Below are 57,671 nucleotides of genomic sequence, written 5' to 3'. Positions count from 1 at the left end.
GAAAGAGGAGTTAAGCATTTAAGGGAACTTGCAGCTGCGTGCGGACAAGGATATAAATGTTTGATAGCATTTGTGATTCAAATGGAAGGCATCAGTGAAGTCAGGCCGAATACGGAAACGCATCCCGAATTTGGCGCTGCACTTCACGAGGCAAAGGCAGCAGGTGTTGAGGTGCTTTTCCTGAAATGTCATGTTGGGATGGATAGGTTGGAAATCATAGGAGAAGATGAGTCTTGAGGGCAAGGTTCTAAAGGAGAGAGAAATCTATGATACGTGAAATTGAGAATAGAAGAAGTATAAGAAAATATAAGCCAGATGAGATCGAAAGGAAGTTAATTGACGAGATCATATACAGTGCTTCCCTTGCACCATCTGCTAAAAACAGGCAGCCGTGGAAATTTATTGTATATCAGGGGAAAGAAAAAGATAAACTGGTTGATGTCATGCGTCATGGTATAAATTCAGAAAAAATGACCCATGAACTTATGCCGGAATGGGCATTTGCCATACCGGATGCTGAGAATACCGTTAGAATCATGCAGGAGTCCCCATGCCTTATAGCAGTGCTTAATACCAACCAGCATACTCCATTTGCAAGCATTGAAAATGAAAAGCGAATTGTTGAAATATGTGATTCACTGTCCATAGGTGCGGCGATTGAAAATATGATTCTGACAGCAACGGGATATGGATTGGGTACCTTATGGATTGCCAATACTTGTTTTGCCTATAATGAGCTGATGGATTTTATCGGAACAGACAGCCAATTGACAGGAATTGTTGCGATTGGATTTGCCAATGAAGCTCCGGCTAAAAGACCAAGGAAACCTTTCGAAGAAATTGTTGAGTACAGATAGGTAAATCGTAATGAGTTAATCGTGTTATAATCAGGTTGGATGGAGAATAATCGTTATGATTAGAAAGTTGCAGAAGGTAGATATAAATAGAGTCGCTGATATATGGTTGAAAACTAATCTGAAAGCACATTTTTTTATTCCTGAACAATACTGGATAAGTAATTATGAATTCGTGAAGGAAATGCTGCCACAGGCGGAAGTTTATGTGTATGAAGATGATAAAATGATTCAAGGCTTTATAGGAGTAAGTGATGAATACATAGAAGGTATTTTTGTTTCTGACGAAATGCAGTCATGTGGCATAGGTAAAATGTTGTTGGATTACATCAAGGATAAAAAAGACAAATTACAGTTAAAGGTATATCAGAAGAATGTCAGGGCAATGTCTTTTTATCAACGAGAAGGATTTACTATTCAGAGTGAAGAGATGGACGAATTCACAAGAGAAAAAGAATATGTGATGAATTGGGAATCGTCTGGAATTTGAATACCCATGGCAGGAGGGGATGAACCGCCTGTTTGTTTACAAGATGGAAGATGATTCCCATCGGATGTAGTATTTTGCAGCAAGAATGCCGATGAGATTCTTCACCAGAATAAAAATATCTGAAGGGAGGCTTTTGGTATGAAAAATAGAAAATACAGTCTTGTTTTTATAATGCTTTTGTGTATGATAATGGCAGTTTCAGCATTTCCGATGACAGTCAATGCCGATATGGGACCAAAGGCCTCTGTTCGGATTCAGTTTGAGCATATGGGGGATGAGCTCTGTTATGGAACTTTGCTGTCGAAGGAGAAATCTACTGGTCCGGCAAGTGCCTGGGATGGAAGAACGGAGAGTGCCCAGAAAGAGTACATGGATCCTGGTATCTGGGAGATCTTTGTGAATTACAAGGATCCGGATGGATACTATTTTCTGCAGCGGAGCTGGAAGGTAAGTGAAAGCAAAGAGCTTGCATGGACCTATTATCCGCCGGATGATTTTAAAATTCTTCTGTATTATCCGGAAACGGAAACCTTTGTATCCAGTGGAATTTATGCTCGTTATGCATTTGATACGTATTATACAGTGGATATGGATGGTGTGGATATCGGTTCGGTGGAATACAATGATGATTTGAGTACCAATGAGCGGATTGAGGCTTACCGTTCGTATAATTACCGGCAGGAGATGCTGGCTCTTGGAGCAAGGATCGTCCTTACTATTTTAATCGAAATGCTGGTGGCGCTGCTGTTTGGTTTCAGACAGAAAAAACAGCTGTTGATTCTGGCTGTTGTCAACATTATTACGCAGATTATCTTAAATGTGCTGCTCAATGTGATTAATTATAATTCCGGTCCTCTTGCATTTACATTTTTCTATGTACTTTTTGAGCTGATTGTATTTGCTCTGGAGGCAGTGTTGTATTGCACAATTCTTAAGAGGCTATCAGAAAAGAAAAAGGAGGATGCATATTATATCCTGTATTCCTTTGTGGCCAATCTGATCTCATTTGGTGCTGGATTATTCCTGGCGGCGAAACTGCCGGGCATGTTTTGATATAGAGATAAGTTAAGGTAACTTCTCAACGTGTTCAAATAGAAATGGCTCAGAAGAAAGTTCATCCAAAGTGATAACATCTTTTTGAGCATAGAGGAATGGATATATATGAAAAAACTTCTAACTTTTATGATTGTGTGGACTTGTTTGCTTACCCTGGCTGGCTGTGGCAAGAAGGACATGGATTATACGATGCAAAATGAGTCAAGTGTTGCAGAAAGTGTCCGGGAGACCGGTGAGGAGTCCGTATTGATTCAAAATGAGGATGCAGGGGAAGGGGAAAATGCGGCTCCTGAAACTAAGTATATCACCATTGACTTATCCGGAGTTGGGGAGATTCATCCGAAGGGAGATGCAGTTTCACCGTTAACGTTAAAAATTGTGTCGGAAGAGGAAAATGGAATCGATTTTGCGAACGAATGGTATGAAAGCAAACAGTTATCCCTTCCTATGGTCGGAAAGGAATGGAATAATTTCTATGATGACGAATATCAGTATATCTGGTCCGGGGATGCGCTGTATATTTATGAAAATATTTCCGGAAATTGTCTGTATGTGCTGGAGTATCCAACGGATAAATGGTATATCAACGGCAATAATGCCTGCCTCCTGGATGATATCTTTTATGGCATCAGTGTGACAAATGGTTACGCACAGCCGGATAGCTGCTTTATGTTTGCCTATGATCTGGAAAATAACAAGCTTCTTTGGCGAAGTGGGGATCAGACCTGCAACACCATGAATTTTATTGTAAAAAAGGATGTTATTATCTGCGGGTATGGTTTTACCTCGGAAAAGGATTATCTTTATCAGCTCAACCTTCACACCGGCGAGGTTATTGCAAGCCTGGAGCTGAAAAAACAGCCGGATCTTCTGGTGCCTCAGGACAATATGCTTTATGTTCACACATACAGCTATAATTATACGATAGAAATGCAATAGGAAAGGAACAAGAACTGAATGGATTCATCTGCTTCAAAAAACTTTGAACTTACTGCAGCTGTCCTGCACATTATCGCCATGACGCTTATGCTGATGGATCACCTTTGGGCGACGCTTCTTCCTGCTAGGGAGTGGCTTACCTGTGCCGGAAGAGTGGCATTTCCTATCTTCGCTTTTATGGCGGTGGAGGGGTACTTCCACACCAGAAGCTTTAAAAAGTACATCCTTCGGATGCTGCTGTTTGCAGTGCTTTCAGAAATTCCCTTTGATTTGATGTACGGCGGTACCTGGTTTTATCCAGTTCACCAGAATGTCCTCTGGACATTCCTGTTGGGCCTTTTAGGTGTCTGGCTTATGGAACAGGTACGGAAAAAAGGAAAAACCTGGATGTATCTGCTGGTGTGCGTTTTGGTTGTGCTGGCAGGTCTGGTACTGGGAACTCTTTGCATGGTGGATTACTACGGGGTCGGTGTTCTGACGGTATTTGTGTTCTATTTCCTCCATGGGCGGAAATGGTGGTGCTTCTTGGGACAGCTGGCTGCCCTATACTGGCTGAATGTGGAACTGCTGGGCGGTCTGATGTATCCGGTTCAGCTCTTTGGCATGGAATTTGAACTGTGCCAGCAGGGGCTTGCGCTTTTGGCATTGATCCCCATCTGGCTGTACCGCGGCAGACAGGGCTACCACAGTAAACCATTCCAGTATCTCTGTTATGCATTTTATCCAGTTCATATGCTGCTGCTTGTGGTGGTACTGAATTTCATCAACCGATGATAAAATTTTACAATCCCCGCCATTCATGGTATCATAACAGGTAGTAAAATTGCCTGTGAATATCTTGAATGGCGGTGATTTCCGCCAGTCGGTTTACCGGGCTATCCGTCATGGCCTGATGCAGGCACATTCGATGCTTTTGGAGCCATTTTATGCATTTCATCTGACGATACCGGACAAGATGGTAGGACGTGCAATGACGGATCTGGAACGCCGGTTTGCGGTTTTTGAAGGACCGGTTCTGGAGGATGGACAGGCGATACTTACCGGCCGTGCACCGGCTTCATCCCTGGATGGATATCAGACAGAAGTAACGGCTTATACCAGCGGCTTAGGACAGCTTGTCTGTACCCTGGATGGATATGGACCCTGCCATAATGAGGAAGAGGTCATCGAAGCAGCCGGTTATGATCCGGATGCGGATTTGGCAAACCCAAGCGGCTCGGTCTTCTGTTTCCACGGAGCCGGTGTCTACGGTGAGACTGCCGCACACCGGAAGTCCGGAGGATGTAATATCCGCAGCTCTGATTATCGCTGATAAGACGGATGTACGAAGAAGCCGTGTTCGTGAAAAAGAGAGAGCCACTTTTGATATCCACGACCGTGTGAATTATGCGGTAACAGAGTCCAAACTTAAGATTGAAAAGGATCGTTCAGTTATTGCCCTGAATCTTCAGGTAGATGAAAAGATATGTTCCATGTATGATTATTTTGAGATTTTCCTGGGAAGAATGATGCTTTGCCGGAAGTCGGCGGAGATACTGGGAACGACCTTTAAGCTGACAGTAAATGGACGGAAGGTGCTGTAAAAATCAACGGTGAATGAATGGAAAAATGCTTAAGGTGTTTTTGAATATACAATTGTAAATGAGGCGAGAAGTGCAGTGACGAGAAGCACTTCTCGCCTTATTTTAGTCATATGATGCCGGAAAAGACTGAAAATCTTGTTAAAAACGACAAATACATTAAACATACAGACAAAAATGCGATTATAGATTTGTACACTGAGCACAATGAAAAATAAGACAAGGTTTTATAAAATAATTGCAACAAGAAAATATTTACAGCAAGGAGGAATGGGAATGGATTATCAGAAATTTGTAAACAATGCTAGTTTTACAATCTTTGTTGCCGTTGTTTTGGTTTTAGTTACCATTGTCTGTATCATTTTTTTGAAAAATGGTTGGAAAGAAGCAGAAAGGTTGGGAGTAAGCAAGGAAGAGCTAAAAAAAATTGTTATTAATTGCATTGGAATCAGTTTGGTTCCATCTATCCCGATTGTGCTTAGCGTAATCGTAATGGTTCCAGTTCTTGGTGTAGCATTGCCGTGGCTTAGGACTTCTGTTATAGGCTCAGCAAATAATGAATTAATTTCAGCAACAATGGCAGCAGAAGCAATGGGAGTTGAGTTTACATCGACGACAATGACGATCGAGGCATGGATTAATGCTGCATGGTCGATGACATTAGGATGTTCAGTTGCATTGCCAATTGTCTTAGTGGTTTTAAAACCAGTTTGTAAAACCTATGATGTTTTCCGAAAAAAGGATAGCCGTTGGATTGGTATTTTCAGTCTTTGTGCATTAGTTACAGTAATTGCTGCGTTTGCAATTAATAGTGGAAAGAAAGGAATTGTTCCGAGTCTGGTTATTATTGGATGTTTTCTGTTTTCATATGTATGTAATTTGGCAGCGAAAAATCCAGCACTAAAATGGTTGAAAGATTATGCTTTTCCGTTAACAATTTTATTTGGATTAGTATTATCAATGATTATAACACCGCTCTTAGCATAATTAGGAAAGGAGTGAAGTCTAATGACTGATTTTGAAAAGAAAATGCATCATGATGGAAGATTATATGGATGGGCAATGTTGATTGCAATCTGCGCATTTCCGTTTTTTGCTTCAGTACGTTCTGGAATATGGCCGGATTTTAAAATAATATGGCCAGGAGTTTTAACAATGTGGATTTTGATGGCTTCGTATGTTTTAAGTGAAATGATTGCTTTTCCACCTATTTTAGGACCAGGAAGCCTTTATTTGACTTATATTACCGGAAATCTGCAGAATCAGAAAATTCCTTGTGCGTTGTCAGCAATGAGTATAGCTGGTATAGAAGCTGGAAGTGAAAAAGCAAATGCTGTATCAGTTGTGGCAGTGGCAGTATCCAGTATCACGACAACGGTAATTATTGCATTGGGAATCGTTTTGATGCAGCCATTGACCCCAGTGTTAAATTCTGCAGTTCTTGCTCCGGCATTTAGTAATGTCGTTCCTGCAATATTTGGTGCTTTAGCTGGACTGTGGCTTTTAAAAGAATTCAAGGTTTCAGTTGTTTCAGTTGTTCTTTGTTTATTAGGAATACTAGTATTAAAAATTGATCTTCAGTGGGTATTGTTAGGAGGAATAGCGCTTACAATTATTATTGCCAGATTCATGTATAAAACAGGTATTATAAAACAGGAATAAAAATGGAGGTGAAGGATTTATGAGCACTTTATTATTTAAACATGTGAATGTAGTTGATGTTCGAAATCAGCAGATACTTTCAGATGTGGATGTTTGGATCAAAAATGAAAGAATAGAGAAAATAGGAAGAGATATTAAGAGTTCTGCGGATCAGGTGGTAGACGGTGAAGGAAAATATTTATCACCAGGAATTATTGATATGCATGTACATAGTACATGGGACGGAAGCGCTATTTCAGAAGATATGGATGAAATGTACGGTCCATATCAAGCTTTTTTGAGAAGTGTACATAATGTTGAAAATTCTTTAAAAAAGGGAGTTACAACCATACGAGAAGTAGGAAGTCCTAAGGATTTATCAATTGAAACGGCGTTTGCAGTTGAAAAGGGATGGATTAAAGGTTCGAGAGTTATTCCATGCGGTTCTGCAATTCAGAGTATATATGGACATGTTCCATCAATTGGAACGATTGCAAATACGAAAGATGAACTTTTGTATGCAATACGGGAAAAAAAGACTTTGTTTGTAAAAAAAGGAATCCGTTGCCAGTGGATTAAAATTATGGATACTGGTGGTGCAGCTGGACTGGAAGATGTTGGACCAAGCATGTACGATTTAGATCAGCTTAAATTTATTGTTCATGAAGCACATCGTCTTCATATGAAGGTTGCTGTTCATGCAGTTTCGCAGGAAGGAATTATTGAATGTATCAAGGCAGGAATTGATACGATTGAACATGGACCGGACATTCCGGATGAGTATTTAGACATGATGAAAGAAAAAGGACTAACTTTGGTTCCAACATTGGCTATTTATAAAATATTATCGGAAAACAAGGGTGTGTTAAGTGATTTTATGGTGGAACGTTCTGCTCTTGTAACAAGACAGCAGAAAAGCACTTTTGCGAGAGCAATGGAAAAAGGGGTGAAGATTGCATTAGGAACGGATGCGGGTTCTCCGTGTTTTGGTTCACAGCCATCTGCATTTAAGGAAATGCTAGTTATGCAGGATTATGGAATGCCTCCAGAAAAGATTATTTCTTCTGCAACGTTAACATCGGCAGAAGTATTGGGGATGTCAGAAGAAATTGGGACGATTGAACCAGGTAAGATTGCTGATTTAGTGCTTTTGGGAGAAAATCCATATACTAATTTGAAAGCATATACGGATTGCTTGATTGGGGTATACAAATCTGGAGAAATGGTTTAATATAAAGACAATTAAAACTGGAACTAGAGAGGTGCTGCGCTTGTAGTGCCTCTTTGCTAATTGTAGAAGTAGGTGAGAAAATATGAAGCTTTCCGTTTTGACAGAGGCATTATCAGCTGAGAATATAGAAGAAATTCACATAAAAGATATGTCTCAGAACATTTGCCAAGTCTGTAATCTTTCATTGACGTCTGTAGCATTCACAAAAAATATTATTTATGTGGTAACAGCTCCGGTATTGTTAGAGGTAGGAGATGGCTGTCTGGAAGCCCCATCTATATTTATTCTTTTAGGAAATTTGAATGATTTTATTGATATGCAGAAACCAGAGAATTATATAATATATCAGAGTGATGCTCCGGGAGAAGTGTTTACAGCACTTTTATCGAAATTAAATTTGGAAAGTCGTATCTTGGAGGCAGAATTGGCGATCAGTCGTGCTTTGTTTGATTGTACGTCTATAAAGGATTTATTGGATGTTGCTGCTAGTATCCTTGGAAATCCTATTTTATTACAAGATTTTACAACAAGATTATTGGTACATTCGGCAAATGAAGTAATGGCTGCAGATGACGAGATATTAAATAGTGTATTTCGAATGGGATATGTGACAAGTGAACTATTTCAAAAATACGATTACGCTAACGTTCTGGAGCAAATAAAAAATACACCGCAGACGTTTCTTTTGAAATCACCCAAAAAAAGAGAACGTTTAATTTGCCGATTGATTGTAAATCGAAGATATTTTGGCTGGTTTTTAACGGTGGCTTATAATCATCCGTTCAAAGATAGTGATATCGAAATTATGAATTTTTTGTGTGGAGCACTTCAACTATTTCTTGAAAAAGAAAATATTTTACCTAATACAACACGAAGTGAAAATCTATTGCAAGAATTAATTCAGGATGCAAAATACTCAGAAGCAGAGTTCAAAAAACGGGCAGAAGGTTTTTCGTGGATGCTTCATGATCATTACTATATAATTGCTATTTCTGATAAAACCAGAAAGGCAGAGTCACGAATGATGATGTCATATAGAAATCATTTGTCTCTGATTTTCCCTGAAGCCATTATTCTTGAAGTCAATAGAAAACTGATTTTATTTTTTGATACAAAAGAGGTTGGAATATGCTTGAATGTGTTGGAAGCATTTCTGGAAAAATATGATTTGCTAGCAGTATGCAGCAATCAATTCCATAAAATTACAGATTTTGCATATATTCTTAATCAACTATTAATGGTTATAGGACTTGAAAAAAGTCTGCATTTTAATAAAAGCCTGATTCATTATCAAGATTATATTATGTATTGTGCTATAAAGAAGATTGGAAGGGAAGGACATATCCAATACTTTTGTATGCCTGAATTACTAGAGGTATTTAGATATGACCACAAATATGGTACTTCATTCGCATATTCTAAAAGAATTGCTTTAGAACTTGCTAGTGTAACAGCAGCTGCACAGAAATTGGGAATTCATCGAAATACAATGGAATATAGATTAAGAAAATTTAATGACTTATCAGGAATTTCAAACTATACGGCAGATATTGTAGAAAGGTTGCTATTTACATATAAAATATTGGATTTATATCCAGAAATACTAGAAGAAAAGGATATTTTGTGAGGGAGGAAAAGACAGGACGTGTTGCAATAAACAATATCTCCTGTCTTTTCTATAAAATATTAGAAATTTAGCAAATAATGAAATCCATTATGAATACGTTTCCGTCTTGATAAAGGAATCCATATATTTGATATACTCCTCTTTGGTAAAGATGGGCTGATAATTCGCCACAATTTCTTTTGCTTTCACAGCCCCGTCCCGAAGCAGGCGGTAAGCGGAGAGGGCGAAGATTTTTGCAGTGACCACATAGGCAAGCTCCTCATCCACGATATCGAAATCAACGGAGTGGAGGCCGCTTACCTTGCCGCCGGTGTTGAAGGTAAGGACCGGCTGCAGATGCTGTACATCCCCCACATCGGTGGAACCGCCGCTGTAGGCGTGAGTATCTTCCTGGACGATCTGGTAATCTTTTTCACTGTTTTGTGCGGCAATCTCAGAGGCTGCTAGGACTGATTCATCGGCTTTTTCACTCAGAGCCGGAAGGTATCCGGGCATAGTGGTGATTTCGCAGGAAGCACCGACGGCGATGGCACCTGCCTTGAAGGCACGGTCCGTTTTGGCAGCAGCATCGGCGATGGCATCCTTGTTGGCGGCACGTACCAGAGTTTCGATTACCACCTCATCCGGTACTACATTGACGAGATTTCCGCCTTTTGTGATAATGGGATGGATTCGGACATGGTCATCATCCCGGAAGGTTTCGCGCTGGTAAGCCAGGGCGGAAAGTCCGAGGGAAGCTGCATTTAATGCATTGACTCCCAGATGCGGGGTACCGGCTGCGTGGGCAGCCAGTCCTTTATAACGAATGACCTTGGAGACGAAACCATTGTTGGAGTGGGAACCGACACTGATATCTTTATCACCGGTGTGGTGGACGATATCCAGGTCGATGTCATCAAAAGCACCGATGCGGATGAGTTCACATTTTCCGCCGCCATATTTGATTTTTCCCTGGGCGGTCAGGGAGTTCTTGAATTCAATCTCACCATATTCCTCTGCCGGTACGGCGAAGAATACAACCTGTCCGTCCAGCTCTTTTTTTACATCTTCATTGGTCAGAGCCAGGGCTGCACCGATGACACCGGCCAGCTGGGCATGATGTCCGCAGCAGTGAGCTCCCTGAGTCTCCGGATTGGAATATTTATGTTCCGGGATGCGGAGCGCATCCAGTTCCCCGATGAGAGCCAGACTTACATTCGTTTTCTCTTCTTCATTTAAGTAGGCTTTGACACCGGTGACAGCCAGTCCTTCCTTTGTCTCAAGACCCAGATTTTTCATGAAAGAAGCAAATTTTTCTGCAGTTCTGTATTCTTTATAACCCAGCTCTGCATGGGTGTAGATATCTTTGGCGAATGCGATGATCTCGTTGCGGTGTGCGTCGATGATATCGACAATTTTCTGTTCGGTTTTATCTAAAATGAGAGCCATGTGAAATCCTCCTGTTTCCTGCTGGTGCCTTCCGATGCTGTTTCCTATTAGTTAAACAGTTCCTCCGGAACAAACCATAAACCATTGTTATTCTTGTCTAAATATTCTTTGAATTCATCGGAGTGGTAAGCAGCAACGATATCTTTTGCCCACTGAGCATCTTTATTTTCCTCTTTTACAACGACCTGCAGAATCAGATGCGGCAGAATGTCTTCCTGAAGAAGGGCAGTGGATGGATCGATTCCTGCATTGTATACAATACTTCCGGTGATAACCGCATAATCAAAGTCGTCTAAAACAGCTGGAATATTGGTGGAGTTCATTTCGGTAAATTCGATGTTGTAAGGGTTTTCCGTGATATCCGCCTGGGTGACAGTGGAGAGATCCACATCCGGGTTTAAGGTAATCCATCCGGCTTTCTGTAAGAGAACATAAGCGCGGGCTGTGTTGGCGGCATCGTCCGGAACGGCTACTTTGGCACCGTCTTGAATGGCGTCCAGAGAGGTTTCGGTGGCAGAAAAGATGGCAGCCGGAACGGTAGGAATCGGGGAAATCGGGACCAGGTTACCCTTCTGGGCTTCGTTGAAATTTTCGGTATAAGCGGTATGCTGCTCTACATTGAAATCGATTTCGCCGTCATTTAAAGCAAGGTCATTCTGGAGAAGGTCAGAGAAATCAACCTCGGTGAGTGTATAGCCCTCTTTTTCCAGAATTGGTTTGATGGCATCCTCAAATAAGACAGTGTACGGACCGGCAGCTTTTCCGTATTTGAGCTCCTTCTTATTAGAATTGGAAGCATCGGCGGAAGCAGCAGATTCGGTGCCGGAAGAAGCATCGGCAGTATCAGCAGCGGAGCTTCCAGCAGCACTCTTTGAGCAGCCTCCCAGAACAGCAGCTGCGAGGATCAGACCGGCGGTCAGGGTGGTTCTTACATAGGCTTTTACGTTTTTCATAATGGGGTTCTCCTTTTTTTTCGTTTTGTTATTTTGTATATAAAATAATTTAATAGCTTTTATGATATGATTTGGTTTACTGATGTGTCCGTCTCTTTTGTGACAGCCGGTTTCCCAGACTCTGGATGATCCAGACAAATGCAATCAGGATGAAAACAGTCGCAAACATCAGCGGGAAGTTAAAGGTCTGATAGCCGTAGGTCAGGGCGATGTTTCCGATGCCGCCGCCTCCGATGTAGCCAGCCATCGCAGTTGCTCCGATGAGGGCGATGGTTCCGGTTGTCAGAGCCAGGATAACCGAAGCAAATGCTTCCGGAAGCACAAAATGAACGATAATCTGGAACGTGGTCGCTCCCATCGACTGGGCTGCCTCGATGATGCCGCCGCCGACTTCCAGAAGCGATGTCTCAAGAAGTCTTGCTAAAAATGGGGCGGTATAGATAACTAATGGCACGATAGCTGCCCTGGTACCGATCCGAGTGCCGACGATGATTTTCGTAAAGGGCATTACACATACCAGAAGGATGATAAACGGTGTGCTTCGGATGATGTTGATGACGCCGTTTAAAATCGTGTAAAGCAATGGATTTTCCTTGAGCCCGCCTTTGCGGGTCAGCCATAAGACAATGGCGATGAAAAATCCGACGATGGAACCGATAATCAGGGAAAAACCGACCATATACAGGGTTTCCCAACCGGCCTTGATGAGTTTGTCTGGCGAAATGCCTAAATACTGCTGAATCATGGTAATACAACCTCCTTATATTCTTCGTTTGATTCGAGAATGTAGCGCTCGGCTTTTTTGATTTCCTCGTCGCTTCCGATGAAGAGGACGAGCATGATGCCGACGACGATGCCCTGAATAACGTTGATGGTGGAGTAGAGAATGTTGGTTTCCACCTCAAACCGCCGGTTGATATCCCAGAGAAGCGGCTCGGTGCTGTCTGTATTTTCCAGCTTGATGCGGAGAAGGCGGCTGTTCCGCGTTTCTCGGCGGATGCTCTCGACGAGCGGTTCCGGAATAACGTCGTGGATGAGATTGCCGACAAACCGTTTGGCGATATCGGACTGCGGGTCTGAGAAAACCTGGATGACAGAGCCCGTTTCTACGACTTTACCGAAATCCATGACGGCGACTTTATTACAGATTTTCTGGATGACATTCATCTCATGTGTGATAATCACAATTGTAATATGAAGAGTTTCATTAATCTTCTTTAGCAAATCGAGAATGGAATCGGTCGTTTTCGGGTCGAGGGCGCTGGTCGCCTCATCGCAGAGAAGAATCGACGGATTATTTGCAAGTGCCCTTGCGATACCGACGCGCTGTTTCTGTCCGCCGGAGAGCTGTCCCGGATAGTAGGACTTCTTATCGGAAAGTTCGACGAACTCCAGCAGCTCATTCACACGCGCTTCGATGTCTTTTTTGGGGGTGCCGTTTAGTTTCAGGGCAATCGCGACGTTGTCGTAAATTGTCTTGGATTCCAGAAGGTTGAACTGCTGGAAAATCATTCCGATTCCCTTTCGGAGGCTGCGAAGCTCTTTTGCACTCAGGCTTCCAATGTCCTTATCTTCAACGAAAATCTTTCCGGAAGTCGGTCTTTCCAGGGCGTTTACCATTCGGATCAGGGTGGATTTTCCGGCACCGCTGTAACCGATGACGCCGTAGATATCGCCCTTTTCGATTTCGAAGGACACATCCTTCAGTGCTTCAAATGCACCGTCTTTCGTCTGGAATGTTTTACTTAAATGTTCAAATCGAATCATTTCTGGTCTCCTTTAACTTTGTTTATCTGGGGAAGCACATTTTTAAGAGATAATTCCTGAAAAATGACTTCTGTATGTGTCGCGTTTTTTATACGAATGATATATCTGGATGCAATATAAATATTCAATTTTGCATACTGAAATATAAATGGGTACAAAAAAGGAGGTCTGGTTGTCCAGACCTCCTAAATTGGATTGTATCTATCACTTTCCAGTGAAAGCAAGATGAGAAAAACCTCATGAAGATATCATCCAGTTATCTGTCTGCACAACAAAAGTAAGAGTGTCACAGCAACAGCAGCACATACACTCCATACAACAACACATAGCAGACATAACTGAATAAGATGTTCTCATGATGGTTTCCTCCTTTCCTTAAAATTCATAAACGATTATAAAAATATATTTCCTACTTGTTTTGTGGGTTTTAAATGATAGTTCTTATTATAGCGCGGAAATGAGATTTGTCAATCATTTTTTTATTTCATAGGAAATTGCGTCCTAAGAAATAAAAAACGCTCCGCGAGAATGTGCCAAGGCACATTCTTTTTCATATCATCCAATACCGCCCAATGCGATGCCTAATATTAATACCAGCACACATACCGGAATATAAATATAGCGGCACACCGGTACAAACCATTTTGAAAATTTCTTTTCGCGACCTTTGTTGACCTGCGTTTCTGCATAGTCTTTTCCGAATACCCAGAAGAACATGATTCCGGCGAGTCCGGCACCGAGAGGGCAGATGTAGATGGAGAGAACGTCCATCCAGTCGGAGACGATGCCCTGGATTAACAGGGAGACGGCAGCTCCGATGATACCGATAACTGCGCAGGCAGGGACGCGGCCGAGGTGGAGTTTTTCCTGGACGGTGGCGATCGGTGCTTCGTAGAGATTGAGCAGGGAGGTCATCCCGGCGAAGAGAACGGCTACGAAGAAAATAATCGCGATCAACGTACCGCCCGGCATTGAGCGGATGAGGTTCGGGAGGTAGATGAAGAGAAGTCCCGGACCACCCTGATCAAGTTTTGCGCCGGTGGTTGCCATTGCCGGGATGATGACGAGGGCGGCGAGAATCGCGGCGATCGTATCAAACAGGGCAACCCGCGCGGCGGATGCCGGGATGTTTTCCTCATCGGAGAGGTAGGAACCGTAGATTAAGGTTCCATTTCCGGCGACGGACAGGGAGAAAAATGCCTGCCCCAGTGCGAAAATCCATGTTTTTGGGTCTGCGAGGATCTCAGGATCGATGCGGAAAATGTAGCGGTAACCCTGCATCGCACCCGGCTGGAATGCTACGTAGATGCCTAAAAAGACAAACAGGATGAAGAATACCGGCATCATCAGCTTGTTGGCGTTCTCGATTCCGCTTCCGACGCCGAACATCAGAATCAGAATGCAGAAGAAGAGGGCGGCAAGCTGCCAGCCATTGTTTCCAAATGCGGACGCCATCGAGCCGAAAGTAGAGGCAAAACCGTCTGTGTCGGCCGGGGCAAGCGTGGCACCGGTAAAGGCTCCGATGGCATATTTTAGGATCCAGCCCATGACGACGGTATAGCCGATCGCCATCGCGAGGGAACCGGCTGCCGGGATGAAACCGAGCGCGTCACCCAGTTTGCGCCTGCCGCGTGTCTCGCAGGCAGCGCCGAACGCGTCGATTGGACCGGAGCGGGTGCCGCGTCCCAGGCACATTTCCCCGATGACACCCGTGGAGCCGATCAGGGCGACGAAGATAAAGTACGGGATCAGGAACGAGCCACCGCCGTACAGGGAGACGCGGGTGGGAAACATCCAGAGATTTCCCATACCGACCGCCGAGCCGATACAGGCGAGGATGAAGCCCCACTTACTGTTGAAAGATTCTCTTTTTTCCATGAAATTGTAACTCCTCAAACATTATATAAGATTTGCCGCAAATATCTAGAAGTCCGCCGATTGGAAGCGGTCAGGCAGATGTTTGCATAAGTCCATCTATTATACCAGAAGAGAGGCATTGCTTTCAAGTGGCAGAGCGCGCGAATCGTATGTTTTAGGGGAAAAGGCGATCTAAAGTAACTGCCGGTGAACCGTTACAGGGAAATACCTTGATTTATAGGGTGGAAAGATGGTATTCTATAGAGGACGGCAGCGGCGGGCTTTGGGAGGGTGGCGCCGCGGCAGAGCAGATTCGAAAAGGAGAAGGTAGCACAATGAAAAACGCAAACAGGATTCCGGAGACGTTTCAGACGGATGCGGAATACAGACAGTGGATGGAGCGCTGGCAGCAGGAGGCGCGGGAGGCGACGATCGAGGGATTTAAGCAGAATCGTAAGTTAAACGGCATGACACAGACGGAGCTTGGCAGAAAGGCGGGGATTTCCCAGCCGAATATCACCCGCTTCGAGAGCGGCAGCTACAATCCGTCGCTGGATTTTATGGTAAAGATCGCAGCGGCGATGGGGAAACGGGTACAGATTACATTGGTAGATGAATAAGAGGCGTGCGCCGAGGCGCACAGGGACCATTTGGGGAATAAACAGGGGAGACAGCGGTGTGTGTGAGGCTGTCTCCCCTGTTTTTAATGAGTGCATTTCAGCGACGATTCAATAAACCGTGAAATCATATTCCACTCATAGCTCTGTTCCAGCCACGCAAATTTGATCGGGTACCGCGCTTCTTCCCCGAGCGTAAAGACATGGAGTGTATCCAGCTGTTCCTTGCTGAGAATAGAAAATGCGAGGTTTTTTGGGCTGATGCAGGCACCTTTTCCCATCGCGCAGAGGGCAAGCAGGGTAGCGATGTTGTCAGAGCAGGCATGAACCGAGGGGACGAAGTTGTCTGTCGCGAGGATATTCCGCCCGATGCGTCCGACTAGATCATGTTCACGGTTTAGGAGAAACGGACATGGAGCCAGAAGGGAGTAGCGGTGATGGCGGCTGACTTCCTGGATAATGGCTTCGGTCTGTTTGCCGTAAATGTTCTGCAGCAGGGCAGTGGAGACGATGAGAACCATCTCTTCCTCATAGAAATCCCGCAGAATGATGCCGGGAATGCGAACTGAAAAATTGGCGATCGCCAGATCAATTGTGCCGTCCAGCAGGTATTTTTGCAGCACATCGTTGGAAGATTCGACGAGTTCCACATCCACGCCGGGATATTCCTTTTGAAAGGCGGCGATCAGCTCCGGCATGATGGCGTGTCCGCGCGTGAATGCGATGCCGATCCGCAGTTTTCCTGTCTGGTTATTTAAAATATCGCCAAATTCGTGAAGCATACAGTCATATTTTGTATTAAATTCCGTTGCATAGCGCAGAAATACCTCCCCCGCATAGGTAAGCTCCAGCGGGATGTGACGGATTAGGAGCGGACATCCAAGCTCCCGCTCGATTCCGGCGATATGGGCGCTTAATGTCTGCTGGGTAATATGCAGCGCATCGGCGGCCCTAGTGAAGCTGCGGTTTTTCGCAACCGCGGCAAAATATTCCATTGATTGAAAATTCATATTCGAATGACTCCTCTTTTCCCAAAACTTTCATCTTAAGTTTCTAAAAAGCATCTGACTATAAAAGTGGCCCTTCTAACTCAAACACCGTCCGCTGCAGCTGTGCGATCAGCAGGCTGGCAGCTGGGGACGCTTTTTTTGCTGACGGAATCCGGACACCGAGCACGCGCTCCATCGGCGGATTGAGCGGCAGCCGGACAACATTTTTAGAAATATCACGGACAACCAGCTCCGGCAGGATGCAGACGCCCAGGTTGTGGCTGACCATCGCGAGCATGGAGTAGGTGTTCTGCGAGGTAAACGACGGCTTTGGCGGTGTGATGCCGAGCTGCTGGAACTGGCGCAGCAGGTCATTTTCACCTTTTTCTTCTATATAAGAAACCTTGGGGAGATCCTTTAAGTCAAAGCGCTCATATTCAGCATAAGGGGAATCGTTCGCGCAGACAGCCAGGTAGGGTTCTTTTTTCAGGGGAAGCCAGTCCATCTTTCCGTCCGGGTGGGGGCCGACGATGCCGAAATCGATGGAGCTATTTTCCAGCCATCCTTCAATCTCCTGTGAACACCCCTCCAGCACTTCAACGGTCATATCCGGGTAATCGGTAAGAAACTTTTTGAGGGCGGGCGGCAGCCATTGGACGGAAGCGCTTAAGTAAGCGCCGATCCGGATGTGCCCGGTCTGGACACCCCGGATGGAGGCAGCTGTCTGATCAAAATATTCCGCCGCTGCCAGCGTCCGCCGGATCGGGGAAAGCAGTGCCTCGCCGTTCCGCGTCAGGGCAAGTCCTCTCTGGGAACGCGAAAACAGGGAAAACCCGAGTTCTGTTTCAATATTTCGCAGCATATGGCTTGCCGCCGACTGTGTGTAACCGTTTTTCTGGGCGGCACGCGTCAGGTTATTTTCTTCTGCAATGGCTAAAAAAAGCCGCATATCTTTGAGATCCAAAAAATACTCCCTCCATTTTCGTAATAAGCGTTCGGTCTGATTCATAAAATGTACAGAGCTGACAGATACCAAAGGAGGATGAGAAGATTTGTAAGAATTATGTAGAATACGAATCTGATTCATACGGAATATCCGGGCGGATTACATGGGTGCGTGTGCGGCGGACATTCATTCCGATGGCTCTGCCAAGTGTCCCTAGTATATCATATTCGTGAAAGAAATGGGAGAAAAAGATAGAAATATGCCTACGATCTCAAATACAACATAAAAAATTCATCTAAATGAAACACACAAAAAGTTAAAAAATAAACAAATGGTAAACAAAATTCATGAAACTCCGAAAGAAAATGGACAAAATTCTGAACGGGAGTCTAACGGAAAATGGCGCAGTTGTAGACAAAATATCATGATATCTTGTGCATTTATACTAATTGACGCTCGAAAAAGTGCAATTTATTTCATGAAAAAAACAGAGGGATTCATGATTCTATGCTATATCATGAAAACTCTGCATAATAAATTCAAATAATTTTGTTGAACAAATTTCACTTTAGTGATATAATTTTTTCAAAAGCAAGAAGTTTTTTGAGCGAATTGAAAAACTTGCTTAGCCAGCGCGCGGCACTACATCAAATAAAGGGGGAACTTTATATGGAAGCAATTAACAACATCGTCAGTATGTTGAACGGACCCATTTGGGGCGTTGGAATGTTAGTTCTGATTGTTGGTAGTGGTTTATACTTTACAATCCGTCTCGGCTTTTTCCAGTTTGTTCATTTTAAAGATATGTGGAGCCGAATCATTGACAAGTCGGAGTCTGAATCCGGTATTTCTTCATTCGCATCCTTCTGTACAACCATGGCGATGCGTGTTGGTACCGGTAACGTAGCCGGTGTAGCCGTAGCTCTTTACATGGGCGGACCTGGCGCACTCTTCTGGATGATCATCGCTGGTATGACAAACTCTGCTGTTTGCTTTACTGAGTGTACATTATCCGTACTTTATAAGAACCGTATCGATGGTCAGTATCGAAGCGGCGGCGCTTACTGTGCTGAGAGAGGTCTTGGCTGGAAAGCTTATGGTACCTTCTATGCAGCATTCTTCGGACTGGGCGTTGTATTATTCATGCCGGCAGCAGCTACCTTTACAATCTGCGATGGATTTAAGAACGCTTTAGGTATTCCGATGTGGATTTCGGCTCTGGTTATCGCACTGGCTATGGCAGTTGTAGTTATGGGTGGTGTTAAACGAATCAGTTCTGTAGCATCTATGCTGGTTCCGCCGATGGTAGGCATTTACCTGATTGCAACCGTTGTTATCTTAATCGCAAACGCAGGTCAGATTCCGAGCGTTATCGCTCAGGTTGTATCCTGTGCATTTGGTTCCAAAGAAGCTCTTCTGGGCGGCGGCGTTGGTATCGCTATCCAGCAGGGTGTTAAACGAGGCACATTCTCATCTGCATCTGGTATGGGTGAGTCCATGCCGACCGCAGCAGCAGCAGAGACCAGCCACCCGATTAAACAGGGTATGGCAAATGCAGCTGGTGTTTGGCTGGATACCGTTATCGTATGTACCGCTTCTGGTCTGATGATGCTCTTAAGCGGATGCTACAATACACAGTTTGGTTACATCGGTGGTACCGGTGCAATGCACGATCAGATGGCTCAGTTAGCAGCAGATGGAACATATGGCGTTATTTTCGTTCAGAATGCTTGCAGCACCGTTATGGGAAGTATTGCTCCTCTGTTCATTGCTATCATGCTGGCTCTGTTCTCCTTTACATGCTTAATCAGCTACTATTATGAGGGCGAGACTTCGGTTCTTTACCTGTTCCAGGGCGATGATAAAGCAGCTACCCGTAAAGTAGTTATCAGAATTATGCAGATTGTTATGCCTATCCTTATCTTCATCTGGGGCAATATCGATTCCGGTCTGGCTTGGAATCTTTCCGACCTTGCACTTGGTGGATCTACATGGATCAACATGTTAGTTGTACTGCTTCTGTCTCCGAAGGTATTTGCACTGTACAAAGACTACGAAGAGCAGATGAAAGCAAAGAAAGACCCGTACTACAACCCGGATAAGCTTTGCTGGAAGGGCGTAGACGTTGAGATGTGGAAAGACATCAACAAAAAACGTATCGCAGAAGATAAATAATCGGATGTGAATCGTTACATATTATTAGATATAGAGTTTAACTCCTAAAGTCTAATATAAAAGGCAGTCCCTGTCGTGTGGCAGGGGCTGTTTTTTTGGGAGACTATCCGGAGTGATTTTTTTGCCATTATATAGATAATGTCTATGATAGAAATGGTAATTTTTTGTAAATTGTCATTGACGATCCAGCCGCCGCGCGATACAATCAACCGCGAAAGGCGGTAATGGTATGGTACAGAAAGTGATTCGGGATCGCCTGGATGCGATCCTTCATTGGAATATATCCCTGGTCGGGGGATTTCTCGGAGCCTATGCGATTTTGCTTCATGCCGGAAACTTTGGCTCCGCTCAGACAGGCAACCTGATGGAGATGGGAGCGGAACTGGTATCGATGGAATGGTTTAACGTCCTTCTGCGTCTGGCTGCGCTGGTGCTGTTTGGACTGGGCGTGGCATCCGCATATCTGCTCACGAACTTTACGAAGATAAACATGCGGAAACTTGCCCTCTGGGTGGATGCGGCTGCGCTGGCACTGGCATCGATGCTGCCGCTTGAACCAGCGCTGGTCGGAATTTATCCGATTTTCTTTGCATCCGCATTTCAGTGGGGCGTCTATTCCGGTGCCGACGGATTTAACAGTGCGACGATCTTTATGACGAACAACTTCAAACAGTCGGTGCTTGGCTGGCTGCAGTACGGTCTGACAAAGGATAAGGAATTTAAGAGAAAAGCAATTCTTTATACCTATACGGTCATCAGCTTTTTCCTGGGTGTGGTACTCGGAGCGTGGGCGGTCGGTCAGTTCGGAATCTACAGCGCCTATGTAGGCTTTCTGCCATTGGCGGCTGCGAGAACCTTTATCGCGGTCGGTACGGCTCCGCTTGAAAGCGAGACTCCGGAGGAGACGGCAGTCGAGGCGGCAGAGGAGATGGAAGAAGCAGAGAAGCTGGAGAAGGAGCAGAAGCTGTAAAGTCTGTTCCCTGCAAGGTTTCTACAAGATGCAGGAAAGAAAAGCGGCAGGAAACAGGCCTTGGCGGGAACAGGATGCGGAAAAATGCAGGCGCTTAAGAACAGCAAACGTGAAGCAGTGGACAGATTGCTTTAATGCTGGTGATATTGCTGCTGTAGAAATTTTCCCAGTATTCCTACTACTTGATATAGCGCCGCAGACATAATACATAAAAGAATAATACTCATCACAACCATATCCATCTGGAATACCTGTGAGCCGTAGATGATCAGATATCCGAGTCCCTGTTTGGCAGCGAGAAATTCACCGATGATGACGCCAACCAGGCAGAGACCGATGTTGACCTTCATGTTGGCGAGAATCAGCGGGATTGAGCCTGGCAGCAGGACTTTGGTTAAAATATGAATCCGGTTTCCTCCGAGGGACCGGATTAATTTGATCTGGTCGGGATCCATCGAGGAAAATCCGTTGTGGAGTGTCAGGATCGAGCCGAAGACAGCGACCGAGATGGAGGCAACGATGATCGTGCGGATGTTGCTCCCAAGCCAGACGATGAGAATCGGGGCGAGGGCGGATTTCGGCAGACTGTTGAGCATGACGAGATACGGCTCCAGAATCTCTGAAAGATTCCGGCTCGACCAGAGGAGAATCGCGCCGATCAGCCCGCAGAGGATGACCAGTGTAAAGCTGATCAGCGTTTCATAGAGCGTCACACCGGTGTGGATGAGGATGCTTTTGTCCTGCATCATCCGCAGGAAACAGCGCACGGTGCGTGACGGGGAACTGAAAATAAACGCGTCGATGAGCCCCAGTCGGGCGCTCATTTCCCAGCATATTAAAAAGAAAACGAATAAGAAAATCCGGCAGAAGAGAACCAGACGGCGCCGATGGAGCTGGCGGCGGAGGTAGGCTTTCTGGGCGGTGGATTCTTTCTTACATTTCATACTTTTTGCCCTCCCCTTGCAGTGTTTTCCATAGTTCATTGAAATAAAGAGAAAAAGCCGGATCATTCCGGCGTTCCAGCGGTCGGTTAGCGGACAGCGGGAAGGTAACCGGCAGGATGCGGCAGATGGTTCCGGGGCGTTTAGTCAGAACCAGGATGCGGTCGGCGGCACTCACGGCTTCGGAGAGGTCGTGGGTGATCAGAATCGCTGTTTTGCGGCTCTCCCGGATGATGGTGCTGATATCGTCGCAGACGGTTAAGCGTGTCTGATAATCGAGCGCCGAAAATGGTTCGTCGAGAAGCAGAAGCTCCGGTTCCAGCGCCAGTGTCCGGATCAGGGCGGCGCGCTGGCGCATTCCACCGGATAGTTCGGAGGGGCGGGAATGCTCAAATTGTTCCAGTCCGTAGATTTTTAAGAGCCGGTGGAGGCGGTCTTCCGCGGCATGATCCATTTTTTTCTGAATTTCCAGCCCGAGGGCAGCATTCTGGATGATCGTCCTCCACTCGAAAAGTTGGTCGCTTTGCAGCATATAACCGATGCGGCACTGGCTTTTCGAGAGCGGAACCCCATTTATAAGAATGGAACCTTCTTCCGGCGGCAGGAGCCCGCTGATTAAGGAGAGCAGCGTGGATTTTCCACAGCCGGACGGTCCGACAATGGCGATAAATTCGCCGGTTTCTACCTGAAATGATATATCAGAAAGGGCTTTCGTCTCCCCGGATATCGTGTGGTAGGAGTAGGAAAGCCCGGAAACTTCCAGAATGGGCGGCATAAGCAAATACCTGGGTAACTGTGTATCAGTGGGACAGTTACGCTCCTTGAAACATTCTTACTTTATAATATGCGGAAGTGAAAAGCCGGGTTACTGTACACGGGTAGGCACTTTTGGAACCGAAAGTGCCGTAAGAAAACGTGGTGGCAGCAGGAATTTGCCGTATTGAAATGCGAAGCCACGGCAAATTCCGTTACTGGACACGTATGCGTGTACAGTAACAGCCGGGTTACTGTTCGCGCATACGTGCCTTGCATTGGTTGACCCGTGTGGAAAAGAGATGCTATAATAAAATATAGGTAATTGTGGAGAGAAAAGCGCTTATAGACAGGATACAGGGGGTATTTATGATACGCAGATATACAGTGGCATTGATGCAGATGGATACACAGAATGATAAAGGAAAGAATCTGGAGACGGCATGCGCCTGGATTGACGAGGCGGCGGCAAAAGGGGCGAAGCTTATCTGTTTCCCGGAGGTGATGAATCTGATCGGCAAAAATATCGGTGAAGGCGGCGGACGCGAGGAAATTCCAGGGTACACGACCGAGCGCCTCTGCGCGAAAGCGAAGGAACACGGCGTCTATATTCACGGGGGCAGTATCACGCAGGCACTTCCGGGGGAAAAACGATCGGCAAATACGAGTGTGCTGATTTCGCCGGAGGGGAAGATTCTGGCGACATACAGCAAACTGCATATGTTTGACATCACGCTGGCGGACGGCACGCCGTACCGGGAGTCGGACCGGGTCAAACCGGGCGATTCGATTGTGACGGTGGAGACGGAGCTGGGCGTTTTTGGAATGTCGATCTGCTATGATGTGCGTTTTCCGGAGATTTACCGGCTCATGGCGCTTCGCGGGGCGCAGGTTATCTTTGTTCCAGCGAGCTTTACGATGCCGACGGGAAAGGATCACTGGGAGGTTCTTCTGCGGGCGCGGGCGATCGAGAACGGCTGTTACATCGTGGCACCGGGACAGATTGGACAGAAACCGGCGTATGCAGCATACGGCAACAGCCTGGTGGCAGATCCGTGGGGAACGGTGATTGCACGGTCAAAGGATGCACCGGGGATCACCTATGCGGAGATTGATTTAGATTATCTGGATAAGATACGGAAGCAGATTCCGTCGCTGGAAAACCGGCGGAGTGATTTGTATGAAGTGAGTGAGAAGAAGTAAGGTGTGAATATTTTCAGCCGGCAAAATGGCGTCTGGACGGAAATGAAAAACGGGTGTATTCGGGCAAATGGATAAAAAGGACAGAGAAAAATGGAGTCCAGGGGGGAAAACCATGGTAAAGGTGTTTCTGGTAGAGGATGAGGTGATCATCCGGCACGGTATACGGGATAATATTGACTGGGCGAGCCACGGATTTGAATTTGCGGGGGAGGCGGGCGACGGCGAGTACGCGTATCCGCTGATATTGAAGGCACAGCCGGATATTCTGGTAACGGATATCAAGATGCCGTTTATGGACGGGCTGGAGCTGAGCCGTCTGGTGAAAAAGGCGCTTCCGCGCACGCGGATCATCGTGCTCAGCGGCTACAATGAATTTGAATATGCAAAAGAGGCGATCAAGATAGGAATCAGCGATTATCTGCTGAAGCCGGTATCCTCGGCGGGACTCATCGATGCGTTGAAAAAGGCGGCGGACGAGATCCGGGAAGAGCGGGAAAAATCAAAGCTTCTGGAGAGGTATTTTGTCAGCTACGAAAAATATACGGAATTTCTGGATAAAACGGATTACAGCGGTGTTGACCGGAAGCTCATCAACGATTTTTTAAAGCTCGGCTCAGTCGAAGAGTGCAGTCCGTTTGTCGAGGAGTATTTTGCAGCGATCGGTGAACATAATTACAAATCGCTCTTGCTGCGTCAGTATATGACGATGGATATTTTTTACTGTGTGCAGGAGTTTTTGAAGAAATTGAAAGCGGAGCCGCCGGAGGTTCCGGAAAGCGTGGTTGACATAAAACGGGTTCCGAAGGTGATCGAGAGCGTGGAGATGACGAAAGCCTATCTGATCGAGGCGTTTACGGCTGCCCTGCAGGCGCGTGACCGGGCATCGAACGACCGTTATGGCAGCGTGATTCGGGATGCAAAGGAATATATCCGGGCAAATTTCAGCCAGAGCGACCTGTCGCTGAACCGGATTGCTGCGCACATTGGCGTCAGTCCGAGCTATTTCAGTTCGATTTTCAAGCAGGAGACGGGGCAGTCCTTTGTGGAGTATCTGACGCAGGTGCGGATGGAACGGGCATGTGAACTTTTGAAATGCACCTCCTACCGGACGTCCGAGATCGGGGAGCAGGTGGGATACAACGATTCACACTATTTCAGCGCGGCGTTCAAAAAAGCGATGGGGCAGTCGCCAAAAGAGTATAAGGCGAGCCAGACGCGGCAGGAGTAAGGAAGGTATGTACTCTCGGAGTCTTTCTGCACTTGCTTTTGTGGCTGATTTTCCGCCAGCCGCACCCGAATTTCATCAACGTACGCACCGCGTACGCCTCAGAAATTTGGGCACAACTGACAAAAAATCATCTCACAAAATCAAGCACAGAAAGATTCCGAAAGTACATAGGTGTTCAAAAAGGGAGGAAAGATATGGGAGTGGAGCAGGGGCAGATTGGAAAAACAGAAGGGATGGCAGAGGTAAACAAAAATCAGGATCCGGGCGCGGATTCATTATCCGCTGCCCGTCCATATCGCCCTCTTTCTCTCCGCGCCCGTCTGATCCTTCTCCTCTTCGTGATTGCTATTCCATTAACAGGCATGGCGCTCGGATTCCAGAAGATGATCGCCTCCTATTCTGCTTCCTACGACGCGATTCTGGCAAATCTCAAGACGGCGAATGAGTACAACATAAAGTTTAAATCGGATATGGAGTATTCGATGTACCGTGTTATGATCGGGCTGATCGACGCGGAACAGTTCGAAAATGGAGATATTGTCGAGGGCGAGACGAAGTATGCGACGGTGGTCAAGAATCCCCACAGTCTGATTGCATCGGCGAGACAGGCGTTCGGAACGACGATCGAGCGGGAAGCGGGGTCGGACTGTGATATCAAGATAAGAGGTATCCTCTCCTGTCTGGATTCCCTGGAGCGGGCAGTGGATAAGATGATTGGAAATGCCGCCGCCGGTGGATATTACGATGAAAATGTCAATATCTGGGAGAATGACATCCAGGGTCTGTGCTCGATGATTCAGGATTACATCACGCAGTATACCTATTATGAGATGATCAACATGGAGCAGCTTCAGAAAGAGCTGAAGGTGCAGATGGCGGATCAGATGCAGAGCTATCTGGCGCTTCTTCTGGTGGTGCTGGTGGTCGGTATGTTTCTGGCAGTCACGATCACGAAATCCATCACGGAACCGCTGCAGCAGTTACAGAGGACGGCAGAACAGCTCGGCCGCGGGAACCTGAATGCGAGGGCGAGAACGGGCGGACTGGAAGAGATCAACGTGCTGGCACGGGCGTTTAACCAGATGAGCGACCGCATCCGGCGGCTGCTTGATAAGACGAGGCAGGAGCAGAAGAACCTGCGGGAGCTGGAGCTGCGCCTCCACCAGGAGCAGATCAGTCCCCATTTCCTCTATAATACACTTGATTCGATCGTATGGATGGCAGAGGGCGGCAACAACCGCCAGGTCGTGGAGATGACGACGGATTTAAGCGACTTTTTCCGCACGGTTTTATCGGGCGGGCGCGATTTCATCACGATCGAGGAGGAAGAATCACACATCCGGAGCTATTTAAAGATTCAGAAGATCCGGTACGAGGACATTCTCGACTATTCGATCGAGATCGAGCCGTCTATCCGGCGCCGGATTGTGCTGAAAATGCTGCTGCAGCCGCTGGTGGAAAATGCCCTCTACCACGGCATCAAAAATAAGCGCGGCGGCGGATGCATTGTGATCCGCGGCTATGAGGATCGGAACGGGCTTGTCTTTGAGGTGGAGGACGATGGGATTGGCATGGATGAGGTGGAACTTGCCGCCGTGCGCGCCAAGCTGACCCTGGAGCCGGAAGAGGAACTTGCCCCGATCGGCAGCGGCGGATTTGGGCTACATAATGTGGTGCAGCGGATTCAGATGTATTATGGCGATCAGGCTGAGATCCTGGTTGAATCTGAAAAGAATATCGGCACCTGCTTTAAGGTTTATTTGGGAAATCAAAAAAAATCATAACTTTTTCAAAAAAAATTGTATTTTTTTAAGGGTACACCTGGAAAAACACAGAAAACGACAAACATCTCAAAAAAATAATATACCTTTTTCCAAAGATGCCCCGTATCCATGATGCGGGGTGCTTTGTTATAATAAATACGCAAAAACAAATATATTGGGTCTTATAAGGAGGAAACAGTATGAGAAAAAGATTAGTGTCCGCAGCTTTAGCAGCAGCAATGGCGTTATCCATGACCGCTTGTACAAGCAATCCGGCTGAGAAAGAGACGGAGGCAGCAGCTCCGGCTGATACAGAGGCAGCAGAAGAGGGCAAAGAGAAAGAAGCGGCAGCAGACGGCGATCTGATTACCGTAGGTTATGCACAGGTTGGTGCTGAGTCTGACTGGAGAACAGCCAACACCGAATCTTTCAAATCTACATTTACTGAGGAAAATGGTTACAAACTGATTTTCGACGATGCACAGCAGAAACAGGAAAATCAGATTAAGGCAATCCGTTCTTTCATCCAGCAGGGTGTTGACTACATCGTAGTTGCTCCGGTTGTTGAGACTGGCTGGGAGACCGTTCTGGAAGAAGCAAAAGAGGCTGGTATCCCGGTTATCCTTTCTGACCGTCAGATGCAGCTTTCTGATGACAGCCTGTATGAGGCATGGGTAGGCGGAAACTTCGTAAAAGAAGGCGAGACCTGCGGCGACTGGCTGGCTAAATACTTAGAGGATCAGGGACGCGGTGACGAAGAGATCAACATGGTTACCATTCAGGGTACCATCGGTGCATCCGCACAGGTTGGTCGTACGGAAGGTATGGACAACAAGCTGAAAGAGCACTCCAACTGGAAGATGCTTGACAGACAGTCTGGTGAGTTCACCCAGGCAAAAGGACAGGAAGTTATGGAGTCCTTCTTAAAGAGCTATGATGACATTGACGTTGTTATCTGTGAGAATGATAACGAGGCATTTGGTGCCATCGATGCTATCAAGGCAGCAGGCAAGACCTGTGGTCCGGAGGGCGACATCATCGTTGTAAGTTTTGACTCTGTAAAGGCAGCTTTCGAGTCTATGATCGCTGGCGACTTAAACGCAACCTTCGAGTGCAACCCGCTTCATGGTCCGCGTGTAGCTGAAATCATCCAGAAACTGGAAAAAGGCGAAGAGGTTGAGAAGATTCAGTACGTAGACGAAGCATACTTCGATACAAGCATGGATCTGGAAGAAATCTTAAAGACAAGAGCTTACTAATTCGGTTTTGAATGGTATTTTTAAATGTTAATAATCGGACAGGCAATCGCTTTTGACCGTAAGTGAATGAGTGTCAGACCGGAGGTTTCGGCGGACGGCAGGCACTTGGCAATCAGGAGGCGCGGGGCTGGAGGCTTAGGTTTCCGTCCCTGCGCTTCCTTTTTCAAAAAATAAGGAGGCAAAGCTTTTATGGAAAAGGATTCCGTTCTTGAGATGAGGCATATTTATAAGACATTCCCGGGTGTAAAAGCTCTGCAGAATGTGGATTTTACCTTAAAAAAAGGCGAAATTCATGCCCTGATGGGGGAAAATGGCGCAGGAAAATCCACGCTGATCAAAGTCCTGACGGGTGTAGAGGAGTTTGAAACAGGGGAAATCATGATAGACGGCTGCGATCATGCGATCATCAACCGCAGCCCGCAGGAAGCACAGAACCGGGGCATCAGCACCGTGTATCAGGAAGTCAATCTCTGTCCGAACCTGACGGTTGCGGAGAATCTGTTTATCGGACGCGAACCGCGAAAAGGCGGATTGATTGACTGGAAAACAATGAATAAAAAGGCCAGCAAACTGCTGCAGGACCTTGACATACATGCAGATGTAACACAGACGATTGACAATTATTCCATTGCAATTCAGCAGATGATAGCGATCGCCCGTGCAGTCGATATGTCGGCAAAGGTATTGATTCTTGATGAGCCGACCTCCTCCCTCGATGATGGAGAGGTAGAAAAGCTCTTTAATCTGATGCGCCGCCTGAAATCCGAAGGTGTCGGCATCATATTCGTTACCCATTTCCTGGAGCAGGTGTATGCAGTCTGCGATAAGATCACCGTTCTTCGGAATGGGCAGTTGGTAGGACAATTTACGACGGCGGAGCTTCCGAGAGTCCAGCTGGTTGCCAAGATGATGGGAAAGGATTTCGATGATCTGGCAGCGATCAAGGATTCCAAGAGTGAGGAGAAGCATGGCGAAGAGGACATCGTTATCAAGGCGGTGGGACTCGGAAAGAAAGGATACATAAAACCGTTTGATCTGGTGATTCACAAGGGTGAAGTTGTCGGATTTACCGGGCTTCTGGGTTCGGGACGTTCTGAGACGGTCCGTGTTCTCTATGGAGCGGAAAAGCCGGATGAGGGCGAACTGAGCGTCAAGGGCAGACCGATCGCGGCGCGCCACCCGCTGATTTCGATGAATGCCGGCATGGCATATCTGCCGGAGGATCGGAAAAACGAGGGTATCATCGCGGATCTATCCGTGCGTGAGAACCTGATCATGGCACTTCAGGCAAAACGCGGTATGTTCCACCTGCTCAGCCGCAAGCAGCAGGAAGAATTTACCGATAAATACATTGATATGCTGCAGATTAAGACCGCCAGCCGTGAGACACCGATCAAATCACTCTCCGGCGGCAACCAGCAGAAGGTAATCATCGGACGCTGGCTTCTGACCAATCCGGATTTCCTGATTCTGGACGAGCCGACCCGTGGCATCGACGTCGGAACCAAGACAGAGATTCAGAAACTGGTCGTAAAACTGGCAGAACAGGGCATGGCAGTCGTGTTTATTTCTTCCGAGATTGAGGAGATGCTCCGTACCTGCGACCGCATGGTTGTTATGCGCGATGGTGCAAAGGTAGGAGAACTTTCCGAGGATGAGATGAACCAGTCCAACATCATGTCAACCATTGCAGGAGGACAGTAGCTATGAAAAATATGACGTTCAAAAAAATTACCTCGCAGAGGCTGTTTCTTCCGATTTTCTGCCTTGTGCTGGTATTGCTGGTAAATATCGTCACGACGCCGAACTTCTTCGCGATTGAGGTGCGGAACGGCGTTCTCTACGGATACTTAATCGATATCATCAACCGTGCGTCAGAGCTGGTGATTCTGGCAGTCGGCATGACGCTTGTCGTATCGTCCTCCGCTGGAACGGATATTTCCGTCGGCGCGATCATGGCGGTCAGTGCGGCAGTCTGCTGCAACCTCTTAACTGGCGGCGAGCGCGCAGCAACTGCATATGCCAATCCGCTGATTCTTGGCTTCCTGGCAGCGCTCATCGTCGGTGCGGCGATCGGCTGCTTCAACGGTTTTCTGGTTGCAAAGTTAAACATCCAGCCGATGGTAGCGACTCTTATCATGTTTACCGCCGGGCGCGGTATCGCCCAGCTGATCACGGATGGACAGATCACATACGTGCGCGTGGACAGCTACCGTACCTTGGGCGCTTCCCTTCCGGGATTTCCGGTTCCGACCCCGTTTATCGTGGCGGTTGTCGTTGTGGCACTGACTTCGTTACTTTTGAAGAAAACGGCACTGGGCATGTATATCCAGTCGGTCGGAATCAATAAACGTGCGTCCCAGCTTGTCGGCATCAAATCGGTCATGATTATTTTCCTCACCTACGCGTACTGTGGACTCTGTTCCGGTCTTTCCGGTCTGATTGCTTCCAGCCGTATCTACTCGGCGGATGCGAATAACATCGGTCTTAATATGGAACTGGATGCGATCCTGGCAGTTGCCATCGGCGGAAACTCCCTTGGCGGCGGTAAATTCTCGCTGGCAGGTTCCGTCATCGGCGCGTATACGATTCAGGCGCTGACGACCACCCTGTATGCGATGCACGTATCCTCGGATCAGGTTCCGGTTTACAAGGCGATCGTGGTTGTCATCATCGTAGCACTCCAGTCACCGGGATTCGCTAGATGGAGAAAATCTCTGGCACAGAAAAAAGAACTGGGCGCGGCAGGAAAGGAGGCGGCATAAATCATGAAAGAAAAGAAGAAATTAAATCAGAACACGTTCCTGCTTCTTGTCACGATCCTGCTGTTCTTCGTGATGTACGCGATCGGCTGCGTGCTCTTTAATGCACAGGGCTTTGCCAAGACACAGAACTTCTTAAACCTCTTTATTTCCAATGCGGGTCTGATTGTCATCGGTATCGGCATGACGATCGTCATGATCACCGGCGGTATCGATATCAGCGTCGGTTCCTTTGTGGCGATGGGCTGTATGATGTTGGCATGGATGATGGAAAAAGGCGGTATCGGTGCGGTTCCGGCGGTTCTCATCGTGCTGGTGACCGGGATTGTCTTTGGTCTGGTACAGGGATTCCTGGTTGCCTACATGGATATCCAGCCATTCATTGTTACCCTGGCGGGTATGTTCTTTGCCCGCGGCATGACTGCGATCATTTCCAAGGACATGATCAGTATTACGAATGAAACTTTCATGGCATGGGCGAAGATGAAACTTTATATTCCGTTCGGCGGCTATCTCAACAAAAAAGGCATGATGATTTATCCATATATCTATCCGACGGTTGTGATTGCGCTGGTTCTTCTGGTTCTGGCATTTATCATGCTGAAATATACGAAATTTGGACGCAGCATCTATGCGATCGGCGGCAACGAGCAGTCAGCTCTGATGATGGGATTAAATGTGCGCCGGGTAAAACTGAAAGCCTATATCCTGGACGGTTTCCTTTGTGGCGTCGGCAGCGTCCTGTTCTGTCTGAATACGCTGGGCGGCTTCGTTGAGCAGGCAAAGGGCTTCGAGATGGATGCGATAGCTTCCTCTGTTATCGGCGGCACGCTCTTAACCGGCGGCGTCGGTAATGTATTCGGAACCCTGTTTGGCGTCCTTATCAAGGCGACGATCGAGGCATTTATCACTTTCCAGGGAACACTTTCTTCCTGGTGGACCCGTATCACGATCGCGGCGCTTTTATGCTTCTTCATCGTGCTTCAGTCGATCCTTGCGATGGTAAAGAAGAAAAAGTAGAAATTCTCTTCCGGAGACAGACAAACCGGCATGAATGTCTGGTATGACAGCATCAAGATAGAACAGTCAAAATGACGGGAAATATCCATGCAAAGAGAGGGAAGACATCTGAAAAAAGTACAGTACATATCAGAAACAATATAAAGCTGTATTCTTTTGATTCGACATAATTCGAGAGAAAATCAACAAACTTATACATGATGCATAAATATTTAGCGAAAACAGCCGCTTTAATTTATGCATCATTTGTATTTCGGATAAAAGGATGTCAAAATTAGACGTTAAACTTATAACAATATACAAAATAAAATACAACTTTATGAAAAAATGATCTTGTATTTACTTGCGCAATTTGTCCTGGATTGTTATAATAAAATTACAAAAAGTTGTGAAAAGCAACAACGCAGTGCGGCTGGGGTGCCGCTTGCAAAGAAAATTTTATGGGAGGTAGTTAGAATGAAAAAAATGTTCAAACGTGCCGCTGCATCCATGACAGCAGCAGCGATGGCAGTGAGCATGACCGCATGCGGCGGCTCTGGAGCAGCAAATGCGACACAGGCAGCAGATGCTTCTGCAGCAGAAGGAAGCGAGGCAGCAGCTTCGACGATCGACAACAAAGACATCAAGATCGGTGTTTCCATCTGGTCCTCCACCGATGTACTTGGTTCCCAGTGTAAGCTGATCATCGACGAGGCAGCAAAGGCTCTGGGCGTTCAGGTTCAGTATGTTGACCAGGGTCATGTGTCGGAGAAGGTTACTGCATCCGTAGAGCAGTTAGCAGCAGCAGGATGCCAGGGTATCATCATCTGCAACTCTTCTGATACAGAGATGACATCCGCTATTAAGACATGTAATGACAATAAAGTATATCTGGCACAGTTCTTCCGTGTTATCAGCCAGGAGAACAGCAAGGATATCTATGATTTAGCAACCGCATCACCATACTACATCGGCGCTGTTCATGAGAACGAGCCGGAGAACGGTGAAAAATTAGTTCAGATTCTTCTGGACAAGGGCGACAGAAACATCGGTCTGATCGGCTGGGAGCAGGGCGACGCTACCTGGCTTGGCAGATGGGAAGGCTACAAAGCTGGTGTTGAGAAATGGAACGCAGAGCATCCGGATGATCAGGCAAAACTGTCTGAGCCGCAGTACGCAGGTACTTCTTCTGAGGGTGGTTCCAAGGCAGCAGAGGCTCTGATGTCCGCAGATCCGACTCTGGATGCACTGATTCCGGCAGGCGGCGGCGGTGACCCGCTTCAGGGCGCTATCGCAGCAGTTGAGCGTGCAGGCAAGACTCAGGATATCGACATCGTTTCCACGGACTTCCTTCCGGATCTGGGCGAGAGACTTGAAAATGGTTCTATGGCCGGTGAGTCCGGTGGACATTACTGCGATCCGCTTATCGCTTTCATGATGGTTTACAACGCAATCAAGGGCAACTACACAGGTATCGAGGGTAACTTCGAGGATGTTCCGTTCCCGTATCTGTATGTATCTTCTCCGGACGACTACAAAGCATATGAGCAGTACTTCGTAGATCAGCTTCCATACACCGATGAGGAACTGGTAGCTATGTCCGAGCTTAGCCTGGATGACCTGAAAGCAACTGCAGCTGGTATCTCCATCGAGGATGCTGCACAGAGAGCAGGCAACTAATTAGTTCAGAAACTGATTCAAATTATAGAATTTTAAGAGGCTGAATGTAATAGAAAAGGCCGGTATCGCACGGCGCGATGCCGGTCTTTTCTTTAAAAGAAAAAAGAAACTGAGCAGTTATGAATGAGGTATAAAATATGGGTTCTTCTGTTGTTGAAACAACCGGAAAGAAAAAACTTTCGGGAACTGCCAAGGGTTATATCATCCTGGTGGGTTTGGTAGTGCTTTCCTGGGCGATTTTTAAAGCTCTGACGCCGGGCAATTTTGGTTCTCCGGCCAATATGCTGAGTTATTTTCAGGCCAGCCTGATCGCGACGGTTGGCGCTGTTGGTTTTTACTTTGTTATGGTTATGGGTATGTTCGATTTCTCCATCGGCGCGAACATCATGCTTTCAGCGATTGTAGGCTGTGTATTTGCCTCTCGTTTCGGCATGGGATATGCCGGTCTTATCATCGGCAGCGTGCTGACTGGTACGATTGTCGGACTTTTAAACGGTGTTTTTTATGTAAAACTCCGTATCCCGTCCATGATTGTAACGACGGGTCTGGCTCTTATCTATGAGTCGGTTGCCAACTACATCGCAGGCGGCGTGGAGCAGACGCTTCCGTCCAACCTCCGTGCATTCGGACAGATGCCGTGGAACATTATTCTGGCACTTCTGGCATGTGTGGCAGCTTACATTTTCTTAAATTATACAAAGATTGGTACTTATACATATGCGATCGGCAGCAACGAGTTCGTAGCGAAAAACATGGGTATCAATGTCAATAAGTACAAAGTGCTTGCATTTATTTTGAGCGGCGCATTTTTAGGTGTTATGGCTATCTTGACGATCAGCTATGGTTCCTCTATGGTAGCGGTAACCGGTATGGCGTCGATGAGCCGTAACTTCGTTCCGACGATGGGATGCTTCTTCGGTCTGGCATTTAAGAAATATGGTATGCCGCTGCAGGCGATTGTCATCGGAGAGTTCGTTATCAACATTATTTTCTTTGGTTTCATCGCGATGGGCGCACCGACAGCAATTCAGGACGTTATCACAGGTCTGGCACTGTTAATCATAATCACGCTGACCACAAAAGCGGAAAAAGGCGAGATTGTCAAGTAAATCGAGGGAGGAAATGCAATGAGCGAGGTAAGATTACAGGTAAAAAATCTTTGCAAGTCCTTCGGTATCACGAAGGCAGTTCAGAATGTGTCTTTCAATGTCAATAAAGGCGAGGTTCACGCGCTGATCGGAGAGAATGGTTCCGGTAAATCGACGCTGACCAACATGCTGACCGGCATCTACAGTATCGGAAGCGGTACCTTCATTCTGGATGGGAAAGAGATTCATCCGAAGAATCAGGTGGAAGCCAACAACGAGGGTGTTTCTATCATCGTACAGGAGTTAGGAACCTTGTCAGGACTTACAGTAGCGGAAAATATATTCCTGGGACACGAAGATCAGTTCGTACATATGGGAATTAAAAATACAAATGCCATGAATAAAAAGGCGACGGAGCTTCTGAAACAGTACGGCTTCGAGCGTATCAAGGCGGCAGACATTATCGACAACTACAATTTCGAGGACCGGAAACTGGTCGAGATCGTAAAGGCGACCTACTTCAATCCGAAGATTGTTGTCATTGATGAGACGACCACGGCACTTTCCCAGGAAGGTCGTGAAGAACTTTACAAACACATGAACCGCATCCGTGAGAGCGGCAACACAGTCATCTTTATCTCCCATGACCTTCCGGAGATTCTGGATAAATCCGATACCATCACAATCCTGCGGGATGGTGTTTATATCGACACTGTAAAGAGCAAGGATGTGACCGAGGACGATCTGAAACGTCTGATGGTAGGCCGTGAAGTGACCGGTGATTATTACCGTGCAGACTACGGCGAGAAGGTATCGGATGAAGTGGTTCTTTCAGTGAAAAATGTGACGGTTCCGGGACTGATTGAGGATGTGTCTTTTGACCTTCACAAGGGCGAGATCCTTGGCTTTGGCGGTCTGTCTGAGTCCGGTATGCATGAGATCGGCAAAGCAATCTTCGGCGCATCCTATGACAGAACCGGTACGGTAGAGCTGGCAGACGGAACGCAGATCAACGATATCCCGAGCGCGATCAAGCACAGCATCGCGTATACATCGAAGGATCGTGATAATGAGTCGGTCGTTTTAAACCAGAGCATTGGCGACAACATCTGCCTGCCGTCCCTGGATTCGCTGGCAAACAAGATTCACCTGTTGAGCGATAAGAAATTAAGAGAATTTTCCAACCAGTTTGCAAAACAGATGTCCGTTAAGATGGTAAACGTAAACCAGTTCGTTTCGGAGCTTTCTGGTGGTAATAAGCAGAAGGTCGTTCTGGCAAGATGGATTGGAAAAGATTCCGATATTGTCGTTCTCGACAGTCCGACCCGTGGTATTGATATCAAGGTTAAACAGGACATTTACCAGTTAATGAACCAGATGAGAAAGAACGGAAAATCGATTATCATGATTTCCGAGGAGCTGATGGAGCTGATTGGTATGTGCGACCGCATCATTATCATGAAGGACGGCAAGATCAGCGGTGAGCTGGAACGTGATGAGGCGATGGATGAGAACAGCCTGATCACGATGATGGTATAAGGAGGATGCAATGGAGAATCAAGTTAAGACAAGTACGGAAAATAAAGAGCAGCAGCTCAAAAAGTTATCAAAAATGACGATGATCCGTTCGCTTCTGCCGATTGCGGGACTGATTATTATCTTTCTTATGTTCAATGCCCTGACGAATTTCCGGATGATGAATAACCTTCCTCTGGTACTTTCCCAGGTGTATGTCACTATGATTTCGGCAACCGGCGTATTCTTTATCATGACGATGGGCGGTCTGGATTTCTCCCAGGGTTCCATCCTTGGTATTGCATCGATTGTTGTCTGCATGGTTTCCAAGACCAGCATTCCACTGGCGATTGTGGCAGGTATCGCGGTTGGTGCAGCGATCGGTGCCATCAACGGTTACTTCTATGTATACCGCAAGATTAAATCCTTCATCGTTACGATTTGTACGATGTTCTTATTCCGTGGATTTATCAAATATCTGACGACCAACGCGCCGGTAGCCGGCTCTGCGATGTTAATCAACTTCGACAGCACTGAATTAAAGCTGGCTTGTACGTTGGTGGTCCTGATTATCGGATTTATTTTATTCCGCTTTACCAAGTTTGGTACTTATTTAAAGGCGATCGGAGCAGGTGAGAAAGCAGCGATGTTCTCCGGCATCCGTACCGACCGCATGAAGTTCCTTATCTACACACTGGCAGGTGCGATCACAGGATTTGCCGCATTTATCAATGTTATCAAGGTTGGTTCGGTTACTTCTTCCGGTGGTAACCAGCTTGAGACCCAGATCCTGATTGCACTGGTACTGGGCGGTATGCCGATTTCCGGTGGTGCGAAGGTACGTTTTGAGAATATCATCGTTGGTTCTCTTCTGTACATCGTCCTGAACAGTGGTCTGACGATGATGGGCTTTACCACACAGATGATGCAGCTCATCCAGGGTGTTGTATTCCTGATATTCGTAGCTGTATTCGCAGACCGTCAGTCTCTGCAGGTTATCAAATAGGACAGACAAAAGCGACATCTGGAGGTTACAGTATGAGGGAGAACAGCAGCCGGAATCAGGGTGGACTTAAATATCAGAAGCTCTACAACTGGGGTCGGACGCTGATTATGAGCGGGGTGCTCCGGAATATGGACAAGTTTCCATCCGAGCATATGCTCCAGAATAAATTTGGATACTCCCGCCAGACGGTCCGCAACGCGCTCGACCGCCTGGAGCAGGACGGGCTGATTGCCCGGGTCAAGGGAAGCGGCACATACGTTTCCTATGCGCCGGAGAAGGATAAGGAAGAACGTCCCCGCATCGGACTGATTCTCAGTTATTTTTCAGATTACCTGTTTCCGCAGGTGTACGAGGGAATCGAGTCCGTCCTGCGGGAGGAAGGTTATGAGATCAGCGTTTCGGTCACGCGTAACCGCTTAAATGATGAGGCCCTGTATCTCAAGGGGATGCTGGGGCGCAATGTGTCCGGACTCATCATCGAGGGGACGCGTTCCAGTTTCCCGAATCCGAATCTGCGGCTTTACAAGGAGATACGGCGGAGAAATATTCCGACGCTGTTTATTCACAATCATTACCAGAATGAGACGTTTGACAGCGTGGAGATGTCGGATGCGCGCGCGGGCTATGAGTTGACGCGGATTTTGATACAGAACGGACATACCCGGATCGGCGGTATTTTCAAATACGATGACTGGCAGGGGATCGAGCGTTACCGCGGCTTTATCGAGTGCCTGTCGGATTTCGGGATCGATTTCCAGGAGGACTGGATCCGCTGGTATTCGACCCGGGATATGGAAGAAAAATTAAGCAAAAAAGGACTCCAGCGGATGTACCGCCGGACGAAGGACTGTACCGCGATGATCCTCTACAACGACGAGGTAGCGGGCAGCTATATGGATTTTTTAAAGGACCGCGGACTGCGCGTGCCGGAAGATATTTCCCTGGTATCGTTTGATGATGCCGGACCGGTGCAGGAGGGGGATCTCACGATCTTGTCCGTGATTCATCCCAAGTACAATCTTGGGCGGCTGACAGCGCGCAATCTTCTGCGGATGATAGAGGATTCGGATTGGCAGGAAAAGAAGTATTCGTACCGGTTTCCGGTGATGTTTAACAACGGAAATTCGGTTCGGGATATACATTGAAAATGACAAGGAGGCAGATTAAAATGAAAAAGTTATACTTTATTGTGGGTTCCCAGGACTTATACGGAGAGGAATGCCTGAAACAGGTTGCAGAAGACAGCCGTCAGATGGTTGCATTCTTAAACGAAAAAGTGGGCGATCTGGCAGAGATCGAACTTCTTCCAACCGTAGAGACTTCTGAAATCTGTATTCAGGATATGCGGAAAGCTTCCAATGATGATGACTGTGTCGGCGTTATCACATGGATGCACACCTTCTCCCCTGCAAAAATGTGGATCAAGGGTCTGCAGGAATTAAGAAAACCGCTGCTTCATTTACATACACAGGCAAATGAGAAGCTTCCGTATGATGAGATCGACATGGATTTCATGAACCTGAATCAGTCCGCACATGGCGACCGTGAGTACGGCTTCATCGTTGCCAGAATGGGTATTCCGCATGAGGTTGTAGCTGGATATTACAAACATGATGATGTGGTAGCAAAGATCCGCCAGTTTGCATCCGTTGCAAAGGCTATCTCCTACTCTAAGTCCTTAAAGGTAGCTTCCTTCGGCAACAACATGCGCGAGGTGGCGGTTACCGACGGCGACCGCGTAGAGAGCCAGATCAAATACGGCTGGGAGTGCAACTACTATGCACTGGGCGATCTGGTTGACATCATCAACCAGGTAACCGAGGAAGAGATCGACGCGAAGATGAAAGAGTATACCGATAAGTATACAATGAAGACCGACCGCATTGATTCTGTCCGCGAGCAGGCTAAATACGAAGTGGGTCTGGAGAAATTCCTCTCCACGAACGGAATCGGTGCATTCGCAGACACCTTCCAGGATCTGCACGGCTTAAAGCAGCTTCCGGGTATCGCAGCACAGAACCTGATGGGCAAAGGCATCGGCTTTGGTCCGGAGGGTGATTACAAGATTTCCGCTCTGTCTGCAGTCCTGATGAAGATGTCCGAGGGCAAAGAGGGCGCAACCGGCTTTATCGAGGATTACACCTACGATCTGACTCCGGGACAGGAGTTAGAGTTAGCTTCCCATATGCTGGAGGTTCCGCCGGCATTTGCAGCAACCAAACCGGAGATCGATGTAATTCCGCTGGGGATCGGCGGCAAGGAAGACCCGGCAAGACTGATTTTCGACGGCGTGACCGGCGATGGTATCCAGGTAACGATGGTAGATATGGGCGATCATTTCCGCATCATCTGTGCAGATATCGAGCTTGTAAAACAGCCGAAACCGATGCCAAAACTTCCGGTAGCGAGAATTATGTACCGTCATAAACCGAACTTCCAGATCGGTACGGCTGCATGGTGCTACGCAGGCGGCGCTCATCACTCCGTTGTATCTACCGCTCTGACGAGAGATGACATCGCTATGTTCGCGCGTCTGACCGGTACCGAGTTAATTACAATCGGCGAAGATACGACAGAGGCTGATTTACAGAAATTCTTTATGAAATAATAGGGCGTTTGAAAGATAAAAATTTTTAAAAAAGACGTAACTGCATAAGTTTTTGCCACAACTGTGAAAATAGAATAGTTATGAATGACGGGGCGTGCCGCAGCCAAGGGGATGAAAATTCCGGCGGCGGTGCGCTTTTTGCTACAATGAGGAGGATGGATATGGCCCGCAGTGCGGAAGAGATCAAGAAAGACATAGAGAGTGGAAATACAGCGCTCGGAATTGAATTTGGTTCGACCCGAATCAAGGCAGTATTGACGGACGGCACGACCGCGCCGATCGCGCAGGGGAGCTATGAGTGGGAAAATCGTCTGGAAAATGGTATCTGGACCTATTCCCTGGAAGATATCTGGAAGGGCTTAAAGGACTGCTATGCGGATCTGGCTGCCGATGTGAAGAACCAATACGGTTTAACGCTTAAAAGGGTTGGTGCGATGGGCGTCAGCGCTATGATGCACGGCTATATGGCGTTTGATGCGGACGGAAAGCTGCTCGTTCCGTTCCGTACCTGGAGAAATACGATGACCGCCGAGGCAGCAAGACGCCTGACAGACCTGTTTAACTACAATATCCCGCAGAGATGGAGTATTGCACACCTGTATCAGGCAGTGATCAACGGCGAGGAGCACGTATCCCACGTGCATTTTCTGACCACTTTAGCCGGATATGTACATTGGAAACTGACTGGCAAGCAGGTACTTGGCGTCGGCGATGCTTCGGGTATGTTCCCGATCGACCCGGCAACCGGACAGTATGATGCTGAAATGCTGGATAAATTCGAAGAAATAATGGTTCCGAAGGGATATCCGTGGAAGCTGCGCGACCTTCTGCCGGAGGTTCTGAGCGCTGGCGATGAGGCGGGAACGCTGACTGAGGAAGGCGCGAAGCTGCTGGATGAGAGCGGCAATCTGGAAGCTGGCATTCCGCTGTGCCCGCCGGAGGGCGATGCAGGAACCGGTATGACTGCAACCAATAGTGTGGCGGTCCGCACCGGTAACGTATCTGCCGGAACCTCCGTATTTGCAATGGTTGTTCTGGAAAAGACTCTGGAGACGGTTCACCAGGAGATTGACATGGTAACTACGCCGGACGGTCATCTGGTCGGCATGGTCCACTGCAACAACTGTACCTCCGATCTGAATGCCTGGGTAGGTCTGTTTGAAGAGTTCTATGAGCTGATGGGTCAGAAAACAGACCGCAACACCCTGTTTGGAACCCTGTACCGCAAGGCGCTTGAGGGCGATGAAGACTGCGGAGGACTGATGTCCTACTGCTACCTTTCCGGCGAGCCGATCACCGACTTCGAGGAGGGACGCCCGCTGTTTATGCGCCGTCCCGACAGCAAGCTGGGACTGGCAAATTTCATGCGTACCCATTTATATAGTTCCCTGGCAACCCTGAAATATGGTCTGGACATTCTGTTCAAGGAAGAGCACGTGACACTGGATAAACTGATGGGTCATGGCGGATTCTTCAAGACCAAGGGTGTTGGACAGCGTATCATGGCGGCAGCTGCTGATGTGCCGGTATCCGTTATGGAGACAGCTGGTGAGGGCGGTGCCTGGGGTATCGCGGTTCTGGCGGCATACCGCAAGGATAAGAAGCCGGGACAGAGCTTGTCCGATTACTTAAATGAGCAGGTATTTGCAGATGCAAAGGCGGAGACGATGGAGCCGGATGCAAAGGATGTCGAGGGCTTCAATGCGTTTATGACAAGCTATATCAATGGTCTGGCTGCCGAGAGAGGCGCCGTAGAAGGAAGGTTTTAATCGATGCTGGAAGAATTAAAAAAAGAAGTATACGAAGCCAATATGCTGCTTCCGAAATACGGTCTGGTTACCTTTACCTGGGGCAATGTTTCCGGGATTGACCGTGAGAAGGGGCTGTTTGTCATCAAACCGTCTGGCGTGGACTATGACAAACTGACGCCAGATGATATGGTTGTCATGGATCTGGAAGGAAACCGCGTTGAGGGAACGCTGAATCCGTCCTCTGATACAAAAACTCACCTGATTCTTTATAACCGTTTTCCGAAGATCGGCGGCGTGGTTCACACGCACAGCCCGTGGGCGACTTCCTGGGCGCAGGCGGGACGCGACATTCCGTGCTACGGAACGACCCATGCAGATTATATCTACGGTTCCGTTCCATGCGCGAGAAACTTAAATGAGGAAGAATTAAAGAATTATGAGTGGAACACAGGCGTGCTGATCGCAGATTTGTTTGAGGAGAGGAAGCTCGACCCGATGGCGGTGCCATGTGTGCTCTGCAAGAACCATGGACCGTTTACTTGGGGCAAGGATGCCCATGAGGCGGTTCACAACGCGGTTGTACTCGAGGAGGTTGCCAAGATGGCGGCGCGCTGCGAGATGATCAATCCGGATGTGAAGGAAGCGCCGCAGTGCCTGCAGGATAAACATTATCTGCGCAAGCATGGCCCCGGGGCGTATTACGGACAAGGGAATTTGTAGTTACTGGGCACGTATGCGTGAACAGTAACAATTTGTAAAATATAGATTCAAGTATGGAAATAGATGGGACAAGTATGGTATACTTATGTATAGCAGATATAGGAGATACTGGCTATCTATCTTATAAAAATTAGGAGGATATGGGAAATGAAATTTTTTATTGATACCGCGAATGTTGATGAGATCCGTGAAGCGAATGATATGGGTATTATCTGTGGCGTTACCACAAACCCGTCTCTGATTGCAAAAGAAGGCCGTGATTTTAATGAGGTTATCAAAGAGATCACCAGCATTGTAGACGGACCGATTTCCGGTGAGGTTAAGGCTACGACTGTGAAGGCAGAGGATATGATCGCTGAGGGCCGTGAGATCGCTAAGATTCATCCGAACATGGTTGTTAAAATCCCGATGACTACCGAGGGCTTAAAGGCTGTGAAAGCTCTGTCCGCTGAGGGCATCAAGACCAACGTAACCCTGATCTTTTCTGCCAACCAGGCACTTCTGGCTGCAAGAGCAGGCGCTACATACGTTTCTCCGTTCTTAGGCCGTCTGGATGACATCTCCACCAACGGTACAGACCTGATTTACGATATCGTAGAGATCTTTGACAATTATCCGGAGATTTCCACCGAGATTATCTGTGCTTCCACCAGACATCCGATGCACATCATCGAGTGCGCGAAGGCTGGTGCTGACATCGCAACTGTTCCGTTCAAGGTTCTGATGCAGATGGTAAAACACCCGCTGACCGATGCTGGTATCGAGAAATTCAAAGCAGATTATGAGGCTGTATTCGGTAAATAAAGAGAAACAATAGGAAATACCTCTTGAACTTCCGAAAAAAGCATGTTATACTAGGTACGATAACATAATAGACTGACTGGAAAGAGTGGACAAAAAAGTCCACTCTTTCTAATTTCATAGAAAGGTGGTGGGGGTGTGGCAAAGGGAGAGCAGTACGAAGCACGGGTAGAGGCGTGGATCACGCCGGTTCTGGAGCAGCATCAGTTTGAGCTGGTTGATGTGGAGTATGTCCGCGAGGTCGGCGTCTGGTATCTGCGGTGCTACATTGACAAAGAGGGCGGTATTACCGTTGATGACTGCGAGGTAATCAGCCGTCTGCTTGGTGAATGGCTGGATAAGGAAGATTTCATCGAGGACAGCTATATACTGGAGGTGAGTTCTCCGGGACTGGGACGTCCTCTGAAGAAAGAGAAAGATTTTGCAAGAAGCATCGGCAAAGATGTGGAGATCCGCCTGTATAAAGCGATCGACAAACAGAAGGAATTTACAGGAACGCTTACGTCCTATGACGCAGATTCTGTGACAATCACGATGGAGGACGGCAGCGAGCGTACATTTGAAAAATCAGAGATTGCTTTGATTCGTTTAGCCTTTGATTTTTAGACGGTAGGAGGAGATAAAATAAAATGAATAAAGAGTTGATTGAGGCAATAAATCTGCTGGAAAAAGAAAACAATATCAGCAAAGATGTTCTTTTAGAAGCAATTGAAAATTCTCTGCTGACAGCATACAAAAACAATTATGGCCGGGCAGATAATGTCAAGGTAAACATCAACCGTGAAACAGGAGATTTTTCCATCGTGGCAGAGCGTGAGGTTGTGGAGACCGTAGAGGATCCGATGACCCAGGTAAGCCTGGCAGAGGCAAAGCTCTTAAACAGCAAGTATGAGCTGGGCGACATCGTTCAGTTCTCTGTCAATTCCAAGGAGTTTGGACGTATCGCCGTTCAGAACGCGAAGAATGTTATCTTACAGAAGCTTCGTGAGGCAGAGCGCAACGCCCTGTATGAGGAGTGGCACTGCAGAGAAAAAGATATCGTAACGGGTATCGTACAGCGCTATGTAGGACGCAACATCAGCATCAACTTAGGCAAGATCGACACGATCTTGAACGAGAGTGAGCAGGTAAAGGGCGAGGTATTCAAACCGACCGAGCGTATCAAACTGTATGTCATCGAAGTAAAAGAGACACAGCGCGACCCGCGTATTACCGTATCCAGAAGCCATCCAGATCTGGTAAAACGCCTTTTTGAGTCTGAGGTTGCCGAGGTCCGAGACGGTACCGTAGAGATCAAGGCGATCGCACGTGAGGCAGGTTCCCGTACGAAGATGGCAGTCAGCTCCAACGACCCGAACGTCGATCCGGTCGGTGCATGTGTCGGCTTAAACGGCGCGCGTGTCAGCGCGGTTGTCAATGAGCTGCGCGGTGAGAAGATCGATATCATCAACTGGGATGACAACCCTGCATTCCTGATTGAGAACGCGTTAAGCCCGGCAAAGGTTATCCTGGTTGCAGCAGATGAGGAAGCACGCGAGGCACAGGTGATCGTTCCGGATTACCAGCTTTCCCTGGCAATCGGTAAAGAGGGTCAGAATGCACGCCTGGCAGCCCGCCTGACCGGCTTCAAGATCGATATCAAGAGCGAGACACAGGCAAGAGAGTCCGGTCTTTTAGATGAGCTTGAGAGCGGTTATGAGGAAGGCTTCGAGGGCTACACCGATGACCCGCTGATCAGCGTGGCAGAGGAAGACGCAGCCGAGGCAGCAGAAAATGAGGCGGCTGAGGGCACAGAAGAGCCGGCAGCGGAGCAGGAATAATCCTGACAGATAATGTGCGGGGATGCTGATTTCGGGCGGAACGAGCAGATTTGGCAGAAAGAAAGCAGCAGAACCGGGATTTGACAGAAATGGAAGTGATAGACAGTGGGAGCAAAGAAAGTGCCGCTCAGACAGTGCATCGGATGCGGAGAAATGAAGAGCAAAAAAGAAATGATCCGCGTTTTAAAGACAGCCGACGATACGATCGAGATTGACGCGACAGGCCGTAGGAATGGACGCGGCGCCTACCTCTGTCCTTCGATGGACTGCTGGAAAAAGGCGGTAAAGAGCAAAGGACTGGAGCGGTCGCTCAAGATGGCGATTCCGAAGGAAGTCTATGAGGCGCTGGAAAAGGAGATGGAGCAGTTTGGAGAATCGTAAAAAGGTGCTGAATCTTCTGGGACTGGCGACGCGCGCCGGTAAGACGGCAAGCGGCGAGTTCATGACCGAGAAAGCGATCAAGAGTGGAAAAGCGTATCTGGTGATCGTGTCAGAAGAAGCGTCGGATAATACAAAAAAGATGTTTGAAAATTCATGTGCATACTACAAGGTTCCCGTGTACCAGTTCGGCATGAAAGAAGAGCTGGGACACGCGATGGGAAAAGAGATGAGAGCGTCTCTGGCCGTTTTGGATTCCGGTTTTGCAAAGGCGTTAAGAGAGAAGTTAGATGATTAACGCTTTTCTGGGCAGGCTCTTTTAGGAGCTTATGCAGAACGGGAAGGCAGTGCCGGAACGGAGGTAGCAAAACATGAGGGTTAATGAGTTGTCAAAACAGATTGGCAAATCAAATAAAGAAGTTTTAGAGATACTGCAGAAAAATCATTTTGACGTAAAAAGCCATTCTTCCAAGGTGACGGAGGAACAGGCAGAAGCAGTCAGATATTTCCTTGCAGGAGCAAAGAGACAGACGACAGCGTCAAAGACAGATACAGGAAAGGCGGAAACAAATCGAGTGGAAGATATAAAGAAAGAGCCGTTAGAGGCAGAGAAGAAAGAGGCGGAGAAGACAACTGAGCCGCCGAAAAAGCGGATTGCAGCGGTTTATCGTCCGCAGAACAGCGTACAGAGAGGAAGCCGTCCGGCAGGCAAGGCCAATACAGGAAACGCAGCCAAGACCGGCGCGCCGGCAAGCCGTCCGGCAGCAGCAAGTGCAGAGCAGACCGCAGAGCCGGCTAAGAGCGCAGCTCCAGCGGAGAACCGTGATGGACAGAGAAGTGGCTATCAGGGAAACCGCGACGGACAGAGAAACGGCGGCTATCAGGGAAACCGTGACGGACAGAGAAGCGGCTATCAGGGAAACCGCGATGGACAGAGAAGCGGCGGCTATCAGGGAAACCGCGATGGACAGAGAAGCGGCGGCTATCAGGGCGGCCGTGACGGACAGAGAAGCGGCGGCTATCAGGGCGGCCGTGATGGTCAGAGAGGCGGACGCGATGGACGCGGCGGTTTAAATATTCCGAAGCCATCCTTCGACAGCCCGGTTGTACAGAAACCGCAGAACAACAAGCAGAATAAGAATAATTACAAGAACGATAAATATAGCAAGATCGACCATGAGGAAGAGATGCACTCCAAGGGAAGAGGCGGAAAGAACGTAAAGAGCGCTGTTCAGCCGCCGCAGAAGAAGGAGGCAAAGGTTGAGGAGATCAAGACAATCACGATCCCGGAGGTAATCACCATCAAGGATCTCGCAGACAAGATGAAACTTCAGCCGTCTGTGATTGTAAAGAAGCTCTTTTTACAGGGCAAGGTTGTCACCATTAATCAGGAAGTAGATTACGAGCAGGCAGAAGAGATCGCGATGGAGTTTGACGTACTCTGTGAGAAAGAGGTCAAGGTTGACGTCATCGAGGAACTTCTGAAAGAGGAAGAAGAGGATGAGAAGGACATGGTAACCCGTCCGCCGGTTGTATGCGTTATGGGCCATGTCGATCATGGTAAAACCTCCCTTCTGGATGCAATCCGCCAGACCAATGTAACTGCAAAAGAGGCAGGCGGTATCACCCAGCACATCGGTGCGTACATGGTAGAGATCAACGGACAGAAGATCACATTCCTCGATACGCCGGGACATGAGGCATTTACCGCAATGCGTATGCGTGGTGCAAAATCCACTGATATTGCAATCCTCGTTGTTGCAGCAGATGACGGTGTTATGCCGCAGACCATCGAGGCGATCAACCATGCGAAGGCAGCAGGTGTTGAGATCATCGTAGCGATCAACAAGATCGATAAGCCGAGTGCCAATATCGAGAAGGTAAAACAGGAGCTTATCGAGTACGAACTGGTTCCGGAGGACTGGGGCGGCAGCACCATCTTCGTTCCGGTATCTGCACATACCAAGGAAGGTATCAAGGAACTGCTTGAGATGATCCTTCTGACCGCAGAGGTCAAAGAGTTAAAGGCAAACCCGAACCGTAATGCGAGAGGTCTTGTCATCGAGGCGGAGCTGGATAAGGGTAAAGGTCCGGTTGCGACCGTCCTGGTACAGAAAGGTACCCTGCATGTCGGTGATCCGATCGCGGCAGGTGCCTGCTACGGTCGTGTCCGTGCGATGATGGACGATAAAGGACGCCGCGTCAAAGAGGCTGGTCCGTCCACTCCGGTTGAGATTCTGGGTCTTAATGACGTGCCGAACGCCGGCGAGGTATTTGTACAGCCGGAGAACGAGAAAGAGGCAAGAAGCTTTGCAGAAACCTTTATCTCTGAGAGCAAGAATAAGTTAATTGAAGATACAAAGATGAAGCTTTCCCTGGACGATCTGTTCTCCCAGATCAAGGCAGGAAATGTAAAGGAACTTCCACTGATCGTCAAGGCAGACGTACAGGGTTCTGTCGAGGCAGTAAAACAGAGCCTGATGAAGCTGTCCAACGAGGAAGTCGTAGTCAAGGTCATCCACGGCGGTGTTGGTGCGATCAACGAGTCCGACGTCAGTCTGGCAGCCGCATCCAACGCGATCATTATTGGTTTCAATGTGCGCCCGGACGCAACCGCGAAGTCCATCGCAGAGCGTGAGAAAGTAGACGTTCGTCTCTACCGCGTCATCTATCAGGCAATCGAGGATGTCGAGGCAGCGATGAAGGGTATGCTTGACCCGATTTACGAGGAGCAGGTAATCGGTCACGCCGTTGTACGTCAGACCTTCAAGGCTTCCGGCGTTGGTACTATCGCTGGTTCCTACGTCCTGGATGGTAAATTCCAGAGAGGCTGCAAGGCACGTATTACCCGTGACGGCGAGCAGATCTTCGATGGTCCGCTGGCATCCTTAAAGCGTTTCAAGGACGACGTGAAGGAAGTTGCTTCCGGATACGAGTGTGGTCTTGTATTTGAGAAGTTCAACGATCTGCAGGAAGACGATATGATCGAAGCATATGCGATGGTAGAGGTTCCGCGCTAGAAAGGCAGAGGGATTCATGCGTAAAAATAGCATTAAAAATACAAGAATTAACAGTGAAGTACAGAGAGAGCTGAGTTCCATCATCAGCCGTGAGCTGAAAGATCCGCGGATTCATCCGATGACAACGGTTGTCTCCGTGGAGGTAACTCCGGATCTCAAGTACTGCAAGGCGTATATCAGCGTGTTAGGCAACGAGGAAGCGGCGAAGGATACGATCCAGGGACTGAAAAGTGCTGTCGGATTTGTCCGCACCCAGCTTGCAAAACGCATTAATTTACGGAATACGCCGGAAATTACATTTATTCTCGATCAGTCGATTGAGTACGGTGTACACATGACCCGCCTGATCGATGAAGTAACTGAAAACCTCAGAGACTCAGAATCGGGAGATGAGGAAGAAAATGAGTAAAAATATCTTAGAGGCGTCACTGGAAGGGGCGGAGCACATCGTACTGCTTGGTCACATCCATCCGGACGGGGACTGTATCGGAACGACTCTGGGACTGCTTAACTATCTGCGGGAGAATTATCCGCAGATAGAGGCAGAACTGTTTCTCGACCATCCGGCTGCTAAATTTTCTTATATGAATGATTTTGAGAAAATTCATACCGAGATTGTGCCGGAAAAACAGTTTGATCTGTGCATTACGCTGGATGCCAGCGACAAAGAGCGTCTGGGCGCCTACGCGGTCTATTTTGACAGCGCCGCCAAGACACTCTGTATCGATCATCACAGAACCAATACAGGATTTGCTGAACAAAATTACATCATTCCGGACGCAAGCTCCTGCAGCGAAGTGTTATACACGCTTCTTGATGAGGCAAAGATCAGCAGGGAGGCGGCAGAGTGTCTCTATACCGGAATTGTGCATGACACAGGTGTATTTAAGTACAATTCAACGACCCGGAAAACGATGGAAATCGCGGGCGCGCTGATGGAAAAAGGCGTGAACGCGGCGAAGATCATCGACGACAGCTTTTACCGCAAGACCTACGCACAGAACCAGATTCTCGGAAAAGCGCTGCTTAGCAGTACACGGATTCTGGATGGAAGATGTATTTTCAGTGTGGTTTCCCAGAAAGAAATGGAGTTTTACGGTGTCGATACGAACGATCTGGATGGCATTATCGATCAGCTCCGGATTACCGAAGGAGTGGAATGTGCCATTTTCATCTATGAAAAGGCGTTCAACGAGTACAAGGTCAGCCTTCGTTCCAACGACTATGTCGATGTGAGCAAGGTGGCGGCGTATTTCGGCGGCGGCGGACACATCCACGCGGCGGGCTGCACGATGCAGGGACATCCGAGGGATGTGATCAACAACCTGACGGGACATATTGAGAAACAGATGGATGCCCGTAGGGAGGAATAGGAGGTTCTGTTGCTGATTGCGCTGCCTGCTTTCAGGTGCACAGCGCATGGACGGTAATAGTTCTGATTTTTTAGGAGATTTTATGTTTCACGGTGTGATAAACATTTATAAAGAACCGGGGTTTACGTCCCACGATGTGGTGGCGAAGCTCCGGGGCATTTTGAGACAGAAAAAGATCGGTCATACGGGTACGCTCGATCCGGCAGCGGAGGGCGTACTCCCTGTATGTCTGGGGAAGGGAACGAAGCTGTGCGACCTTTTGACGGATAAGAGGAAGACGTATCAGGCAGTTCTTTTGCTGGGAACCGAAACCGATACGCAGGATATGACAGGAACGATTCTTTCGGAGAAACCGACGGAACAGCTGACAGAACCGGCAGTCCGCGGGGCGGCGGAGAGCTTTGTTGGTCCATATATGCAGGTACCGCCGATGTATTCGGCGCTCAAGGTCAACGGAAAGAAGCTCTACGAGTTGGCGAGAGCCGGAAAAGAGGTAGAGCGGGCAGCGCGTCCGGTGGAAATCTATGATCTTCAGATAGATGCGGTGGAACTGCCGCGTGTGACGATGACCGTGACCTGTTCCAAGGGAACCTACATCCGTACCCTGTGCCATGACATCGGTGAAAAGCTGGGATGCGGCGGCTGTATGGAAAAACTGATCCGCACCCGCGTCGATCGATTTGCGATCGGGGACAGCCTGCGCCTGTCCGAGGTGGAAGCGCTGGCGAAAGCCGGTCAGATCGAGGATAGGATCGTGCCGGTGGATGGAATGTTTGAGGACTGCCCGGCGTATGTATCGGAGAGCGAAGTTCTGGATAAGCTTCTGCAGAATGGAAATCCATTCCCGAAGGGGCTGGGACCGAGAGACGGCTGCTTGGTGCAGATCGGAAGCAGTTTGGCTGAACACCAGGTTTCTGCGGATGGAAACTCAGAGATGGTACTTCCGGATTCTGGAATAATCCGCGTCTATGACAGCGCAAACCAGTTTATCGGTCTCTATGCCTATCAGCCGGAGAAGAAACAATGGAAACCACGTAAGATCTTTCTGGGAGGAGAGTAAGATGCAGTATTTTGCCGGAACCAGAGAATTTCAGATAAAAGAGCCGACTGCGGTCACGATCGGTAAGTTTGACGGTCTTCACAGAGGGCATCAGAAGCTGCTGCGGGAAGTGATGCGGTATCGGGAAAAAGGATATAAACCAGCGGTGTTTACCTTTGAGACGGCACCGGGAACCTTGATCCGGGGAAAGCTGCAGACGATGATCACGACCAACGAGGAGCGCGAGGAGAACCTGCGCGAGGCGGGGGTGGAGTATCTGGTGGAATATCCGTTCAACCAGGAAGTCGCACATATGGACCCGGAACAGTTTGTTGCCGAGATTCTGGTCGGCAAGATGGGCGCAAAGGCGATCGTGTCCGGTCCGGACTGCCATTTTGGCTACCAGCGGAAGGGCGATGCTGAACTGCTTCGGAAACTGGCACCGAAATATGGATATGAGGTGTCGATCGTTGAAAAGGCGATGGACGGCGATCGCGAGATCAGCAGCACCTATATCCGGGAAGAGCTGGCGAAGGGAAATATCCGCAAGGCGAATGAACTGTTGGGATACGAGTACCGGATCAGCGGACAGGTAGTACACGGGGAGCATTTAGGTTCCACCCTAGGTTTTCCGACGGCGAATATCCTGCCGGGAATCCAGAAACATCTTCCGGCGTTCGGGGTATATCTCTCCCGGACGGTGATTGATGGTGCTTCTTATGGAAGTATCACGAATATTGGAAAAAAACCGACGATTGCCGGAGAACGACCAGCGGGGGCGGAGACATATATCTATGATCTGGATGAAAACCTGTATGGGAAAAAGATAGAGGTTCATTTTTTGGATTTTATGCGGCCGGAGATGAAATTTTCCGGGGTGGATGAGTTGAAGATGCAGGTTTTGAAGGATAAAGAGACCGGGAGAAAAATGCACGGAGCGGAACGATGAGAGTTCAGCTTCGTGCATTTTTTAAATATGATTCAGGTAGGCAGCTGCTTCCTCTGCCGCCAAATGGATATATTCATTCATTGGTAAATTCTGTGTTCCTACTAAAATATGGCGGCAATAGGAGCTTCCACTGACAGGAATCAGGATTTTCTGGGCGCGGCTTTGTCCGATGGCGGCTGCCATGGCAGGGGTGATTTCTCCTAAGAGGGAGTCTGCAATGACGATGCCGATTGGTCCGATGATTAGGTCGGCATCGCGGCAGGCGACGAGAACGGGGTTTTCTCCGGTGGCGCCCATGGCAGCTCCGGCTTTCATCATCGCGGCAGTGGCAGTGGTGTTGGCACCGAGCGCGAGAAGCGGCTGTCCGGGACAGAGTTTCTGGATTTCTTCTACGAGAGCGCGCCCCATGCGTCCGCCCTGACCGTCGATGATGACAACTTTTTTCATAATGGATAACCCCTTTCCTTTTCGTAGGATTTTCGTAGGACAAGATAATAAAAAAGAATGTGCCTTGGCACATTCTCGCGCAGGAACGAAAATAAGAGGGTCTAAATCTGCCTTTTGGACAAAATAAACACCCCAGTATATCTTTACTATAATATCATAGAAGATCAAATTTGAAAAGCGAAAAAGATCGATTTTTGTAAAATTTTTTGTTTACAAATAAAGCGCTTTCTATTATAATGCTGATAATGGCTAACTGGGGTCTGGCAGAGCTGCGATTGGCGGAGGCTGTCAGGGTGACGGAAGATCAGACAGACGCGCGTGAAGGCACCGCGGGGGTGCTTGATTTTTAGTTGATCCGGGAGGCCGCTTTTTTAAAGCAAAAAAACAGCAGACAATGAGAGGGAGAAAACATGAGGAGAAATGACATTCACAAAGTATTGATTATCGGTTCCGGTCCAATCATTATCGGACAGGCGTGTGAGTTCGATTATTCGGGAACACAGGCGTGCAAGGCACTGAGAAAACTCGGCTATGAGATTGTGCTGGTCAATTCCAATCCGGCTACGATTATGACGGATCCGGAGACAGCAGATGTGACTTATATTGAGCCGCTGAACGTAGACCGTCTGACTCAGATCATTGAAAAAGAGCGCCCGGATGCGCTGCTCCCGAACCTGGGTGGACAGTCCGGACTGAACCTCTGCTCCGAATTGGCAGCAGCAGGTGTTCTGGATAAATATGATGTTAAAGTAATCGGCGTTCAGGTTGATGCTATCGAGCGTGGTGAGGACCGTATCGAGTTTAAGCATACAATGGAAAGCCTGGGCATCGAGATGGCTAGAAGTGAGGTTGCCTACAGCGTTGAGGATGCACTGGCAATCGCAGATAAACTGGGTTATCCGGTTGTTCTTCGTCCGGCTTACACCATGGGCGGCGAAGGCGGCGGTCTTGTATATAACGTAGAAGAACTGAAGACCGTGTGTGCAAGAGGCCTGCAGGCCAGCATGGTTGGTCAGGTTCTGGTAGAGGAGTCTATCCTTGGATGGGAAGAGCTTGAGCTGGAAGTTGTCCGCGATGCGAAGAACAACATGATCACTGTCTGCTTTATTGAAAATATTGATCCGCTGGGCGTACACACCGGAGATTCCTTCTGTTCTGCTCCGATGTTAACCATTTCGGAAGAAGTACAGAAACGTCTGCAGGAGAAATCCTACAAGATCGTAGAAGCAATCCAGGTAATCGGCGGTACCAACGTACAGTGGGCACACGATCCGAAGACAGACCGTGATATTGTTATCGAGATCAACCCGAGAACCTCCCGTTCGTCCGCCCTGGCATCCAAGGCAACTGGTTTCCCGATTGCACTGGTATCAGCGATGCTGGCAACCGGTATGACTCTGGATGAGATTCCATGCGGCAAGAGCGGTACTCTGGATCAGTATGTTCCGTCCGGCGACTATATCGTTATCAAGTTTGCACGCTGGGCATTTGAGAAGTTCAAAGGCGCAGAGGACAAGCTGGGAACCCAGATGAAGGCAGTCGGCGAGGTTATGAGTATCGGAAAGACCTACAAAGAGGCATTCCAGAAGGCAATCCGAAGCCTGGAGAGAGGCCGCTACGGTCTTGGTCATGCGAAAGACTTCGATAAGAAGACAAAAAAAGAACTGCTTGCGATGCTGCATGTTCCGAGCAGCGAACGTCAGTTTATTATGTACGAGGCACTTCGTAAGGGCGCTACCGTAGACGAGCTGTTCGAATTAACCAAGATTAAACATTACTTCATCCAGCAGATGAAAGAACTGGTAGAAGAGGAAGAAAGCCTGATGCAGTATAAGGGCGAGGTTCCGCCGGTTGAGGTTCTCCGCCAGGCGAAGCTGGACGGTTTTGCAGATAAATATTTAAGCGAGCTGTTAGGCGTTACAGAGGAAGAGATCCGCGATGCAAGAACCAAAGAAGGTATCGTAGAAGGCTGGGAGGGCGTACACGTAAGTGCCACACCGGATTCTGCATACTACTTCTCCAGCTATCACATCAAGGATCAGAGTCCGTGCAGCGACAACAAGAAGATCATGATTCTGGGCGGCGGTCCGAACCGTATCGGTCAGGGTATTGAGTTCGACTACTGCTGCGTACATGCAGCTATCGCTCTGAAAGAGCTTGGATTTGAGACAATTATCGTTAACTGCAACCCAGAGACCGTATCTACAGACTATGATACCTCCGATAAACTGTATTTCGAGCCGCTGACTCTGGAAGATGTATTAAGCATCTATCATAAGGAGAAACCGCTGGGAGTTATCGCACAGTTTGGTGGCCAGACACCGCTGAACCTGGCAGCAGACCTGAAGAAATATGGTGTCAATATTCTGGGTACAACTCCGGAAACCATCGACATGGCAGAGGATCGTGACCTGTTCCGTGCGATGATGGATAAACTGCAGATTCCGATGCCGGAGTCAGGCATGGCAGTTACCGTTGATGACGCATTAGAGATTGCGAATAAGATCGGTTACCCGGTTATGGTTCGTCCGTCCTATGTACTTGGCGGCCGCGGCATGGAGGTTGTTCATGACGATGAAGCGATGACCTTCTATATGAGAGCAGCTGTCGGTGTAACTCCGGATCGTCCGATCCTGATTGACCGTTTCCTGCATCATGCAACCGAGTGTGAGGCAGATGCTATCAGCGATGGCGAGAACGTATTTGTTCCGGCTGTTATGGAGCATATCGAGCTGGCAGGTATCCACTCCGGTGACTCCGCTTGTATCCTTCCGTCCAGAAATCTGACCAAGGATCAGGTAGAGACAATCCGTGATTACACAAGCCGTATTGCAAAAGAGATGCACGTTGTAGGTCTGATGAACATGCAGTATGCAATCGAGGACGGCGAAGTATACGTGCTGGAGGCAAACCCGAGAGCATCCCGTACCGTGCCGCTGGTATCTAAAGTATGCAACATCAAGATGGTAAAACTGGCAACGGATATCATGACTTCCTACTTAACAGGTCGTCCGTCACCGGTTCCGGCACTGAAAGAGAAGAAGATTCCGCACTACGGTGTTAAGATGCCGGTATTCCCGTTCAAGATGTTCCCGGAGGTTGACCCGGTACTTGGACCGGAGATGCGTTCCACCGGTGAGGTTCTTGGTATGTCCACCAGCGTTGGTGAGGCTATCTACAAGGCACAGGAAGCAACCCAGACACGTCTTCCTTCCTCAGGAACTGTCCTCCTGAGTGTCAATGACAAGGATAAGATAGAGCTGATCGAGGTTGCAAGAGGCTTCTACGAGTGTGGCTTTACCCTGATGGGTACAGGCAGAACCTGTGATGTGATGGTAGCAGCAGGACTTCCGGCTGAGAAGGTATGCAAGATCAACGAAGGCCGTCCGAACATTTTAGATAAGATTACCAACGGAGAAGTGGCAATCATTATCAATACCCCGAACGATAAGAAGGGCAGAGGCGATGACAGCTACATCCGTAAGGCAGCTGTAAAGGCGAAGATTCCGTACTTCACCAACATGGCAGCAGCAAAGGCTACCGTACAGGCTCTGAGAAGTATCAAGAAGAACGGACATCTGGAGGTTAAGTCCCTGCAGGAGTTCCATAGCGAGATTCAGTAAATAAAAATAAAAGGGTAAAATCCATTGTTACAGAGTCGTTTCAGTGGATTTTACCGTGACAGTGAATTAATTGAGCTATTATAGAAAAGAGCGTCTGCCCGGCTGTGAATGCGGGGCTGGCGCTCTTTTAAAGTTGCCATGCATCTGGAAGAGGCTGTCAGTGGCAGGTTCTGTGGGAGAGAATTTCATATACGAGATGCAGCAGCCATGCGCCCAAAATGATTGAAAGCACATACACCGTGTTTCCGGCAAAAATTCCAAATTTAGCAGCGATCTGGGAGTACACAATCTGCGTGGTCGCGTAGTACGGCGTGATATAAAACATATCCGCGTTTCCATACGGATGCGAGGTAACATTGATGATAGTTGCGATGACGCATCCGACCGCAAATACAGCTGTAGACTGCCAGAATCCTTTGGCGGTTGGCAGCACCATGCGGGAAAAGGCGATGAGCAGCCCGATGAAGATCAGAAGGATATGCCAGATAAATCCATGCAGGGTCAGCGTCCAGTACGGGTGCATCAGACCGGACGGATCGACGAACACCATGACGGCACCGAGCAGGTTGTAATTATACATAAAAGTGCAAAAAATACGTTGATATTTATGCGGAACAAAGGGCAGCAGCAGGCAGAGGTACATCGGCAGGCTACAGAGCTGGAATGGAAAATACCACCAGTCGTAGTGCCGGTTGTTTTCTATGTAATAGAGAAAAAGCTGTTTGTAGACCTCGGAAAATGCCAGAAAAACACCGCAGGCAAAGAGCAGATGCAGACGGAACGCTTCGGAGCGCGTCCGCAGCTTCCAGGCGGCAAAGGCGGCGAGTGGGATGCCGATCAGCATAAATACTAAATGAAAGGGAGACCAGACTGCGGGCGGCGTCATAGACCAGGCAGTTAAGGTAAGGAGATGGGAAATCATAAAAAGCCTTCTTTCGTAATAAAACCTAAGGAATGGTTCCGTATCTTGTGAATCAGGTGCGATTTCTTTGTTCCATGGGAAATTGTGTCCTATGAAACAAAAAACGCGAAGCCGATGCCCAGTACAGAGAAAACGGTACAGAATAGTTATAGTACGAAATATTAGATTTGCCAAGAATTAACAACCAGATCTGTGCGTAATAAGACGATGGGAGATTTACATATTTGCAATTTTTTTCTTTCCAAAGCTGCAAGTTGACAAGCGCTGCCAATTTCCTATATTCTGTAGATATAAGAATCGAGTAAATGATACGGGAGATATACCATGAACCAAAATGAAACTCAATGGGATAGATTCCTGAAAATCCGAACAAGCGGCAGAGACGATTCGCATGCGGATCAATACCGATACCCATACGAACCGACGGCATACGTGGTCCTGGAACGGTTGGCGAACAGCGGATTAATCCGTAAGAATAATACCTTATTGGACTATGGGACCGGCAAGGGAAGAGTCTGTTTTTATTTGTCCTATCAGACAAGGTGTAAAACAATCGGAATCGAATACGATGAACGTATTTATCAGGGGGCAACAGAAAATAAGGAGACGGCAGTGTCCGGAAACCGTACTTCCTTTATCTTAAGCAGTGCGGAGAACTATGAGCTTCCTCCAGAAGTGAACCGGTGTTATTTTTTTAATCCATTTTCGTTAGAGATATTGCATTCTGTTCTTGCCAGGATATATGAGTCCTATTACGAAAATCAGAGAGAGATACTGCTGTTTTTTTATTATCCATCGGAGGAATATATCAGTTGTCTGATGACGGAGGAACAGCTAATGTTTTATGATGAGATCGACACATCGGATTTGTTTCCGGGCGAGGACAAAAGAGAACGGATTATG

53 protein-coding genes (2 of these 53 only partly in view) are annotated in these 57,671 nt (G+C 47.8%); 42 read left to right on the top strand and 11 right to left on the bottom strand.

Features of this window, described 5'->3' with window-relative positions; translation table 11 throughout:
• The 12 genes from sfsA to DWZ45_RS07015 form a co-directional block, all read left to right on the top strand.
• Nucleotides 1–237: the end of a DNA/RNA nuclease SfsA gene (sfsA, locus tag DWZ45_RS07070; RefSeq protein WP_118468324.1), read on the top strand. Its footprint begins 438 nt before the window's first position; only the last 237 of its 675 coding nucleotides appear in the window; the start codon falls outside the window, past its left edge; it ends in the stop codon at nt 235–237.
• A 29-nt stretch (nt 238–266) separates the two neighbouring features.
• Nucleotides 267–857 (top strand): nitroreductase family protein, encoded by a 591-nt coding sequence (locus tag DWZ45_RS07065; RefSeq protein ID WP_118468322.1) that lies wholly within the window; start codon nt 267–269, stop codon nt 855–857.
• 55 nt (nt 858–912) lie between these two features.
• On the top strand, nt 913–1,344 hold the full coding sequence (locus DWZ45_RS07060) for an N-acetyltransferase (RefSeq protein ID WP_118468320.1): 432 nt from the start codon (nt 913–915) through the stop codon (nt 1,342–1,344).
• Nucleotides 1,345–1,482: 138 nt separating this feature from the next.
• Entirely contained in the window at nt 1,483–2,397 is a 915-nt protein-coding gene (locus tag DWZ45_RS07055) for a hypothetical protein (RefSeq protein WP_227589767.1), read from the top strand.
• A gap of 108 nt (nt 2,398–2,505) precedes the next feature.
• Nucleotides 2,506–3,339 carry a hypothetical protein gene (locus DWZ45_RS07050; protein ID WP_022359996.1) on the top strand — a complete coding sequence of 278 codons (834 nt, stop codon included), beginning with the start codon at nt 2,506–2,508 and terminating at the stop codon, nt 3,337–3,339.
• An 18-nt stretch (nt 3,340–3,357) separates the two neighbouring features.
• Nucleotides 3,358–4,113, top strand: coding sequence for a TraX family protein (locus DWZ45_RS07045; RefSeq protein ID WP_022359997.1), 756 nt, complete (start codon nt 3,358–3,360; stop codon nt 4,111–4,113).
• Nucleotides 4,114–4,168: 55 nt separating this feature from the next.
• Nucleotides 4,169–4,651, top strand: a complete 483-nt coding sequence (locus DWZ45_RS07040; RefSeq protein ID WP_338126581.1) for a hypothetical protein — start codon at nt 4,169–4,171, stop codon at nt 4,649–4,651.
• Nucleotides 4,590–4,922 (top strand): hypothetical protein, encoded by a 333-nt coding sequence (locus tag DWZ45_RS07035; protein ID WP_333493404.1) that lies wholly within the window; start codon nt 4,590–4,592, stop codon nt 4,920–4,922. Before DWZ45_RS07040 ends, DWZ45_RS07035 begins: the two co-directional genes overlap by 62 nt.
• Before the next feature lie 273 nt (nt 4,923–5,195).
• Entirely contained in the window at nt 5,196–5,906 is a 711-nt protein-coding gene (locus tag DWZ45_RS07030) for a DUF5058 family protein (protein ID WP_181357189.1), read from the top strand.
• Nucleotides 5,907–5,927: 21 nt separating this feature from the next.
• Nucleotides 5,928–6,581 carry a hypothetical protein gene (locus DWZ45_RS07025; protein ID WP_107000619.1) on the top strand — a complete coding sequence of 218 codons (654 nt, stop codon included), beginning with the start codon at nt 5,928–5,930 and terminating at the stop codon, nt 6,579–6,581.
• Nucleotides 6,582–6,600: 19 nt separating this feature from the next.
• A complete protein-coding gene (locus DWZ45_RS07020) occupies nt 6,601–7,791 on the top strand; it encodes an amidohydrolase family protein (protein ID WP_107000618.1) in 1,191 nt (396 codons plus the stop codon).
• A gap of 82 nt (nt 7,792–7,873) precedes the next feature.
• On the top strand, nt 7,874–9,418 hold the full coding sequence (locus tag DWZ45_RS07015; RefSeq protein WP_107000617.1) for a PucR family transcriptional regulator: 1,545 nt from the start codon (nt 7,874–7,876) through the stop codon (nt 9,416–9,418).
• An 87-nt stretch (nt 9,419–9,505) separates the two neighbouring features.
• Here DWZ45_RS07015 and DWZ45_RS07010 read toward each other — a convergent pair whose 3' ends face one another.
• From DWZ45_RS07010 to DWZ45_RS06990, 5 genes are all read right to left on the bottom strand, one after another.
• Nucleotides 9,506–10,846, bottom strand: a complete 1,341-nt coding sequence (locus DWZ45_RS07010) for an amidohydrolase (protein ID WP_118468318.1) — start codon at nt 10,844–10,846, stop codon at nt 9,506–9,508.
• Between the two features lie 47 nt (nt 10,847–10,893).
• A complete protein-coding gene (locus DWZ45_RS07005; protein WP_118468316.1) occupies nt 10,894–11,799 on the bottom strand; it encodes a MetQ/NlpA family ABC transporter substrate-binding protein in 906 nt (301 codons plus the stop codon).
• 76 nt (nt 11,800–11,875) lie between these two features.
• Nucleotides 11,876–12,544, bottom strand: coding sequence for a methionine ABC transporter permease (locus tag DWZ45_RS07000; protein WP_118468314.1), 669 nt, complete (start codon nt 12,542–12,544; stop codon nt 11,876–11,878).
• A complete protein-coding gene (locus tag DWZ45_RS06995; protein ID WP_107000613.1) occupies nt 12,541–13,566 on the bottom strand; it encodes an ATP-binding cassette domain-containing protein in 1,026 nt (341 codons plus the stop codon). Before DWZ45_RS06995 ends, DWZ45_RS07000 begins: the two co-directional genes overlap by 4 nt.
• 555 nt (nt 13,567–14,121) lie before the next feature.
• Complete coding sequence (locus DWZ45_RS06990) at nt 14,122–15,444, bottom strand: sodium-dependent transporter (RefSeq protein WP_118468312.1); 1,323 nt, start codon at nt 15,442–15,444, stop codon at nt 14,122–14,124.
• 314 nt (nt 15,445–15,758) lie between these two features.
• On the opposite strand from DWZ45_RS06990, the gene DWZ45_RS06985 reads away from it, so the two are divergent.
• A complete protein-coding gene (locus DWZ45_RS06985; RefSeq protein WP_022360005.1) occupies nt 15,759–16,043 on the top strand; it encodes a helix-turn-helix transcriptional regulator in 285 nt (94 codons plus the stop codon).
• 83 nt (nt 16,044–16,126) lie between these two features.
• Here the strand turns inward: DWZ45_RS06985 and DWZ45_RS06980 are convergent, their stop codons facing one another.
• Together DWZ45_RS06980 and DWZ45_RS06975 are read right to left on the bottom strand one after the other, a co-directional pair.
• A complete protein-coding gene (locus DWZ45_RS06980) occupies nt 16,127–17,050 on the bottom strand; it encodes a LysR family transcriptional regulator (protein ID WP_118468310.1) in 924 nt (307 codons plus the stop codon).
• Between the two features lie 58 nt (nt 17,051–17,108).
• Nucleotides 17,109–17,993 (bottom strand): LysR family transcriptional regulator, encoded by an 885-nt coding sequence (locus DWZ45_RS06975; RefSeq protein WP_181357188.1) that lies wholly within the window; start codon nt 17,991–17,993, stop codon nt 17,109–17,111.
• A 651-nt stretch (nt 17,994–18,644) separates the two neighbouring features.
• On the opposite strand from DWZ45_RS06975, the gene DWZ45_RS06970 reads away from it, so the two are divergent.
• Nucleotides 18,645–20,150, top strand: a complete 1,506-nt coding sequence (locus DWZ45_RS06970; protein WP_107000609.1) for an alanine/glycine:cation symporter family protein — start codon at nt 18,645–18,647, stop codon at nt 20,148–20,150.
• Between the two features lie 229 nt (nt 20,151–20,379).
• Nucleotides 20,380–21,120, top strand: a complete 741-nt coding sequence (locus DWZ45_RS06965) for a YoaK family protein (protein ID WP_118468308.1) — start codon at nt 20,380–20,382, stop codon at nt 21,118–21,120.
• A gap of 131 nt (nt 21,121–21,251) precedes the next feature.
• On the opposite strand, the gene DWZ45_RS06960 is transcribed toward DWZ45_RS06965, so the two are convergent.
• Nucleotides 21,252–22,064 (bottom strand): ABC transporter permease, encoded by an 813-nt coding sequence (locus DWZ45_RS06960; RefSeq protein ID WP_118468306.1) that lies wholly within the window; start codon nt 22,062–22,064, stop codon nt 21,252–21,254.
• On the bottom strand, nt 22,054–22,836 hold the full coding sequence (locus DWZ45_RS06955) for an ABC transporter ATP-binding protein (RefSeq protein ID WP_107000596.1): 783 nt from the start codon (nt 22,834–22,836) through the stop codon (nt 22,054–22,056). The genes DWZ45_RS06960 and DWZ45_RS06955 overlap by 11 nt, the downstream gene beginning before the upstream one ends.
• A gap of 347 nt (nt 22,837–23,183) precedes the next feature.
• Here DWZ45_RS06955 and DWZ45_RS06950 point away from each other — a divergent pair, with 347 nt between their 5' ends.
• From DWZ45_RS06950 to DWZ45_RS06830, 25 genes are all read left to right on the top strand, one after another.
• Nucleotides 23,184–24,017 carry a carbon-nitrogen hydrolase family protein gene (locus DWZ45_RS06950; protein ID WP_022358927.1) on the top strand — a complete coding sequence of 278 codons (834 nt, stop codon included), beginning with the start codon at nt 23,184–23,186 and terminating at the stop codon, nt 24,015–24,017.
• 112 nt (nt 24,018–24,129) lie between these two features.
• Entirely contained in the window at nt 24,130–25,245 is a 1,116-nt protein-coding gene (locus DWZ45_RS06945) for a helix-turn-helix domain-containing protein (RefSeq protein WP_118468304.1), read from the top strand.
• 194 nt (nt 25,246–25,439) lie between these two features.
• Nucleotides 25,440–27,029, top strand: a complete 1,590-nt coding sequence (locus DWZ45_RS06940) for a sensor histidine kinase (RefSeq protein WP_118468302.1) — start codon at nt 25,440–25,442, stop codon at nt 27,027–27,029.
• Nucleotides 27,030–27,208: 179 nt separating this feature from the next.
• Entirely contained in the window at nt 27,209–28,267 is a 1,059-nt protein-coding gene (locus DWZ45_RS06935) for an ABC transporter substrate-binding protein (RefSeq protein WP_118468300.1), read from the top strand.
• A gap of 189 nt (nt 28,268–28,456) precedes the next feature.
• Nucleotides 28,457–29,971, top strand: a complete 1,515-nt coding sequence (locus DWZ45_RS06930; protein ID WP_118468298.1) for a sugar ABC transporter ATP-binding protein — start codon at nt 28,457–28,459, stop codon at nt 29,969–29,971.
• Nucleotides 29,972–29,973: 2 nt separating this feature from the next.
• Complete coding sequence (locus DWZ45_RS06925) at nt 29,974–31,032, top strand: ABC transporter permease (protein WP_118468296.1); 1,059 nt, start codon at nt 29,974–29,976, stop codon at nt 31,030–31,032.
• A 3-nt stretch (nt 31,033–31,035) separates the two neighbouring features.
• Nucleotides 31,036–32,049: a sugar ABC transporter permease YjfF gene (locus tag DWZ45_RS06920; protein ID WP_117796234.1), complete on the top strand. Its 1,014-nt coding sequence runs from the start codon at nt 31,036–31,038 to the stop codon at nt 32,047–32,049.
• Nucleotides 32,050–32,505: 456 nt separating this feature from the next.
• Nucleotides 32,506–33,708, top strand: coding sequence for a sugar ABC transporter substrate-binding protein (locus DWZ45_RS06915; protein WP_107000589.1), 1,203 nt, complete (start codon nt 32,506–32,508; stop codon nt 33,706–33,708).
• A 137-nt stretch (nt 33,709–33,845) separates the two neighbouring features.
• The gene (locus tag DWZ45_RS06910; RefSeq protein ID WP_107000588.1) at nt 33,846–34,817 is read left to right on the top strand and encodes an ABC transporter permease; all 972 of its coding nucleotides are present in this window, start codon (nt 33,846–33,848) and stop codon (nt 34,815–34,817) included.
• An 18-nt stretch (nt 34,818–34,835) separates the two neighbouring features.
• Nucleotides 34,836–36,335 carry a sugar ABC transporter ATP-binding protein gene (locus DWZ45_RS06905; RefSeq protein WP_117796233.1) on the top strand — a complete coding sequence of 500 codons (1,500 nt, stop codon included), beginning with the start codon at nt 34,836–34,838 and terminating at the stop codon, nt 36,333–36,335.
• A gap of 10 nt (nt 36,336–36,345) precedes the next feature.
• Entirely contained in the window at nt 36,346–37,317 is a 972-nt protein-coding gene (locus tag DWZ45_RS06900) for an ABC transporter permease (protein ID WP_107000586.1), read from the top strand.
• 32 nt (nt 37,318–37,349) lie between these two features.
• The gene (locus DWZ45_RS06895; RefSeq protein WP_107000585.1) at nt 37,350–38,462 is read left to right on the top strand and encodes a GntR family transcriptional regulator; all 1,113 of its coding nucleotides are present in this window, start codon (nt 37,350–37,352) and stop codon (nt 38,460–38,462) included.
• Between the two features lie 23 nt (nt 38,463–38,485).
• Complete coding sequence (gene araA, locus DWZ45_RS06890; protein WP_118468294.1) at nt 38,486–39,925, top strand: L-arabinose isomerase; 1,440 nt, start codon at nt 38,486–38,488, stop codon at nt 39,923–39,925.
• Nucleotides 39,926–40,086: 161 nt separating this feature from the next.
• On the top strand, nt 40,087–41,694 hold the full coding sequence (locus DWZ45_RS06885) for an FGGY-family carbohydrate kinase (RefSeq protein ID WP_118468292.1): 1,608 nt from the start codon (nt 40,087–40,089) through the stop codon (nt 41,692–41,694).
• Between the two features lie 3 nt (nt 41,695–41,697).
• Entirely contained in the window at nt 41,698–42,396 is a 699-nt protein-coding gene (locus DWZ45_RS06880; protein ID WP_107000582.1) for an L-ribulose-5-phosphate 4-epimerase, read from the top strand.
• 147 nt (nt 42,397–42,543) lie between these two features.
• The gene (gene fsa / locus DWZ45_RS06875; protein WP_107000581.1) at nt 42,544–43,200 is read left to right on the top strand and encodes a fructose-6-phosphate aldolase; all 657 of its coding nucleotides are present in this window, start codon (nt 42,544–42,546) and stop codon (nt 43,198–43,200) included.
• 135 nt (nt 43,201–43,335) lie between these two features.
• Nucleotides 43,336–43,803 (top strand): ribosome maturation factor RimP, encoded by a 468-nt coding sequence (gene rimP, locus DWZ45_RS06870; protein WP_118468290.1) that lies wholly within the window; start codon nt 43,336–43,338, stop codon nt 43,801–43,803.
• A 23-nt stretch (nt 43,804–43,826) separates the two neighbouring features.
• Nucleotides 43,827–45,017, top strand: a complete 1,191-nt coding sequence (gene nusA, locus DWZ45_RS06865; RefSeq protein ID WP_118468288.1) for a transcription termination factor NusA — start codon at nt 43,827–43,829, stop codon at nt 45,015–45,017.
• A 105-nt stretch (nt 45,018–45,122) separates the two neighbouring features.
• On the top strand, nt 45,123–45,398 hold the full coding sequence (locus DWZ45_RS06860) for a YlxR family protein (protein ID WP_117796229.1): 276 nt from the start codon (nt 45,123–45,125) through the stop codon (nt 45,396–45,398).
• On the top strand, nt 45,385–45,693 hold the full coding sequence (locus tag DWZ45_RS06855; protein ID WP_107000578.1) for a ribosomal L7Ae/L30e/S12e/Gadd45 family protein: 309 nt from the start codon (nt 45,385–45,387) through the stop codon (nt 45,691–45,693). Before DWZ45_RS06860 ends, DWZ45_RS06855 begins: the two co-directional genes overlap by 14 nt.
• A 73-nt stretch (nt 45,694–45,766) precedes the next feature.
• Entirely contained in the window at nt 45,767–48,415 is a 2,649-nt protein-coding gene (infB, locus tag DWZ45_RS06850; RefSeq protein ID WP_118468286.1) for a translation initiation factor IF-2, read from the top strand.
• Between the two features lie 16 nt (nt 48,416–48,431).
• The gene (gene rbfA / locus DWZ45_RS06845) at nt 48,432–48,824 is read left to right on the top strand and encodes a 30S ribosome-binding factor RbfA (RefSeq protein ID WP_022360140.1); all 393 of its coding nucleotides are present in this window, start codon (nt 48,432–48,434) and stop codon (nt 48,822–48,824) included.
• Nucleotides 48,817–49,788, top strand: a complete 972-nt coding sequence (locus DWZ45_RS06840) for a bifunctional oligoribonuclease/PAP phosphatase NrnA (RefSeq protein WP_118468284.1) — start codon at nt 48,817–48,819, stop codon at nt 49,786–49,788. The genes rbfA and DWZ45_RS06840 overlap by 8 nt, the downstream gene beginning before the upstream one ends.
• An 82-nt stretch (nt 49,789–49,870) precedes the next feature.
• Nucleotides 49,871–50,848 carry a tRNA pseudouridine(55) synthase TruB gene (truB, locus tag DWZ45_RS06835; RefSeq protein ID WP_022360142.1) on the top strand — a complete coding sequence of 326 codons (978 nt, stop codon included), beginning with the start codon at nt 49,871–49,873 and terminating at the stop codon, nt 50,846–50,848.
• Nucleotide 50,849: 1 nt separating this feature from the next.
• Entirely contained in the window at nt 50,850–51,776 is a 927-nt protein-coding gene (locus DWZ45_RS06830) for a bifunctional riboflavin kinase/FAD synthetase (RefSeq protein ID WP_118468282.1), read from the top strand.
• 21 nt (nt 51,777–51,797) lie between these two features.
• On the opposite strand, the gene DWZ45_RS06825 is transcribed toward DWZ45_RS06830, so the two are convergent.
• Nucleotides 51,798–52,223 (bottom strand): DUF3842 family protein, encoded by a 426-nt coding sequence (locus DWZ45_RS06825; RefSeq protein WP_107000574.1) that lies wholly within the window; start codon nt 52,221–52,223, stop codon nt 51,798–51,800.
• A 410-nt stretch (nt 52,224–52,633) separates the two neighbouring features.
• Here DWZ45_RS06825 and carB point away from each other — a divergent pair, with 410 nt between their 5' ends.
• On the top strand, nt 52,634–55,846 hold the full coding sequence (gene carB, locus DWZ45_RS06820; RefSeq protein ID WP_107000573.1) for a carbamoyl-phosphate synthase large subunit: 3,213 nt from the start codon (nt 52,634–52,636) through the stop codon (nt 55,844–55,846).
• Between the two features lie 157 nt (nt 55,847–56,003).
• On the opposite strand, the gene DWZ45_RS06815 is transcribed toward carB, so the two are convergent.
• Nucleotides 56,004–56,768 (bottom strand): YwaF family protein, encoded by a 765-nt coding sequence (locus tag DWZ45_RS06815; RefSeq protein WP_118468280.1) that lies wholly within the window; start codon nt 56,766–56,768, stop codon nt 56,004–56,006.
• 324 nt (nt 56,769–57,092) lie between these two features.
• Here DWZ45_RS06815 and DWZ45_RS06810 point away from each other — a divergent pair, with 324 nt between their 5' ends.
• Nucleotides 57,093–57,671: the 5' portion of a methyltransferase domain-containing protein gene (locus tag DWZ45_RS06810; RefSeq protein ID WP_107000571.1), read on the top strand. It continues 21 nt past the right edge of the window; 579 of the gene's 600 nt are visible here — the first part of the coding sequence; the start codon lies at nt 57,093–57,095; its stop codon lies off the right edge, out of view.

Origin of the sequence: Clostridium sp. AF32-7AC (assembly GCF_003477925.1) — a bacterium.
Lineage (GTDB): Bacteria > Bacillota > Clostridia > Lachnospirales > Lachnospiraceae > Otoolea > Otoolea fessa.
This window is presented reverse-complemented; position numbering and strand designations above follow the sequence as displayed.

Coding starts and splice junctions, on each gene's coding strand:
- rbfA (WP_022360140.1), top strand. CDS start 48,432: ATGCGTAAAAATAGCATTAAAAATACAAGAATTAACAGTGAAGTACAG.
- DWZ45_RS06895 (WP_107000585.1), top strand. CDS start 37,350: ATGAGGGAGAACAGCAGCCGGAATCAGGGTGGACTTAAATATCAGAAG.
- DWZ45_RS07000 (WP_118468314.1), bottom strand. CDS start 12,544: ATGATTCAGCAGTATTTAGGCATTTCGCCAGACAAACTCATCAAGGCC.
- DWZ45_RS06815 (WP_118468280.1), bottom strand. CDS start 56,768: ATGATTTCCCATCTCCTTACCTTAACTGCCTGGTCTATGACGCCGCCC.
- DWZ45_RS07010 (WP_118468318.1), bottom strand. CDS start 10,846: ATGGCTCTCATTTTAGATAAAACCGAACAGAAAATTGTCGATATCATC.
- DWZ45_RS06965 (WP_118468308.1), top strand. CDS start 20,380: ATGGTACAGAAAGTGATTCGGGATCGCCTGGATGCGATCCTTCATTGG.
- DWZ45_RS07065 (WP_118468322.1), top strand. CDS start 267: ATGATACGTGAAATTGAGAATAGAAGAAGTATAAGAAAATATAAGCCA.
- DWZ45_RS06945 (WP_118468304.1), top strand. CDS start 24,130: ATGGTAAAGGTGTTTCTGGTAGAGGATGAGGTGATCATCCGGCACGGT.
- nusA (WP_118468288.1), top strand. CDS start 43,827: ATGAATAAAGAGTTGATTGAGGCAATAAATCTGCTGGAAAAAGAAAAC.
- DWZ45_RS06995 (WP_107000613.1), bottom strand. CDS start 13,566: ATGATTCGATTTGAACATTTAAGTAAAACATTCCAGACGAAAGACGGT.
- araA (WP_118468294.1), top strand. CDS start 38,486: ATGAAAAAGTTATACTTTATTGTGGGTTCCCAGGACTTATACGGAGAG.
- DWZ45_RS06900 (WP_107000586.1), top strand. CDS start 36,346: ATGGAGAATCAAGTTAAGACAAGTACGGAAAATAAAGAGCAGCAGCTC.
- DWZ45_RS07055 (WP_227589767.1), top strand. CDS start 1,483: ATGAAAAATAGAAAATACAGTCTTGTTTTTATAATGCTTTTGTGTATG.
- truB (WP_022360142.1), top strand. CDS start 49,871: ATGTTTCACGGTGTGATAAACATTTATAAAGAACCGGGGTTTACGTCC.
- DWZ45_RS06830 (WP_118468282.1), top strand. CDS start 50,850: ATGCAGTATTTTGCCGGAACCAGAGAATTTCAGATAAAAGAGCCGACT.
- DWZ45_RS06970 (WP_107000609.1), top strand. CDS start 18,645: ATGGAAGCAATTAACAACATCGTCAGTATGTTGAACGGACCCATTTGG.
- DWZ45_RS07030 (WP_181357189.1), top strand. CDS start 5,196: ATGGATTATCAGAAATTTGTAAACAATGCTAGTTTTACAATCTTTGTT.
- DWZ45_RS07045 (WP_022359997.1), top strand. CDS start 3,358: ATGGATTCATCTGCTTCAAAAAACTTTGAACTTACTGCAGCTGTCCTG.
- DWZ45_RS06825 (WP_107000574.1), bottom strand. CDS start 52,223: ATGAAAAAAGTTGTCATCATCGACGGTCAGGGCGGACGCATGGGGCGC.
- DWZ45_RS06955 (WP_107000596.1), bottom strand. CDS start 22,836: ATGCCGCCCATTCTGGAAGTTTCCGGGCTTTCCTACTCCTACCACACG.
- DWZ45_RS06980 (WP_118468310.1), bottom strand. CDS start 17,050: ATGAATTTTCAATCAATGGAATATTTTGCCGCGGTTGCGAAAAACCGC.
- carB (WP_107000573.1), top strand. CDS start 52,634: ATGAGGAGAAATGACATTCACAAAGTATTGATTATCGGTTCCGGTCCA.
- DWZ45_RS07050 (WP_022359996.1), top strand. CDS start 2,506: ATGAAAAAACTTCTAACTTTTATGATTGTGTGGACTTGTTTGCTTACC.
- DWZ45_RS07060 (WP_118468320.1), top strand. CDS start 913: ATGATTAGAAAGTTGCAGAAGGTAGATATAAATAGAGTCGCTGATATA.
- fsa (WP_107000581.1), top strand. CDS start 42,544: ATGAAATTTTTTATTGATACCGCGAATGTTGATGAGATCCGTGAAGCG.
- DWZ45_RS07025 (WP_107000619.1), top strand. CDS start 5,928: ATGACTGATTTTGAAAAGAAAATGCATCATGATGGAAGATTATATGGA.
- DWZ45_RS06920 (WP_117796234.1), top strand. CDS start 31,036: ATGAAAGAAAAGAAGAAATTAAATCAGAACACGTTCCTGCTTCTTGTC.
- DWZ45_RS06925 (WP_118468296.1), top strand. CDS start 29,974: ATGAAAAATATGACGTTCAAAAAAATTACCTCGCAGAGGCTGTTTCTT.
- DWZ45_RS06940 (WP_118468302.1), top strand. CDS start 25,440: ATGGGAGTGGAGCAGGGGCAGATTGGAAAAACAGAAGGGATGGCAGAG.
- DWZ45_RS06880 (WP_107000582.1), top strand. CDS start 41,698: ATGCTGGAAGAATTAAAAAAAGAAGTATACGAAGCCAATATGCTGCTT.
- infB (WP_118468286.1), top strand. CDS start 45,767: ATGAGGGTTAATGAGTTGTCAAAACAGATTGGCAAATCAAATAAAGAA.
- DWZ45_RS06985 (WP_022360005.1), top strand. CDS start 15,759: ATGAAAAACGCAAACAGGATTCCGGAGACGTTTCAGACGGATGCGGAA.
- DWZ45_RS06990 (WP_118468312.1), bottom strand. CDS start 15,444: ATGGAAAAAAGAGAATCTTTCAACAGTAAGTGGGGCTTCATCCTCGCC.
- DWZ45_RS07020 (WP_107000618.1), top strand. CDS start 6,601: ATGAGCACTTTATTATTTAAACATGTGAATGTAGTTGATGTTCGAAAT.
- DWZ45_RS07005 (WP_118468316.1), bottom strand. CDS start 11,799: ATGAAAAACGTAAAAGCCTATGTAAGAACCACCCTGACCGCCGGTCTG.
- DWZ45_RS06885 (WP_118468292.1), top strand. CDS start 40,087: ATGGCCCGCAGTGCGGAAGAGATCAAGAAAGACATAGAGAGTGGAAAT.
- DWZ45_RS06960 (WP_118468306.1), bottom strand. CDS start 22,064: ATGAAATGTAAGAAAGAATCCACCGCCCAGAAAGCCTACCTCCGCCGC.
- DWZ45_RS06950 (WP_022358927.1), top strand. CDS start 23,184: ATGATACGCAGATATACAGTGGCATTGATGCAGATGGATACACAGAAT.
- DWZ45_RS06905 (WP_117796233.1), top strand. CDS start 34,836: ATGAGCGAGGTAAGATTACAGGTAAAAAATCTTTGCAAGTCCTTCGGT.
- DWZ45_RS07015 (WP_107000617.1), top strand. CDS start 7,874: ATGAAGCTTTCCGTTTTGACAGAGGCATTATCAGCTGAGAATATAGAA.
- DWZ45_RS06910 (WP_107000588.1), top strand. CDS start 33,846: ATGGGTTCTTCTGTTGTTGAAACAACCGGAAAGAAAAAACTTTCGGGA.
- DWZ45_RS06840 (WP_118468284.1), top strand. CDS start 48,817: ATGAGTAAAAATATCTTAGAGGCGTCACTGGAAGGGGCGGAGCACATC.
- DWZ45_RS06935 (WP_118468300.1), top strand. CDS start 27,209: ATGAGAAAAAGATTAGTGTCCGCAGCTTTAGCAGCAGCAATGGCGTTA.
- DWZ45_RS06930 (WP_118468298.1), top strand. CDS start 28,457: ATGGAAAAGGATTCCGTTCTTGAGATGAGGCATATTTATAAGACATTC.
- DWZ45_RS06915 (WP_107000589.1), top strand. CDS start 32,506: ATGAAAAAAATGTTCAAACGTGCCGCTGCATCCATGACAGCAGCAGCG.